Here is a 40,852-nt window from a genome sequence, read left to right as displayed (position 1 = left end):
CACGAAGCACACGGAATATCACGGTTCGTTGTTGGTTCGCACGATTTGAGATTTTGCTAACCAGGTTTTGCGACTGCTGGAGATTGATGGTCAACGGCTCAGCGACCGGACGAATAACCTGACAAGTTCTACAGCTCACAAGCAGCTGCCGACATTTTGAGGTTCGACCGGTGCGGTTTTCATCTCGGAACAACGGACGAGCGTCCGGCACGATTCCGGATAGATTTGCGCAAGCCACACACTGTCAAAACCAAAGGTTGCAAAATTCGGGCTGGCCATAGATTTGAACTTGGGACCTACAAGTTAAAATTTGCTAATTTATGTTATGTAAAATCACAAATACGCACCGACACGTAACCTCAAATCACCCAATCTCCCCAGCCCGCCGATTCAAAAACTCCCGTTCCCGCTCGTTCTGCGCCATCTCCGCCGCGCGCTCAAACTCGACGCGCGCTTCCTCCCGACGCCCAAGCTTCGCCAGCAAATCAGCCCGCACGCTCGGCAGCCAGTGATAACTTTTCAACGCCGGAATCTCGCGCAACGTATCGACGATATCGAGCGCCGCCTGCGGTCCGTCCGCCATGCTCACCGCCACCGCGCGATTCAACGCGACCACCGGCGTCGGCGCGACCTGCATCAGCGCGTCGTAAAGCGTCACGATCATCCGCCAGTCGGTATCCGCGGCGGTCGATGCGCGGGCGTGACACGCCGCCAGCGCCGCCTGGAGCGCGTAGACGCCGCGCGCACCGCCCAGCGATGCGGATCGCGATAAAGCCGTCAAGCCGCGCCGGATCAGTAACGGATCCCAGCGGCTGCGATCCTGATCGGGCAACAACACCGGTCGTCCCTCGCGATCCACCCGCGCGCGGGTCCGTGAGGCTTGTATCTCCATCAGCGCGACAAGGCCGTGGACTTCGCTTTCTTCCGGCAGCAGTTCGGCCAGAATGCGCCCGAGCCGCAACGCGTCTTCGCAGAGCGCCGGACGCATCCAGTCGCTGCCGGCCGTCGCCGAATAGCCTTCGTTGAAGATCAGATAGATCACTTCGAGCACCGATGCCAGCCGCGTCGCGCGCGCATCGGCTTTCGGTACTTCGAACGGCACGCGCGCGGCCGACAGCGTCTTCTTCGCCCGCACGATCCGCTGTGCGATGGTCGGTTCCGGCGCCAGGAACGCGCGCGCGATTTCGTCCGTGGTGAGGCCGCCGATCAGGCGCAGCGTGAGCGCCGCGCGCGCATCGAGCGATAGCACCGGATGGCAGGCCGTGAAAATCAGCCGCAGCAGATCGTCACCGATATCGTCTTCACGCGCGGCATCGAGTGAATCGACGAAATCGGGCGTGATGTGAGCCTCCTGCGCTTCCATATCGTGGCCGAGTTCCTCTTGCTTGCGCGCGTGCAGCGCGTGTTGCCGCAAACGGTCGAGCGCCTTGTTTTTCGCGGTCGTCATCAGCCACGCTCCCGGCTTGTCCGGCACGCCGTCCACGCCCCAGTGTTCCAAAGCCGTGACGAACGCGTCCTGCGCGAGTTCTTCGGCCAGCGCGACGTCGCGCACCACGCGCGCCACGCTCGCGATCACCTTGGCGGATTCGATGCGCCACACCGCATCGATCGCGCGGCGGGCGGCTTCGTCTGCGTCGCGCGGACGCTCATGTGTCGCACTCACGCGGCTTCCGCGCTCATGTGCATCAGCTCCCAAATGTGGCCGTCGAGATCCTCGAAGCCATGGCCGTACATAAAGCCGTGGTCCTGCGGCGCGCGTGGCGCACGGCCGCCCGCCGCCACCGCGCGCGCCACCAGATCGTCCACTTCCGCCCTGCTCTCGCACGACAGACACACGAGCGTTTCGGTTTGCTTGTGCGCATCGACCAGCGGCTTTTCCGTGAAGGTCTGGAAGAACGGTTCGACGAGCAGCATCGCATAGATGTTTTCGCCGATCACGAGGCACGCGGCGTCGTCATTGGTGAAGTTCGAATCGAAATTCAGGCCGAGCGCTTTGAAGAAAGTCATCGAGCGTTTGAGATCGCGAACCGGCAGGTTCACGAAGATCTGCTTGTGCATGTCGCGTCGTCTCCGTCGAGTTTGTAACGATCAGGTAACTGCGCGTTTTTAGACTTCATTTCGCGAAGAAAGAGCCGTAAACGAAGCCTCACAAAGTTACCGCATCAGGGTAAGTACCCGGTCAAAAATAGCAAGGACCGATCTTCCGAACCTCGATGGTGCACCACTGCGCCGCCGGGCACGCGGCGGCAATTGCGACTGCCTCCTCGCGTGTTTCAACATTCAGCAGGAAAAAACCGCCGATCATTTCCTTGGCTTCGGCAAACGGGCCATCGACCACGCGTGTATCGCCTTTGATATTGGAAACACGCGCAGCATCGTTCAACGATGTGAGCGATTCGACCGCTTCCAGCACTCCGTCATTCCGCAATTTCTCTGCGAAATCAACCATTTGCGCATACGCTTGCTGTCCTTCTTCAGCAGTGCGCGACATGCGCTGGTCCACCGGTTCAATCACTAAAAGTAGGTAAGCCACCACAACCTCCTGAAAATTTTTTCAGACGACTCATTCAAAGGCACTGTTCCCGCAACGGCAATACTGACGTGCATTGAGCATTTCTTAAGACAATTAATTATTCGTCATACGTAACAAATTGTTGCTGCCTATTACATACAGTTACCGATGTTTCCAAGTAGGATTCGTCCGACGCATCGATGCAGCATAAGTGCGCCAGCGCACCGACTGTCTTTCCGTTACCGCCATCGGGTGTATTCCCTGATCGGCTCTCGCAGTTCTGAGTAGTTCCCATGTGCAGCAACCCTCCGCCGTCAACCATACCGCGGAGCGGACGTTTGCGCCCTCGTTTTCCGGCCCGGTCGGCCGAACATCGCGGGGCACGGCGCCAAGTTCTGGCCCGGACGGCGACAAGCGTTGCCGGACTTGGCCTGCCCCAATCCAACCCCGATGCCTACCGGCATCGCTGGGCGTCTTGAAAGACGCTCGGTCCATGTGCAGATGAACCGATGAAAAAGGCTCCTTTCCTCTTGTCGACGCTGGTCGTAGCGCTTGCCGGATGCGGCGGCGGCAGCGACGGCAATTCTCCCGCTTCCGTCACGAACGCTGGCACCGCCGGCAGCGCAAGCAGCGCCGCTGCGGCCTCCTCAGCTTCATCCGCCGCGCTCGCCAGCGCCGCCGATGTGACCACCCAGGCCGTCGCGAACGCGCAAGCCGCGCTGCGTATGACCTGCGCGCGTCCGGCAGTGTCGTCCGCATCGGGCGGTGACGGCCAGATTACCGTCGATACCCCCGGATCCGATGGCTCGCGCATGTATCAGACCGGCACGAAGATCCCCGTGGCGATCACCACGCGCGCCGGTTCCGCCGACACGCTCAAGTGGACCATCGCCGATTCCGTCGGCAAGACGGTCGCACAGGGCAGCTTCGCGGTGCCCGCCGTCGCCACGACAAACACGCTCACGTGTACTTCGTCGCTGGCCGGCTACTTCCAGGTCTCCGCCACGCTCGCCAACGCAGGCGGTCAGGTGCAGACATCGGGCACGCGCCCGAACGGTTTCGCCAGCTTCGGCGTGATCCCGAACCTGAGCGCCACGATTCCCGCCGTCACGTACGCGAAGCAAGAACAGCATCGCTTCGGTATGCAGGGCTTCAACGACAACGGCACCATGCTGAGCGCGCTCGGCATCACCTCGACGATCGACGATCGCCAGATGTCGGTGATGGAGCCGAACGGTCGCAACACGTTCAAGCCGACTGCAAACAACCTCGACTCGTTCTACACGTCGGGTCAGGTCATGCGTCTGGTGCGCCTCGACGGCATTCCGGGCTGGGCCAGCTCGCACGGTCTGAGCCCGGATTATGGCTATATCCCGAACGATCTGAGCTATTTCCAGAACTACATGCAGCGCGTGGGTCAGGAAACGGAATCGGTCCGCGGCAAGTACTACCCGACGATGTCGGCGAACTACTACCAGGTGACGTGGGAACCGTACATCCTCTGGAAGGATACCGATGCGAACTTCGTCGCGCTGTACAAGGCCGCGTATCAGGGCCTGCACGCGGGCGACAAGAACGCGGTCGTGATGGGCCCGGCCGAGCCGTTCCCGTCGCTGACGACGGATCGTCTGAAGCGCCTCGCGCCGCTCGGTTATGCGAACTATATCGATGGTATCGCCACGCACGGTTATTACGATGCAGGCACCTCGCCTTCGCATCCGCCTGAGCGTCACGACACGGATGCAAGCGCCGCCGATGCCGCGAACTCGCTGCGTAACGAAATGCGCAATCTGCGCGCCGAAATGCAGGCGGACTACAAGAAGAACATGAAGCTGTTCGTCACGGAAACGGGCATCAGCTACGACCTCGGTTCGAGCTACAGCCCGAACTATCCGTCGCCGAACATTCTGTACGCGCAAGGCGCGGTGGTAGCGCGCACGCACATCATCCTGCTGGGTGAAGGCGCGGATCAGACGTACGTGTTCTTCGGTCCGGACTTCCCGGGCGAAACCGGCTACGGCACGTTCTTCGATCTCGACAATCCGCAAGCCGCATTCGGCACGACCAATATCGCGCCGAAGCCGGCCGCCATGGAAGTCGCCGCGATGACGCGCATTCTGGACGGCACGACCACGCTCGGCCCGGTCAAGAGCACGCCGTCGGGTGTCTATGCGTACGGGTTCCAGCAGTTGAACAACGGTAAGGTCATCACTGCCGTGTGGACGCATAACAACGCGGTGTGGCCGGCGTCGAACGGCAATTTCAGCTCGACGTACAGCACCAACTACGCACTGACCGTCGATGCAGCCGGCACCAGCGGCACGGTCCAGTTGATCGATGCAATGGGTAACGTGTCGAACGTGAACTACACGAACGGCGCGGTCACGCTCAAGCTGACGGAAGCGCCGCAATACGTCGTCTCGACGAACGCGACGGTTTCGAAGGCGAACTCGACGGTGCCGACGGGTTACCTCGGCATGTAAGTCTGGTTCGAGTTGGATAAGGTGTGGAAGGCCCGAACGTCGCGCAGACGTCCGGGCCTTTTTTTGCTTTAAGCGTCTATCTCAATATTGACAGCCCCGCTCTCCTCCCGCGATACTTCGACACATGCACGCAGCCATCCTCTTCGCCATCGCCGCGATTAAAAACCGAATGAACGCCATCGACGGCGGGTCATCGGGAGCGTGTGTGCGCTAGCAAGAGAGGCAAACAATCGATTCCGAAGGCCCCGCCGCAAGACGGGGCCTTTTGTTTTTGATGCGTGCGCGGCCTTCCGTCTTCGGCTCAATGACACTGGAGAACAGGATGGAAGGCTTATCGTGGTTGAAGAAGCAGTCTGGTGCGCGCGTGGTCGTGTACGTCGATATCCACCCGCAACGCACCGTGTCGTGGCGCGTGCCACGCGATGCGGAATTGCGCATCGGTGAAGGCCGCGTGTGGCTGACACGTCATCAGGAATCCTACGATTACTTTCTGATGCCCGGCGATGTGGTGCGCCTGTCGCGCGGCGAGCGCGTATGGATTTCAGCGGATGGCGAGCACAAGGTCGAGGTTTCGCTGACGTCGTATCGCAAGCCGGTGCAGCGCTGGTTCACGCGTTGGCTCATCCCGAACGCGATCTGAACCTCAAGGCGCGACGCACTTGAAACTCGCCGCGACATTCAGACTGCCCTTGCCTGAATATCGCGGACAGTTCGGATACCGACAGATCGGCCGCGTCCGTCCGTTGGTGGCCGACGCAATATCGCTGCCGATCAGCGTCTCCGGCGCGACGCCGTTGGTCACCCAGTCGTCGAGCGCGCCGAGTTCGTCCCATGCGGGTTGAAACACGCCGTTGCCGTGCTGAAAACCGGGCACCATGTACAGGCGCATGAAGGCATCGACCTTGGCTTGTCCGTAATGCTCGATCAGCGCGTTATAGAACGCGATGGTCTGATTCGGGCTGATCACTTCATCGGACAGACCGTGCATGGCGATCAGCTTGCCGCCGTGCGCGATAAACGCGGTGAAATCCGGGTTCATCGCGCCGACCGTGTACGCGAGCGTGATAAGCCGTTGCGTGTAGCGACCCGGATCGTCGATATCGAAGTTCAGCGAGTTGAAGTTGAGATCGCGCGTGACGAAGTGGCGGATATACGCGTCGCCCTGTGCGAAGAGATAGCCGTTGGCCGCGAAGCTCGGCGGATTGACGAGCGTGGGTGAATCGCCGAGACCGAGCGTGCTGGTGAAATCCACGCCCTGAAACACGTTGTAGCCGGGGTACGTGTCCACGTTGTATGCGAGCGGATACTTCATCTTCACGCCGTCGCGCAGGAGTTGAAGCGTGTCGAGTTGCGCATCGGACAGGCAGCTATCGCGCAGGGACGGCCGCTGGCCATTCGCGCATCGCAATGACGCGATGATCTGCGGCTCCAGCTTCCTGCACGCCTCCACGTTACTGACGATGCCATCCGCCGCGCCGTCGAGCTTGTCGCATTGCTGCATGACCGTTTCGAACACGCGACGCTGCTGCGCCAATCCGACGAAACCGCCCGGCTTCGAATACGACGCCTGCCCGACCAGCACGCCCATCAGCCGCACGCCGGAAAAGTTGATGGCCGGTGCATTGGCGATCACGCCGTCGTAATCGTTCGGAAAGCGTTCGATCACGGTGAAGCCTTCGCGCCCGCCCGTCGATCCGCCCGCGAAATACGTCTTCTCGGGATTGCGCCCGTAACCCATCTGAATCAGCGCGAGCGCCACATCGCGTGTTTTCTTCAGATGCCCGAAACCGAAGTTGACGATGGCTTCGTCGTTGGTGGCGAAGTCCGCGCGGCCTGCGTTGCCCGCGTGGCCCGAGTCGGAGCCGAAAGTCGCGTAGCCGCGCGCGAGCGGCGTGGAGTCCGGCGCGAAGGACATCGGCTCGGTGCCGGAAACGATCGTGCCGTTGTAACCGCCGCCGCCCATCTGCAAGGCGCGGCCGTTCCAGCGGCTCGGCAGATTCACTTCGAAGCGGATATCGGGCGTGCTGTCCTGCAAGGCGCGGATATAGCCGGTGATGCGGCAATACTCGCCGTTCCGATTCCCCGGCGCGGCCGCCTTGATGACCGTCGCGCTGAACACGGTCGCGCCGCGCGTCGGCAAACCGATGATCGATGGCGGCACGCTCTTGCCGTCGAGGTCTTCGCAATGCTTGGTCAGATACGTCGCGGCATGCGCGGACGCGAGCGGCATCAGCGCGGCGATCAGAAGCGCGCAGAGGCGGATGAATCGAAACAAGCGAAAGGAACGAAAGCGACGCACGACGCGGACGAAGACGTTGAAAGTGAATGCTTCAAAACGCCGCTCAATATATAAGAAGCGTCCTCTTATCGCCATTCGGTATGGCCGGAAGTTGCAGCAACACAACCCGGCGTTGCACATTGCGCGCCTGCTATTTACTCGCCGTCCCACTCGCCGCGCAGGTCGCTGTTTTCGAGTAGCTGAAGCAGCGTTTCGGCGGGACGGCTCAGATGTTTCGCACCAAACGCGATGAACTCCACTTCCGGCAATTCCGGCAAATCCGCGCGATTCACCGGCGGCGCCAGCCCGCGCCCGGCCAGAAAATGCGATCGCACCGTCAGCCCCAACCCGCCCCGCGCCGCAGCGATACACCCCGCGTGGCTGCTGCTGGTGCAGACGATCTGCCAGCTCGCGCCGGTCATCGCCAGCGTGTCGAGCACGACGCCGCGCGTGACGCTCGGCTCCGCGACCAGAATCAGCGGCAGCGGCTGCGTGATATCAACAACCGTTTCCGGCTTGGCGAGCCATTCCAGACGGCCGCGAAACAGCCGCGTGCCGCGCGCATCGCCTAAACGGCGTTTGCCGACGGCGAGGTCCAGTTCGCCCGCATCGACCAGTTGGTAAAGGCGTCCGGTCATGCCGATGGTGATTTCCAGTTCCACGTCCGGATGTGTGTCGCGGAACGCCGCCAGCACGCTCGGCAGCGGCCCCAGCGCCAGATCGTCTGATGAACCTAGTCGCACGCGGCCGCGCAGCCGTGGCGAATCGAATTGCGATTGAGCATGCGCCATGGCGTCGAGGATCACGCGGGCGTGGATCAGCATGGCTTCGCCGTCGGCGGTGAGCGCCAGCGAATGCGTGTCGCGCACGAAAAGCCGTCGCCCGACGCTCTCTTCCAGGCGTCTAATATGCTCGGAGACACTCGATTGCCTCAGGCCGAGCTTAGTGCCTGCATCGGTAAAGCTCTGCGACGTGGCCGCCGTCGCGAAGGTATTCAGCCAGACTGGATTCAGCATGACGACATTGTGATCGGTATATCCGATTGCAGTCAATGTGGTTAGCGGGCTTCCCGATAGCAAGCCAAGTCATTAAGATTTCACACATGGCGCGATAACGCTGCTTTCAGCACGACTTTCAGCACGATTTCAGCAACATTCAACCGACAACATGATGCAAAAGTCCCCGCACACGGCACTGCTCTGGATCGTCGCCGTGGGCTTTTTTATGCAGGCGCTCGACACGACTATCGTGAATACGGCGCTGCCTTCCATCGCGCGCGAGCTGCACGCCGCGCCGCTCGCGATGCAATCCATCGTCGTCGCCTACACGCTCACGATGGCGCTGCTCACGCCCGCTTCCGGCTGGCTGGCCGACCGATTTGGCACGCGGCGCGTGTACTTCATTTCCATCGCGCTGTTTGTGATCGGATCGCTGGCCTGCGCGAACGCGCATACGCTGAATCAACTGGTGCTGGCGCGCGTGCTGCAAGGCATCGGCGGATCGATGCTGCTGCCGATCGGCCGTCTCGCCGTACTGCGCACCGTCACCGGCGAAGCCTACGTCTCCGCCCTCGCGATGATTTCCGTCGCCGGGCAAGTCGGCCCGATCCTCGGCCCGACGCTCGGCGGCTGGTTCGTCGAATCGTTCTCGTGGCACTGGATCTTTCTGATCAACGTGCCGATCGGCGTAATCGGTCTGTATGCCGCGCAGCGCTTTCTCCCCAACGATGCCGTCCACGATGCGCCGCCTTTCGATTTCGTCGGCTGCGGGCTGCTGTCGCTGTGCATGGTGTCGTTCTCGCTGGCGCTGGATTCACCGGTGCAAACGCATCGCGGCGTGGTATCGGCGATTTTGTTCGTGGTCGCGGCGATATCCGCCTTCGCCTACATTCCGTACGCGCGGCGCAAGCGCAATCCGCTGTTCGACCTCGCGCTGTTCCGCGAGCCGAACTTCAGCGTCGGTCTGATCGGCAATCTGCTGTGCCGGATCGGATCGAGCGCGGTGCCGTTCTTGCTGCCGCTCCTGATGCAACTCGAGCTCGGCTACACGCCGCTTCACTCCGGTCTGATGATGATTCCGATTGCGCTCGCGGGCACGCTGAGCAAGCGCTGGATCGCGCAGTTGGTGAAGCGCTACGGTTACGACACCTTCCTGATGGTGAACACGGTGTTGGTGGGCGCGTCGATCGTCGCGTTCGCGGCGTTTTCGCCGTCCTTCCCGCTGATCGCCGAAATCGCCATTCTCGCCGTGTTCGGCGCGTGCAATTCGATGCAGTTCGCCGCGATGAACAGCGTCACGCTTAAAGGCTTGTCGATTAAGGACGCCGGCAGCGGCAACAGTCTGTTCTCGATGGTGCAGATGCTGGCCATCGGTCTGGGCGTGTCGATCGGCGGATCGCTGGTGCAGGTGTTCGAAGGCCAGTTCGGCAATGCCGCGATCGGTTTCAAGCTGAGCTTCGTGTGCATGGGCGTGGTGACCTTGTTGTCGGGCGCGGTGTTTCGTCGGCTGGATCGGCCGCGACCAAGTGCGGCGGCGGCGCCGGCTGCACGATAAAAGCAAAGCCGGGATACTGTTCGTTTTTCCCCACTCGGAATTCGGAGCGCAACCGTGGAATACCGCAAATTCGGCAATACCGGTCTCACCGTCTCGCGTCTCACCCTCGGCACCATGACGTTCGGCTTGCAAAGCGAGGAAGACGTATCGCGCCAAATCATGGATCGCGCGGCGGACGCGGGCGTGAATTTTATCGATACAGCGAACGTCTACCCGCTCGGCGCGGGCTATGACATTGCCGGACGCACGGAGGAAATCGTCGGTCGATGGCTGAAAGGCAAGCGCGATCAATACATTCTCGCCACCAAGGCCGTGCATGAAATGGGACCGCTTTCGTGGCAGAAAGGCGCGTCCAGAAAGCACTTGCTCGATGCCATCGATGCCTCGCTCAAGCGCCTCGACACCGATTACGTCGATCTTTACCAACTCCACAACGACGATCGCGATACGCCCATCGACGAGATGCTGGAAGCGCTGGATATCATCGTGAAGCAAGGCAAGGCGCGGTATATCGGCGTATCGAACTATCTGGCTTATCGGCTGGCGCGCGCGCTCGGACGCGCGGACGTGTTGCGCACGGCGCGTTTCGTCTCGATACAGCCGCGCTATAACCTGCTGTTCCGCCAGATCGAACGCGAGCTGCTGCCGCTGGCGACCGAAGAAGGTCTGGCCGTGATTCCGTACAACCCGCTCGCGGGCGGCTTGCTGACCGGCAAGCACAAGCACGACGCCAAGCCGGAAGCCGGCCGCTTTACCGATACCGTCGGCAAGGCCGGCGCGATGTACGCGCAACGCTACTGGCACGAGCGCGAGTTTCACACCATCGAGAAGATCAAGGAAATCGTCGAACCGACCGGCCGCTCGATGCTGAGCACGTCGCTGGCGTGGGTGCTGGCGAATCCGGCGGTGACCTCGGCGATCATCGGCGCGAGCCGTCCCGATCAACTCGATGAAACCCTCGCCACCATCGACACGCCGCTCGATCCCGAGATCAAGTCGAAACTCGACGATGCCACCGTCGAATATCGCTGGGGCGATGCCTTGCGTTAATCAGGCGCTGCGCGCCGCCTTCGCCCAGAAGATGCTTTCGGCCGAATACAGCAGCAGCGCGGCCCAGATCGCGCCGTAGCCGATCAACTGATCGTGGCCGAAGAACTCGCCGTAGATCAGCACGCCGATCAGCAATTGCAGCGACGGCGTGATGTATTGAATGAGGCCGAGCATCGACAAGGGAATGCGGCGCGCGCCCGCCGCGAACAAAAGCAGCGGCACGGCCGTCACCGGCCCTGCTGCTGCCAGCAACAACTTCACGCCTAGCGATGCTTCCATGAAGCCGCTGCCGCCGTGCGCGTTCAGGAAATACAGATACAGCAACGCGACCGGGCACAGAATCATGGTTTCGAGCGTCAGCCCTTCCAGCGCCCCGAGCGATGCCGTCTTGCGCAGCAAGCCATATCCGCCAAACGTCAGCGCAAGCGCAAAGCTGATCCACGGCGGCGCGCCATTCACGATGGTCAGCCACACCACGCCCGCCGCCGCAATCACCACCGCAATCCACTGCACGGGCCGCAGCCGCTCGTGCAAAAACGCCATGCCGAACAACACGTTCACGAGCGGATTGATGAAGTAACCCAAACTCGCCTCGACGATGTGCCCCGCGTTCACCGCCCAGATATAAAGCCCCCAGTTCGACGACAACAGCACCGCGCTCGCCGCGAAACGCACGAGCAGACGTTTGTCACGCATCACCGGCACGATCCACTGCCATTTGCGCAGCACGGTCAGCACGATCAGCAGAAAAATCATCGACCACGCCATGCGGTGCGCGAGCATTTCTATCGGGCTGATCGAATGCAAGGCTTTGAAGTAAATCGGAAAAAGGCCCCAGATGGCAAAGGCCGCGAACGCGTAGACGACGCCAGGATTCATAGTTCGATACGTTGTGCGAACGCCGGTTGGGTGCATCGCACCGGAAGGCATTCGCAAGGAATGGATGCCGGATTTTAGTCGACGCGGTGTGCGTCGCTGTAATGCCGATCGAACCCTTTCCGATATCTGGGCTCGAATCAGAACGATGCGGCACGCCACGTGCTATATCCGCCCGTTCTCCTCGCCGTTCTCATCGACTCGAATCAGTTATGAAAGACGAAATCGTTCATCAGAAATTTTTCCATCTGCTGTTGCTGATCGTGACGGTGGCGCTGGCCTGGGTGCTGTTGCCGTTCTTCGGCGCGATCTTCTGGGGCGCGATTCTCGCCATCCTGTTCCAGCCGATGCAGCGTTATCTCGCCGCGCGCTTCGGCAAACGCCGCAATCTCGCCGCACTAACGACGCTGGGCGTCACGATTCTGATCGTTATCATTCCGCTGGCGATCGTCGCGGTGACGCTGGTGCAGGAAATCGCCTTTGCGTACGCGCAGATCAAATCCGGCGAGTGGAATTTCGGGCTGTACTTTCAGCACATCCTTCAGGCGCTGCCGAATTCCGCGCAACAACTGCTCGGTCGATACGGCTTGACGGATATTGGCGGCATCCAGCGCAAGCTGATGGACGGCGCATCGGCGATCAGCCAGTTTGCGGCGGCGCAGGCCTTGTCGATTGGTCAGAACACGTTCCAGTTCGTGGTGAGCTTCGGCGTGATGCTGTACCTCGTGTTCTTTCTGCTGCGTGATGGCGGCGAGATCGGCCGGCGCATCCGCCGCGCGATTCCGCTCGATGCGGAGCCGAAGCAGCATCTGATCGCCAAGTTCACGACGGTTGTGCGCGCGACGGTGAAGGGAAATATCGCAGTGGCCGCGGTGCAGGGTTTTCTGGGCGGGCTGATCTTCTGGATTCTCGGCATCAACGGATCACTGCTGTGGGGCGTGCTGATGGCGTTTCTGTCGCTGCTGCCGGCAGTTGGCGCGGCGATCATCTGGGTGCCGGCTGCGCTCTACTTCTTTATGACGGGCGCGGTATGGAAGGGAATTATTTTGGTCGCGTTCTGCGTGGTCGTCATCGGTCTCGTCGATAACCTGCTGCGACCTTTGCTGGTCGGCAAGGATACGAAGATGCCCGATTGGGTCGTGCTGATTTCCACGCTCGGCGGGATGGCGCTGTTCGGGATCAATGGATTTGTGATCGGGCCGCTGGTGGCTGCGTTGTTTATGGCGAGTTGGGATATTTTTACGCAGGATGAGGAAGATCGGCAGCCATAAAAGAAAACCGGCTCGCAAGAGCCGGTTTTTCGTTCAGCGCGGCGTCGGCGCCGTATACCTACACTCGAACCGCTTCCTCACCGTCCCGTTCTCATCCACGCTTTCCAGATAAACATCGAACTGCCACAAGCGCGCCATGTGCTTGAGCACTTCATCGCTGTCGTTGGAAAGATGCCGGTTATCGGTCATGAAGTGACGCAGCGTCAGACTTCGGTCGCCGCGCGTATTCACCGAATACACCTGAATATTCGGCTCGCGATGATGAATATCGTATTGCCGCGACAAAGCCTGCCGCACATAACGATACCCGCTGCCATCGTGAATCGCCGATACTTCCAGCGCATCGCGCATATCGTCGTCAAGGATCGAGAACAGGCGCATTTCGCGGATCAGATGCGGTGATAAATACTGCGCGATAAAGCTCTCGTCCTTGAAGTTGCGCATCGCATAGTGCAAGGACTCCAGCCAGTCGCTGCCTGCCAGTTCCGGGAACCACTCGCGATCTTCATCGGTCGGGTTTTCGCAGATGCGGCGAATATCGCTCATCATCGAAAAGCCGAGTGCGTACGGATTGATGCCGCTGTAATACGGCTTCGTGACCGGCGGCTGATACACCACATTCGAATGCGAATGCAGAAACTCCATCATGAAGCCGTCTTCGAGCCGGCCTTCGTTATAGAGCGTATTGAGCAGCGTGTAATGCCAAAACGTCGCCCAGCCTTCGTTCATCACCTGCGTTTGCCGCTGCGGATAAAAATACTGTCCGACCTTGCGCACGATACGAATCACCTCGCGCTCCCAAGGCTCAAGCAGCGGCGCATTCTTCTCCGCGAAGTACAACAAATTCTCCTGCGGCTCCGGCGGATATCGGCTCTCGATTTCTTCCTGCGACTGCTCTTTGCCCTTCGGCAAGGTGCGCCACAGTTCATTCACCTGCGATTGCAGATACGCCTCACGCTCCCGACGCATCGCCGCTTCCTTCGCCAGCGACAGCTTCTGCGGACGCTTGTAGCGATCCACGCCATAGTTCATCAGCGCATGACACGAATCGAGCAACTCTTCGACGCGATCCAACCCAAACCGCTCCTCGCACTCCGCGATGTAATTCTTCGCATACACGAGGTAATCGATGATCGCGTGCGCATCCGTCCACAGGCGGAACAGATAATTGCCTTTGAAAAACGAGTTATGCCCGTACGCCGCGTGAGCGATCACGAGCGCCTGCATCGTCATGGTGTTTTCTTCCATGAGATACGCGATACAGGGATTGGAATTAATGACGATTTCGTACGCAAGGCCCATCTGCCCGCGCCGATAACCCTTCTCGGTCGAGAGAAAGTGCTTGCCGAACGACCAGTGCCGATAATTCACCGGCATGCCGACCGACGCGTACGCATCCATCATCTGCTCGGAACTGATGATTTCGAGCTGAATGGGATAAGTATCGAGTCCGTACCGATTCGCGACGCGCGAAATCTCCGCGTCGTACTCTTCGATCAGTTCGATACTCCAGTCCGACGGGCACGGCAGAGGCCGTTTTTCCGCAACATTCATTCTGCCTTCCTTCTGCGCCGCTGCCGACGCATTGCGTTGCCCCGCCTCGGGACCCAGCCGGGCAGCACGATCGTCCGTGCTCTCCAGATGATATCCACGCGCTTCGTTGTTCGACTGTCTTGGACTCATGCCGCCGCCTGTTGCTTTTCGAAAAGCTCTCGGAAGACCGGATAAATATCCGCTGCCGAGTCGACTTTTTTCATCGCAAGTTCAGGCGCGCCGAGTGCCAGTTGAGCATACTCCAACCAGAGATTTTGCTCCTCTGGCGCCACTTGTATATAAGCAAAATACCGCACCTTCGGCAGGATATCGTCGGAGAGGAGCTTGCGGCATTTCGGGGAATCGTCGGTCCAGTTGTCGCCGTCCGAGGCCTGCGCGCCGTAGATATTCCATTCGCTCGGCGAGTAGCGCTCGTCCATAATCTTCTTCATCAGTTCGAGCGCGCTCGACACCACCGTGCCGCCGCTTTCGGTCGAATGGAAGAAGGTGTCTTCGTCCACTTCCTCGGCGCGCGTGTGATGGCGGATGAACACCACTTCGATCTTCTCGTAGTTCCGCTGCAGGAACAGGTACAGGAGAATGAAGAAGCGTTTCGACAAGTCCTTGCGCTGCTCGTCCATCGAACCGGAGACGTCCATCAGGCAGAACATGACGGCCTTGCTCGATGGCGTCGGTTGCTTCACGCGGTTGATATAGCGCAGATCGAATGGATCGATGAAAGGAATACGCGTGATGCGCCCTTGCATGACCACGATCTCGGCTTCCAGCCGCGCGATTTCCTCGGCGTCGCCCTTCTCTTCCTTCAGTTGTTCGAGCTGGCGCTCCATCTCGCGCAACTGCGCCGCGAGCGGAAAACCCAAAGCGATCCGACGTCCCAACGCGCTGCGCAGCGAACGCACGACGTCGATATTGTTCGGCGTGCCTTCCGCCGACCAACCCGCGCGTACGTTTTTCCATGTCGGCACGGCAAGCAGTTGGGTTTTGACGAGGCGTGGCAATTCGAGGTCGTCGAAAAAGTACTGCATGAATTCTTCGCGCGACAGTTCGAAAACGAAGTCGTCCTGCCCTTCGCCCTCGTTGCTGGCGCTTTTTCCGCCGCCACCCGCACCGCCTGGCGGACGCGGAATCTTGTCGCCGCGAATGTAATCAGCATTGCCCGGATGGACGTACTCGCGCTTGCCGCCCGGTCCGTGTCGGAACGATGGCTCGGAGATGTCCTTCTTGGGAATGGTGATGCTCTGAGTACTCTGGATGTCTTTGATACTGCGATCGCGCACCGCGTCGGAAACCGCGCGGCGAATATAACTCTTGACGCGACGCAGAAAGCGCTCGCGATTGGCGATGCTCTTGTTCTTACCGGCTAATCGGCGGTCGATGATCTGGTGCAGCACATTCAGTCTCCCGCGTTATTGGCGAGGATGCGAGGCGCTGCGCGAGCCTTCGCCCTGTGCAGCGTGACGGCTCCTCGCAAGTTGCCCACAATCCCGCTCGGGCGCAATCGTCGAGCCTGAACGGGATGGGCGCGTTCTACTATCACTTCATCACGACGACTTGCGCACCCGCAGATACCAGTCGCACAGGAGACGCACCTGTTTCGGCGTATAACCCTTCGCGACCATGCGATTCACAAAGTCCTCATGCTTGCGCTGTTCTTCCGCCGATCCCTTCGCGTTGAACGAAATCACCGGCAGCAGTTCTTCGGTGTTCGAGAACATCTTCTTCTCGATCACCACGCGCAGCTTTTCATAACTGATCCACGCCGGATTCTTCCCGCCGTTGGCCGCACGCGCACGCAGCACGAAGTTCACGATCTCGTTCCGAAAATCCTTCGGATTACTGATGCCCGCAGGCTTCTCGATTTTCTCCAGCTCCGCGTTCAATGCGGCGCGGTCGAAGCTCTCGCCGGTGTCGTGATCGCGGAATTCCTGATCCTGGATCCAGAAGTCCGCGTACGTCACGTAGCGATCGAAAATATTCTGTCCGTACTCCGAGTACGACTCCAGATACGCAGTCTGAATCTCCTTGCCGATGAACTCAGCGTAACGCGAAGCCAGCACGTCCTTGATAAAGGACAGATACTTCTGCTCCGTTTCCGGCGGGAACTGCTCGCGTTCGATCTGCTGTTCGAGCACATACATCAGATGCACCGGGTTCGCTGCGACTTCGGTCGAATCGAAGTTGAACACGCGCGAGAGAATCTTGAACGCAAAGCGTGTGGACACGCCGTTCATGCCTTCATCCACACCCGCGAAATCTCGATACTCCTGATACGACTTCGCCTTCGGGTCGGTGTCCTTCAGATTCTCGCCGTCATACACCTGCATCTTCGAGAACAAGCTCGAATTCTCCGGCTCGGCAAGACGCGTCAGCACAGCCATCTGCGCCATCATCTTCAGCGTGCCGGGCGCGCACACGGCTTCCGCCAGCGACGAATTACGCAGCAGCTTTTCGTAGATCTTGACCTCTTCGCCGTAGCGCAGGCAGTACGGCACCTTCACTACGAAGATACGATCCAGCAATGCTTCGTTGTTCTTGTTGTTGCGGAACGCCTTCCATTCCGACTCGTTCGAGTGCGCGAGAATCACGCCATCGAACGGGATCGCGCCGAAGCCTTCCGTGCCTTTGAAGTTGCCTTCCTGCGTGGCCGTCAGCAACGGATGCAGCACCTTGATCGGCGCCTTGAACATTTCGACGAATTCGAGAAGGCCCTGATTGGCGAGGCACAGGCCGCCCGAGTAGCTGTACGCGTCGGCATCGTCCTGCGAATAGGTTTCGAGCTTGCGGATATCGACCTTGCCGACCAGCGACGAGATGTCCTGATTGTTCTCATCGCCCGGTTCCGTCTTGGCGATACCGATCTGGCGAAGAATGGAAGGATAGCGGCGCACCACGCGGAACTTGCGGATGTCACCGTTGTACTCGTGCAGGCGCTTCACGGCCCACGGCGAGAGAATGCTTTTCAGGTAGCGGCGCGGAATGCCGTACTGCTCTTCGAGCACGGGACCGTCTTCGTCGTAGTCGAACAAACCGAGCGGCGATTCATTGACGGGCGAGCCTTTGAGCGCATAGAACGGAACGCGTTCGGCGAGTTGCTTGAGACGCTCGGCGATCGACGACTTACCGCCGCCTACCGGTCCCAGCAGATAAAGAATCTGCTTCTTCTCTTCCAGACCTTGCGCCGCGTGCCTGAAGTAGGACACGACGTTTTCGATCACTTCCTCCATGCCGTAGAACTCACGGAATGCGGGATAGACCTTGATGACCTTGTTGGCAAACGTGCGCGACAGCCGCGGGTCGAGCCGCGTATCGACCATTTCGGGTTCACCGATCGCCTTCAACATGCGTTCGCCCGCCGTTGAATACGTGGCCGGATCTTCCTTGCAGAGCGCGAGATACTCCTCGAGCGAGAATTCCTCCTCGCGGGTTTTTTCGAAGCGGTTCGCGAAACTGCTGTAGATATCCATGCTACCTCCTCGCCGAAGTCAGAAAGCCTTGGTCGTCTCAGAGCGCGTAATCGAAACGACATCGCTTGAAATCATCCTAAACCCTTTCGAATTTTTTTTCACGCACTGTTGTTATGAGAATAAGTGCTGACTACACGATTTATTTTCGGTGACCTACAATCCTCATCCCAATGCCTCAATCGTGTTACCCGGCATCGTGCTTGCATGTTCGCTGGTCCTCGCTGTATCACCTTGATTCGCTGTGTCCTTCCGCCACTTCGTGAGCGTTCGAACACTTCGACCTGTCTTTGTTTCCCCTTCTCGTGTTCTACGCACGTGCTTGCTTGTCAGATGCAATAACCGCATCTGTCGTAGGGCGTTTTTCTGCCTTATATCGATGCGTCACATGCTTAAGCCAACACCAGCTCCAGCTCGCCGATACGGTCGATGGACCCATGCAGCATGCCCGGTCCTTCGAGCCGATACGCACCCGTATAAGAGCCCGTGGTGATAGTCCAGAACGGCTCGACCGTCAGCCCCATGCGCGAGCAATGATTGACGAGCCACAGTAGCAGTTCGCGCGGATCGCCCGCAGGATTGCCGCAGGCTTCGGGCATGATCGGCACGCCGTCGAGCGTGAGTTCCAGAACCGGTGCGATAAAGTCGAAGCCAGGCGCGACGACGTCGTAAGGCTCCATGCCGCTGACGATAAGCGCGCCGTTGTTCTGCGAGTCGGCGAGTTGCGCGAGCGGGTCAAGATTGGGCCACTGCGCGAAGCGGCTATCGACCACTTCGAGCGCGACGGCGACGCCGCCGATGGCCGCGAACACTTCCTCACGCGTATAGGCATCGGCGCGCGGCGGCAGTGCGTGCGCGAAGCGAAACGCGATCTCCAGTTCCACCAGCACGCGAAAGAATGAATCGAAAGGCAGGCGCGCGGGCGATGAATGAACCAGCGCGGCATCGATCGGCGCGCCGGCTGCGAGCGCGTCCGGTTTGCGTGCGCCGATCTTCCATGCGCCGATGCGCGCAGGACCTGATGCTGAATGGCGTAGGCCGTGGGCGCATCGGCGGGAATATCCGCCGGTGCGAGCGTGTCGATCAGCCGATGCTGGCGGCGCGCGTCCACGAGCTGCGCGGCGAGTGTCGATCCGGTCATGTAAGGTGTCCTCGTTCTTGGGCTGACTGTGATGTGTCAGCGTCAGTGTACGGGCTACCGGATCGGCATAGGTGACAGCTTAGAAGGTCTCCCAGTCGCCGCCTGCTGCAACGCTTACCGGCTTGGGCGCAGGCATTGGCTTTTGCGGCGCAGCGGGTTTGGCGCGTTTCGGTGGTTCTGCGCGTACCGTTGCACGCGGCGCAACGCGCGGCGCGACGACTGGCGCTGCAGGCGCGCTGTCCGCCACGCGGAACACCGCCACCGCTTCACGCAGCCGCGACGCCTGGTCTTCCAGCGATTGCGCCGCCGCCGCCGCTTCCTCGACCAGAGCCGCATTCTGCTGCGTCACTTCATCCATCTGCGATACCGCGCGCGACACTTGCTCGATCCCGCTCGACTGTTCTTCCGATGCCGCCGCGATCTCGCCCATGATGTCGGTCACGCGCTGCACCGCGCCGATCACATCGTTCATGGTGCGGCCGGCTTCATCGACGAGCGTGGTGCCGGTCTGGATGCGCGCGACCGAGGTATCGATCAGTTCCTTGATTTCCTTCGCCGCCGCCGACGAGCGCTGCGCCAGCGTGCGCACTTCGCCTGCGACGACCGCGAAACCGCGCCCTTCTTCGCCCGCACGCGCCGCTTCCACGGCGGCGTTGAGCGCCAAGATATTGGTCTGGAACGCAATCCCTTCGATGATCGAAATGATGTCGGCGATTTTCGACGAACTCTGGTTGATCTCGCCCATCGTCTGCACGACCTGCCTGACGACCGAACTGCCCTTGCCCGCGACATCCGATGCATTGGCGGCCAGCGCGCTCGCCTGCCGCGCGTTGTCGGCGTTCTGACGGACCGTGCCCGTCAACTGCTCCATGCTCGATGCGGTTTCCTGAAGCGCCGACGCCTGCTCTTCCGTACGCGACGACAAGTCCGTATTCCCCGCCGCAATCTGCTTGGTCGCGGACGCGATCGATTCGCTGCCCGTGCGCACCATGCCGACGGTGGACATCAGACTGGCGCGCATTTTGGCGAGACCGCCGAGCAACTGCCCCATTTCATCGCGCGATGTGACCACGACTTCGCGGCGCAGATCGCCTTCCGCTATGGCATCGAAATGGGCGAGCGCGGCTTCCAGCGGCCGGGCAATCGCACGGCGCAGCGCGGTCCACGCGAACGCGGCGGCCGCCAGGCCCAGCGCGATGGCCGTCAGGCTCAGCGCGCGGAACCAGAGATAGCGCGCCTGCGCGTCTTCGTAACTCTTGCGGGACGATTCGGTCAGGTACTTGCGCAGCGCGTCGTCGGCTTGCGCGAGTTCGTTGTAGGTGGCCTGCATCGCCTTGGCCGTGCTGACGATGGCCGCGCGGTCGTTCGCCGAAATCGCCGCAATGCCTTTATCGACGATTCCTTGCAGTTCGAGACGCTTGGTCTGCGCGGCATCGGCGAGACGGCGTTCTTCGTTGTCTTGCGGCAGCGCGGTGTATTCCTTCCAGTAGGCATCGGCGCGCGCACGCATCGCGCGCGAACGTTCGATGGTCGCGGCCACTTCCGCCGAGCCTTCGAGCAGCGCCGCGCGGTCGAACACCAGCCGTTCGCGCGCCGCATACATTTCCGCATTGCCGACGGCGATTGCGCCGGGCATCTGCACCGAATACGTGTTGAGCAGCGCTTCGTTGGAGCGGCTCATGCCGAACAGCCCCAGTACGCCGATGATGAGGAGCAACACGCCCAGAAACGCCATCGTGATACCCAGGCGCGCCTTGATCGTCCAAGCCAGTTTCATTGAGTGGTCCCTGATGCGGTCCGCGATTAAGGTGCGGAGGCGCTTGTGCCATCCGCTGACGGTGTATACGGCAGCGGATGCAGGACGCTTGAGCGATTTATTTCGTACGACGATACACCGGCGCGCGCTTTTCGCAGGTTTTAAGCGAAAACCGAACGATTATGCGGAAACTCGTGCGGCGATCTTATGCGGAGATTTCGTGGCGATGCGGGATCGAAGGCTGCGCGCCCTCACGCGTCACGGCAATCGCCGCCGCGCGTTGCCCGAACGCGATGGCATCCGCTACAGCGCTGCCGCGCGCGAGTTCCGCCGCGAAGCCACCGACGAAGGTGTCGCCCGCGGCGGTGGTATCGATTGCTTCGACTTTTTGGGTTTGGAACAGCGAGGCCGTGCCGTCGTCGAGCAGGGCGAATACGCCTTCCGAACCCAGCGTGACGATCACATTGCGCGCGCCTTTCGCCTTGAGCATTTCGGCGGCGCGGCGGGCATCGTCGGGCTTGTTGATGGTGACGCCGGATAGCGTCGCGGCTTCGAGTTCGTTGGGAATCAGATAGTCGATCAGCGGAAACCAGTCGATCGGCAGTTTGTGCGCGGCAGGCGCGGGATTGAGAATGGTCGTGCGTTGCAGACGACGTCCCGCAGCGAGCGCGGCGCGCACGGTATCCACAGGCGTTTCGAGCTGGCAGACGATCACGTCCGCGCTTGCAATCAGCGCTTCCTGTTCCGCGATATCCGCCGGCGACACTTCCGCGTTGCTGCCCGCCACCACCACGATGGAATTCTGGCTCGCGTCATCGACGACGATCAGCGCCACGCCGGTCGAGGCGCTTGTGCTCGTGGCCAGCGCTGTGCAGTCGATGCCTTCCGCTTCGAGCGCGGACTTCAGTATCGCGCCGTTCGAATCGTCGCCGATACAGCCGATCATCGCCACGTGCGCGCCCAGACGCGCGGCCGCCACCGCCTGATTGCCGCCCTTGCCGCCCGCCACCTGTTTGAAACCGTGACCGGAAATCGTCTCGCCCGGCCTCGGCTGGCGCGGCGTACGCGCGACCAGATCCATATTGAGACTGCCTACTACGGTGACACGGCCCTGCGGACTATTGCTCATGCGGTATTCCTTTCAGTGCGATCAGCTTCGGATGCGCTGCTCCGGCACCACGGCTGTCGATTCGCGGCGCACCAAACGCGGCGGCACCACGCGGCGGCGCGACGTGCCGCTCATCTTGCCGGTAATGCGTTCGATCAGCGTCTGCGCGGCCATTTCGCCGAGCGCGCGCACCGATTGTCCCACGGTCGAGAGCGCCGGGTACGTATAACGCGACAGTTCCACATCGTCGAAACCGATGATCGAGCAATCCGTCGGCACGTTGATATGACGCTCGGCCGCCGCGCGCAGCGCGCCGATGCCCATCATGTCGTTGCAGGCGAAGATCGCGGTCGGCTTCATGTTGTCGAACAATTGCGATGCCGCCGCGTAACCGCCCGTGGCGGAAAAATCGCTCTGCTGAATGGCGTTCGGCTCGATTTCGAGGCCACGTTCCGCCATCGCGCGGATAAATCCGTGCAGGCGCATCGCGGAAACGGCCGTCTGCACCGGACCGGTGATACAGCCGAACTTCGAATGCCCGAGTTGCAGCAAATGCTTGGTCGCGATATACGCGCCCTTTTCGTGGTCGATCTGCACCAGATCGGCCGTCACGCCTTCGATATTGCGATCGACGATCACCAACGGTTCGCGCGCGCCCGCGAGGCTCTGCGCCAGCACCGAATCCTCGCCCGCCGATGCGATCACCAGCCCGTCGATGCGCTTTTCCTGCAGCACGCGCAGATAGCTGCGCTGCTTGGCGGGTTCATCGTCGGAATTGCAGAAGAACACGCAGTAGCCGTTCTTCGCGCAACCGTCCTCGACGCCGCGCGCCAGTTCCGCAAAATAGGGATTGGTCGCGTTCGGCACCAGCAAGCCGATGGTCGCGGTGTGCTTCGCCTTCAGCGATCGCGCCACCGCCGACGGCACGTAATCCAGCTCACGAATCGCGCGCTCTACCTTTGCGCGCACATCGGCCGAAACCGGCCTTGAATTGTTCACTACGTGGGATACCGTCGTGAACGACACCCCGGCAATGGCTGCCACGTCTTTGATCGTCGCCATACTTCGTCCTTCGCTAGCTTTGGTCTGACTGCTTTTTATGGATGTGAGGCGTCTGGCTGCTGCCAGTGCGTACGGCCAGTACGCATTCTTTCTGTGTTGCACGCGTGGTTTCACGCGTCCCCGTTGCCTGCCGCCTCATCTCGTTACTGCCTCTTTACCGCTATTTCCTTGCCTGCACGCTTCGCCCCGTGCGAAACGCTAACGCCAACGTTAAAGCCAACGTTTAACTGAAAATGTCTGTCAGTTCACGTAACAACAGCGCGTACGTGATCAACCCCGCTTTCGCCTGCTTCGATACGTGTCCAGCACCACCGCCACCACGATCACGCCACCCGTGATGATGCGCTTGGTCGGTTCGTTCGCACCGATCTGCGCCAGTCCCGCCGCCAGCACCGAAATGATCAACACGCCGAAAAACGTGCTGATAACCGACCCGCGCCCGCCCATCAGACTGGTGCCACCGATCACCACCGCCGCGATCACCTGAAGTTCGACGCCCGCGCCCGCATTCGGATCAGCGGCTTCGAGACGTGATATCTGGAACAGCGCCGCCAATCCCGACAACGCGCCCATCAGCGCAAACACGATGATCTTGTAAGGCCGCGGATTCACCCCCGCGAGCCTGACCGCTTCCTCGTTCGTCCCGATACCTACGAGATATCGGCCAAAAATCGTCCGAGTCAAGACCAGGTGCGCAATAATCATCACAAAAACTGCAATCAGAAACGCCGGAGAGATTCCAAAGGCGATCGGATTCGACAAAAAGTCGAAGGCATCGCCGATATACGCAGTCCGCGAATTGGTCATCTTATAGGCGAACCCGCGCGCCGCTTCGAGCACGCCGAGCGACACGATGAACGACGGAATCCGCCACGCGACCGTCACCAGTCCCGTTACCGTGCCGGTCAGCGCCGCCGCCGCGAGTCCGACCAACGCGGCCGGAAACGCCGGCCAGTGCCACTTCAGCGCCGCCACGCTCACCACCGACGCGCCCAGCGCCAGCACCGATCCCACCGACAAATCGATACTCGCGATAATCAGCACAAAGGTCATGCCGATCGACATCACCACGAGATCGGGGATTTGATTCGCGATCGTGCTGAACGTGTCGTAGGTCAGGAAATGCGTGCTCAGCACCGAGAACAAGGCGATCATCGCGGCGAGCGCGCCCGCGAGTCCCAGATAGTTCGACAAGCCCAGCCGCGTGCCGACGCCTTTGGTGGTCTTCGGCGCGTCGGCGGGCAGATTGGTTTGGCTCGGTCCGCTCATTTCTGCTCCGCGTTGTTATCAGACCCGTTGTCGGGCGCTTTTGCGTCGGGTGCCAAAGGCTCGTGCAGGATCGCTTCACGCTTCGCGTAACCGGCAAAACCCGCCGCCAGCAGCGCATCCTGGCTCCAGTTCGCGCGCTCGAAAATACCCGTCAGCCGCCCAGCCGACATCACGCCGATGCGGTCGCAAATCAGCATCAGTTCGCGCAGATCGCTCGATACCACCACCAGCGCGCGCCCTTCGCGTGCCAAAGCGCCCATCAGCCCGTAGATATCGAACTTCGCGCCGACATCGATGCCGCGCGTGGGTTCGTCGAAGAGCAGCACGCTGCAATCGCGCGCCAGCCATCGGCCGATCACCACTTTCTGCTGATTGCCGCCCGAGAGCTCGGACACGGCCTGCGTCGGGCCGGACGTGCGAATGCGCATCGCGTCGATCTGTTTCTGCGCGAGCGCCGCTTCCCGTTTGTTATCGACGATGCCGCTTTTGGCGACCGCTTCCAGATTGCCGAGCGACACGTTTGCCGCGATCGGCAAGCTCAGCAGCAAACCCTCGCCCTTGCGATCCTCGGTAATCAGCGCGATGCCGTTTTCCACTGCATCCGACGGCGATTGCACGCTCACGGGCTTCAGCGCCCCACCGTGATGCGCGACCGAAACCGTGCCCGCGTCCGCGCGATCCGCGCCGTAAATCAGCCGCATCAGCTCCGTGCGGCCTGCGCCGATCAGCCCGCTCACGCCGAAAATCTCGCCCGTGCGCACTTCGAAGGACACATCGCGCACTACGTTTGCGCGCGTCATGCCTTCCACCTTCAGCCCGATTCCGCCGATACGCCGCTCGCCCAGATCGATCTGCTCGCCGAGTTCGCGGCCGACCATCAGCGTGACGAGTTGATCGCTGGTGAGATCGTCCATTGCGCCGACGTGTACGAGGCGTCCGTCGCGCAACACCGCCGCGCGCTCCGCGATCCGCCGCAATTCTTCCAGCCGATGCGAGATATACACCAGCGCCACGCCGCGCGATTTGAGCCGCGCAATCTGCTCAAACAGCAGATCGACTTCGCGTGCGGTGAGCATGGCGGTAGGTTCATCGAGAATCAGCACGCGGCAATCGCCGATCAGATTGCGCGCGATCTCCACCATCTGCTGATGCCCGATGCCGAGATTGCCCACCAGCATGTCGGGATCGATCGCATCGAGACCGACTTGCGCCATCGCGTGGCGGGCGTCATCGGCCAAACGCTTCTGGTCGATCCAGCCGAGCGCTTTTCGCGGCAGCTTGTTGAGGAACAGGTTTTCCGCGACCGACAGCGTGGGCAGCAGATTCAGCTCCTGCATGACCATACGCACGCCGAGCGATTCGGCGTCGGTGCGGCTTTGCGGCGCGTACGGGTGGCCGGCGAGCGTCATCGAACCGGTAGTCGGATCGACCAATCCGCCGATGATCTTCGACAGCGTGCTCTTGCCCGCGCCGTTTTCGCCGGTCAGCGCGAGCACTTCGCCCGGCGCGAGACCGAGCGAAACATCGGCCAGCACCGGCTCCACATACGTCTTGCCGATACCGGTTACGGTCAGCACGGGCGTAGCGGCAATAGAGTGACTCAAGGCTTCGTCGTGCATCCTCGCTTACGTCTCGATGGACTCGGCGACCGGCGGGCGCGTGAAGTAGGTCAGCGCCAGTCGGTGCGCTGGTTAAATGCTTATCGGCAGTGCGGTTGCGAACTTGAGCACGGCTGTTCGCAACCGCTGCACCGCTTACTTGACGATGCCCGCCTTCGTCACCAGATCGACCGGCGTTTCCACCACGGTCGAGAGTTCCGACTGCTTCTTGTGCTCCTTGATGGCCTTGAGCGCCACGTCGATGCCAAATACCGCTTGCTTCGCGGCGTATTGATCGGCGGTGGCGAGCACGCGGCCGTCGTTCAGCATCGGCTTGATCGCGCTGATGTTGTCGAAGCCGACCACCTGAATCTTGCCGGCCTTGCCCGCCGCGCGCACGGCGGAGACCGCGCCGATCGCCATGTTGTCGTTATCGCAGAGCAACGCCTTGACGTTCGGGTTCGCGTTGAGAATTTGCGAGGCCACCGCATTGCCCTTGTCGATCTCCCATTCGCCCGACTGCAAGGCGACGACCTTCATGCCGGCCGCGTCCATCGCTTCTTTGAAACCGGCGCTGCGGGCCTGTGAATTGGTCGTGGTGGTCACGCCTTCGATGATCGCGACTTCATCGCCCTTTTGCAGACGTTTGGCGAGATAGTCGCCCACTTTGCGCGCGCCCTTCTGGTTGTCCGGACCGACGAACGGCACGTTCAAATCCTTCGACTTGAGCACATCCTGATCCAGCCGATTGTCGATATTCACCACAATGATGCCCGCGTCAGCCGCTTTCTTGATCACCGGCACGAGCGCTTTCGAATCGGCCGGCGCGATGGTCAGCGCGTTGACCTTCGACACGATCATCTGCTCGACAATGCGGATTTGCGCGGCGGTATCCGTCTCGTCCTTGATGCCGTTGGTGATCAGATCGAACTGGCCGGAATTGTGCGCCTGATAATCCTTCGCGCCGTTTTCCATGGTCAGGAAGAACTCGTTGGCGAGCGACTTCATGACCAGCGCGACCTTCGGTTTGCCTGCGCTCTGTGCAAACGCGGGCGTGCTTGCAACGGGCAACATGGCCGATGCAGCGAGCGCAACGGCAGCCGTCAGAACGCGGCGGCGGATATTCTTATCCATTCGGATCTCCTCCAGTGCTTTGATTTGTGTTGTCTGGCGAACGTCTTTCTTACGATGTCTCCGGCAAGCGCAGTGCCGTGCGAGGCGAAACTTTCAGGCAGGCGCGAACGTTTGCTCGCCGTCGATTCTCGCGGCTGCTGCGCGCAAGGTCAATCGGGCTTACGTGTAGGAAGACGATGCTGGCGAGCGATTGGAGGCAGCGCTCGAAAAGATGCGGCGCGTCGGTGCAACGCGCCTTTCCAGACCTTGGAATTCAGACTTAAAGATCTTCTACCGATACACCCTCGACCTGCTTGTCGATAATCCTTCGCGCGTAGTCGATGCCCGCGCGCGTGGCATCGATCGGGCTGTCGAACGGTTCGTCGGACGGTACGCCGAACATCTCGGAACGGCCGCTCGCGCCTTGCGCGCTGCGCCCGATCGTCACGACGATATCGAAATGGCGCGGGCTGTCTTCGGCGTCATCGCGATCCTTCGCGCGTCTGAGCGCCTGCACGTGAATTTCGTAGCCTTTGTAGTGGTCGGCCAGTGGTGTGGACATGAAGCGGCTCCTCGTCTGATATCGGATCGGCGCATCTTAAGGGGATGCGTGCTCGAGCGCAGCGCGAAATCTCCTAAACATCGTGCCTGCATCGAATGACGTTCCCAACTCGATGCTGCATCGAAAGGAAGATGCAAGGCGTGTTCCCGCCAGTTGCCGATGCAGTCTCCCGATTTAACCTTATCCCACACTAGATTCGAATTCGGTTTGCCATAATGCGCGGGCGGGACAACAACAACGCAACAACGCAGCAACAACAACGGTCTACTCATCAGGGAGCCAACCATGTCGATTCGTGCCACTGCTTTTACCGTCGCGCTGACTGCCGCGCTGAGCCTTAGCTTCGGCGTCACGCCGTCATTCGCTGCCAATAGCCAGCAATCGAAGATGACCGACTGCAACAAGCAAGCGGGCGACAAGAAAGGCGACGATCGCAAGGCGTTCATGAAAAGCTGTCTCTCGTCCGCGCCCGCCGCCGCTTCCGAACCGATGACGCAGCAGCAGAAGATGACCGCATGCAACGGCCAGGCCGCCGACAAGAAAGGCGACGACCGCAAGGCGTTCATGAAGAGCTGCCTGAGCAACAAGGGCTGACGCTTCTATCGTTCCAATGATCCCGCCGCGCGCCGCATCCAGGCGGCGCGCAATTTACACGTTCTGCCTGCCGTTATTGCACTGCACCCAAGCAAGTGATTCGCACCTTCGTGTTTTTCTCATAAGATGGCGCGAAGGCGGCTGTCCTCATCAATATACGAACAAGCCCATCGCCGCCACTTCTGCATTGCTCGGCGCTTATATGCGCATGGAGGCAACGGATGGCATGGAGACACAAGAACCGCTGGTTCAGGCGGTGGCTCGTAACGATCACCTTCTGGCTCGTGCCGGTGATGATCGTCGCGGTGAACGAGGTGCGGGTCGAGATGGCCTACAACTCGGACGATCTTCAGAAGTCCCTCACAACCTGGGACCTGACCGATGCGCAACGCGCCGCAGGCGCGACATCGCAGTGCTATGGCTATGTCGAAACAGCGCGGGCCTCGGGCTGTCCGGCTGCGGTGATCGCTGCCAATGAAAAGAAGCATCAGGATGCGCTCGATGAATACGCGCATCGCAAAGCCACGCTTGCCGATTACCTCTGGCACGCCTTCGTCGGATACTGGATCGTGCCGGCGGCGTTTATCTTCGTCGTGGGCATGATCATCGGCGGAATACGGCGCGCACTCAGACGGCCCGAGAAGGCTACATCGCCCCACGCTCCCACAGAAGTAAAAACGACGAGTCACCCCTGATCGCGGGCCGGGTACGGTCGTTGCTACCCGGTACTGCGGCTTCCATGTCACACCTGAGTTGCAAGCGGTGAAATATCTGCTGGCCGGACGAATGCGAATCGGACGAAAACGCGCTGTAACGTCGTTCGGGCTGCTTCGAAAGGCTGACCGCAAGGCGGCGTTCATCGGGTGGACGAAAGTTCGTGTAATTAGCCACGCACTCGACTGATTTGGGGCGCGATTCGGAGTAAGCTTAACGTCAAAGTTACCTGCTCCGATTGCCGCGATTCCCGAAAAACCCTTGTCCGGCAAGGCTTGGCGTTGTGTGGTCCCGAGGTTGGCATTTCAGATTGCTGTGCTATAACAGGGCGAGCCTCACCTCCCGCTCTAATGGGGTTTCCCAAATTCCACGATGGAGAACAATGATGCAAAGACGAAACTTCATGATCAAGTCGACCGCTGTTCTGGCAATGGGAGGCTTCGCGCTTGCCGGTTGCACGACGAACTCGGGCAAAGGCGCTCAAGGAACCGCGGGCAATGCTGACGAAGCGCGTTCCATCGACGCTGACGTAGACGGCACCATCCAACGCCTGTATGCGACCGTTCCGGGCTCGCGTGAACTGGTCGCCAAGTCGCGTGGCATTCTGGTGTTCCCGTCGGTGATCCAGGCTGGCTTTATCGTCGGTGCGCAATACGGCAAGGGTTCGCTGCGCGTGGGCGGTGGCACCGTCGGTTACTACAGCACGACGTCGGGTTCGTTTGGTCTGCAAGCGGGCGCGCAATCGAAGGCGCTGATTTTCCTGTTCATGACGCAGGACGCGCTCGACAAATTCCGTAACTCGGACGGTTGGTCGGCAGGCGCGGATGCGTCGGTGGCGCTGGTCAAGATGGGCGCGAACGGCGCGGTCGATACCACCACCGCGACCAAGCCGGTCGAAGTGTTCGTGCTGACGAACGCCGGCCTGATGGCGGACGTATCGCTGCAAGGCACGAAGATTTCGCGTCTGAAGCTGTAAGCGTTTAGACGCCGGAACGACAAACCGCCGTGCGATGTGACTCCTTTGGAGTCGCGTCACACGGCGGTTTTTTTGCGTTTAAGTTCGGATTCAGGTCGTCGCGCGATCGATCAGTTTGAAGCGCGAACGCTTCTGCGCGCGCACCACAGCCTGATAAGCATCGAGATATTGCCGCGCCATGCGATGCGACGTGAACCGCTCCTCGAAGCGCTTGCGCACGCCTTCACGCGACAGCGTATGCAGCCGATTCACCGCCGCCACCGCGCCGATCTCATCCTCGACGATAAACCCCGACACGCCCTCGTCCACCACTTCCGGCACCGAGCCGCGATTGAACGCGATCACCGGCGTGCCGCAGGCCATCGATTCGATCATCACGAGGCCGAACGGCTCCGGCCAGTCGATCGGAAATATCAGCGCATGCGCGCCGGACAGGAACTCGGCCTTCTGGTTATCGTTGATTTCGCCGACGAAATCGACGTACGGCAATTCGAGCAGCGGCGCAATTTCCCGCTCGAAGTATTCGTGATCGGCGGCATCGACCTTGGCGGCGATCTTGATCGGCAGACCGCAGCGGCCTGCAATGCGGATCGCCGTATCGACACGTTTTTCCGGCGAAATTCGACCGAGGAACGCCAGATACTTCTGTTCCACCGGCTGCGGCGTGTACATGTTTTCCGGCAAGCCGTGATATACCGTGGTCACCCACTTCGCCTGCGGCAGCGGATGGCGCTGCGAATCGGAAATGGAGATGACGGGCGCGGAGTCGAAGGTATCGAAAACGGGCTGTTGTTCGGGCAAATCCAGACGGCCGTGCATGGTGGTCACGAACGGCGTGTCCTGGCGCTTGAACAGCGAGAACGAGTAATAGTCCATGTGGAAATGCAGCACGTCGAAGTCTTCGGCGCGACGGCGCACCATTTCCAGCAGCAGCATATGCGGCGCGATACGGTCGCGAATGGCCGGATCGAGCCGCAGCGCGCGCGGCCAGACCGCTTCGAGATTCGCGCTGGTCTGCGAGTCGCCGGTGGCGAACAGCGTGACATCGTGGCCCAGTTCGACAAGCGCTTCGGTCAGATACGACACGACGCGCTCCGTGCCGCCATACAGTTTCGGCGGCACCGATTCGGTGAGCGGAGCAATCTGGGCAATTCTCATCGTTCTCGTCTCCATGCGGAAATCGGCGTGCCGCGCCCGCCGGAGCTTCCGGCAAGCGCGGCACGCGGCGCGCATCGAGTATGACAGCAGGCCATAAGCGCCACCTTGGAGGTTTGCCCTTAAGCGTTTTCCTTTCTTGCGAAGTGTCCGGAAAACCGCCGTCGCACTACTCGATTGATATCGAGATTATTGAGGACGATTCATGCCGATGCGGCGTTTTTTGCATTTTCGTCGCCTTGTTACAGACCGGAAACACTCGTTTCGGACGACGGTTACGCTTTTTTTACGCCGCGCAGATCTGCCAGAAAACGGTCTCGCCACGCGCCGAGATCGTACTTGCGCAGCGCGGTCATGTTGGTTTCGTAGCGTTGTTTGCGTTCTGCCAGCGGCATCGCCAGTGCGCGGCCGATGGCATCCGCCGTGCCGACGACATCGTGCGGATTCACCATCACCGCGCCGCTCATTTCGCCCGCCGCGCCTGCGAATTGCGACAGCACCAGCACGCCCGGATCGGCGGGATTCTGCGCGGCGATATATTCCTTCGCGACCAGATTCATGCCATCGCGCAGCGGCGTGACCAGCCCGATCTGCGATTCGCGGAACAGCGACATCAGCTTCCAGCGGTCATAGCGCTGATTGAGATAGCGGATCGGCGTGTAATCCAGCCCGGAGTATCGCCCGTTGATGCGCCCGGCTTCGTATTCCAGGTTCTGCCGGATCTGCTGATACGTCTCCACATCCGCACGCGTCGGCGGCGCAATCTGCACGAGCGTGACATTGCCGCGCCACTCCGGCGACTTCTCCAGAAACTGCTCGAAGGCACGGAATCGCTCGACCAAACCCTTCGAATAATCCAGGCGATCGACGCTCATGATGAGCTTGCGCCCTTCCAGACTTTGCTTCAGGTCCATCACATCCTGACGCGCTTCTCCGCGCTCCGCCTGTTCGGCAATCTCATCCGGAAACACGCCGATGCGATACACGCCCGTGCGCAACTTGCGCCCGAACGCTTCGACGTGGCCATCGGACGTGGCGCTGCCGTGGGCGAATCGCGTGATGTAGTCGTGAAAGGCGAGTTGATCGCTTTCGGTCTGAAACCCGACCACGTCGTAACAGCACAAGGATTTGACCAGTTCCTCGTGCGGCGGAATGTTCAACAGAATCTGCGGCGACGGAAACGGAATATGCAGAAAGAAGCCGATCCGATTCGTAATGCCCGCCGCACGCAGCGCCTCGGCAAACGGAATCAGGTGATAGTCGTGAACCCAGAGAATATCGTCGGGTTCGAGCAGCTTGATGAGCTTGTGCGCGAGCCACGAATTCACCCGCCGATACCCCGCGTATTCATCGCGATCGTAAACGGCGAGATCATTGCGATAGTGAAAGACCGGCCACAACTCCGCATTGGAAAAACCGCGGTAATACTGGTCGTAATCCTTCTTCGACAAACCGACGGTGGCGAACGTCACCGCGCCGTCCTGTTCCAGCTTCGGCCCCTGATTGGCGACGGTTTCGCTGACCACATCGCCGCTCCAGCCGAACCAGACGCCGCCGGTCTCCTTGAGCGCGCCGAACACGCCGACGGCGAGTCCGCCCGCCGAGCCTTTGGTTTCGGTCGGCGTGGCGACGCGGTTGGATACGACGATCAGGCGGCTCATGTGCTCTCCTCTTTGCTTGCGATTGCTGTTGTAGTTTCGACTGAAAACGGCGGCGCGGGTTTCTTCGCGGCCTTTCGTTGCGGTTAGGCCGGTCCGGCTCGCCCGCCACGGCTGGCGACGGGATCGGCGGGGGTATCGACGGTGCTGGCCGGTGCGCTCGCCTGCGTGCGTTCGAGCGGCGGCGCGAAATCGACATGATGCGCATCCGTCGATAAATCCGCCCGCGCGCGCGGCAGAAATTGCGGATACGCCGCCTGCACGAAGTTCAGCAGACCTTCGCGCACGCGGCATCGCAAATCCCAGTTGAGCGCGGAATCGAAGGAACTGACCAGCACGCGAAGCTGCATGGCGCGTTCGGTGGCGTCGGTGACTTGCAGCACTTGTACGCGGCCGTCCCATTCCGGCGCGTGGGCCAGAATGCGCTCGAGTTCCTCGCGCAGCGGCGCGATCGGCATCCGGTAATCGACGTAAAGAAACACCGTGCCGATAATCTGCGAACTATTGCGCGTCCAGTTCGTGAACGGATTTTCGATAAACCACTGCAACGGCACGATCAAACGCCGCTGATCCCAGATACGGATCGATACATACGTGCCGGTGATTTCCTCCACGCGGCCCCATTCGCCCTGAATCACGACGACGTCATCGAGCCGGATGGGTTGCGACAGCGCGATCTGCAAACCCGCGATCAGATTGCCGAGCACCGGCCGCGCCGCGATACCCGCGACCAAGCCCGCCACGCCCGCCGATGCCAAGAGACTCGCGCCGATCTGTTGCACGCTCGGAAACGCCATCAGCGCCGCGCCGAAGCCGACGATAAAGATTACGAACATCACCGAACGCGCCAGCACGCGCGCCTGCGTGTGAATGCGCCGCGCGTTGAGATTGTCTTCCGCGTCCAGCGGATGCGCCTGCACGATCGCCTCGCCCACCGCGCCCGCCGATCGAATCGCGAGATAGGTGAGCGCGGCGATCAGCGCGACGGTTTCGAGATCGCGCAACACGGCGATAAACGGCATCGTGTCCGGCGACTCGAAAATCACGAAGCCGATGCCCGCGATAATCAGCAGCACCAGCGCGGGCGTGTCGATATAGCGCAGCACCACGCTCATCAACGGATACGGACGTGCGACACGCGTCAGAATGCGCGCGCCAATGCGATGCACGCCGATCGCCACCAGAATGACGACGGCAGCGACGGCGAGCGCGCCCGGCCAGGTGCCGAGCGGCCGTTCGGCGAGATCGAGAAAGTGATCGAAAGAAAGCATGAGCGTCGCGGGATCGGCCTCTTGAGGAAGGTGGATACGGCGGCACGCGTAGTGCAAATTCGATACAGCATACGGGCTGGCTTCGCCCGCTCAGGAAACACTCAGGAAACAAAGCGAGGCAAGCGCAATGCCTGCCCGCTTCGTTCAACGCTCAAAACGTACCGCTAGCGCTCCGCCTTGCAGGGAAACGCTTTGCCCAGACCGAGCGACACCATGGTCGTCGCGTTGAATTCGGCCTTGTCGGGATTGTTGGCGATGTACTTGCGCACCGCGTCGGTCAACTGCTGCGGCTTCACGTCGGTCGGCAAACAAAAGTATTGGCCGACCTGCGGGCCGGAGGTTCCCCCGATTGCTTCGATGGTGTTGTACACGCCGTCCGCCGCGCCCTCGATATAGGCGGCGCAGGCCGTGCGGGAGTTGGGATCGGTTTTGGTGCAGAGCTTGTTCAAATCGTTGCCGGTAAACGCGAACGCGCAAACGGGCGTCGCAAGAGCACAGGCGAAGACGAATTCCCGCAGCATGATCTTCCTTTTATGTTGAGCGGCGGATGGATATGGCTGATTCGGAGCAAGGCGGCCTCCCCGGCCGCCCGAGACGTTATTTTGCACCGTTTGCGCCTTGTGCGGCGCCGTTCGGCATCGAATTCAGGCGCGCTTGCAGGCCTTCGGCGACATCTTTCTCGTTGTACTTGGTGGCGAAATCCACCGCCGTCATGCCGATCTGATTCTTGATCCGCAAATCCGCCCCTTCATCGAGCAGCAGCTTGCAGGTTGACAGATGACCGCCGCGTGCGGCCATCATCAGCGGCGTGGTGCCGTTGGGCGAACCGGCATCGATATAGGCCGAATGATCGAGCAGGATTTTCACGACATCGTCATGACCGTTGGTGGCGGCGTAATGCAAGGGCGTCCAGCCCTTCTTGTTCACTTCGGCATCCTTGGCGATGAGCGTGTTCAAGAAGGTCACATCGCCATTGAGCGCGGCGAGCATCATGGCGTTTTCGCCAGCCGGATCGAGCTTTTCGAGGTCGGTTTTATCGTTGCTGGCGAGCAGCGCGCCGACCTTGTCCGACTTCTCGCGCGCCGCGATCACCAGAATGGGCGTGCCGGTGCTATCGACCGTGTTCGGATCGGAGCCTTGCGCGAGCGCTTTTTTCACGCCGTTGATGTCGTCGAACTTGACCATCTTGACCAGCGAGTCCACGGAAGTCGCGGCCCACACCGGCTGCGCGACGGCGCATGCGGCGAGAAAGGCGCCGGCGAGCATGGCGCGGGCGGAGGACTTGCGGGAAGACATCGAAAGATTTTTCATAGTGGACCTGCCTTGATATTGCGTAATTCGTTAATTCGAAGGGTGCGACGAGTGCGATGGCCGTGCGATCTTGAACAGCCGGAAAAAATTCTCGGTGGTCGCCTGCGCGACGGTCTCATCGGTTTGTTCGCGCAACTGCGCGATAAAACGTCCGACATAGCTGACGTACGCAGGTTCATTCGGCTTGCCGCGATACGGCACCGGCGCGAGATACGGCGAGTCGGTTTCGATCAGCAAGCGCTCGATCGGCACACGGCGCGCCACGTCCTGCACCTCGGTCGCCTTCTTGAACGTGACGATGCCCGACAGCGAAATATGAAAGCCCTGCGCCAGCGCCTTCTCGGCGACATCCCACGGTTCGGTAAAGCAGTGCATGACGCCGCCCGGCACCTCGGCGCGCTCTTCCTTCATGATCCGCAGCGTGTCTTCCGACGACGACCGCGTATGGATAATCAGCAGCTTGCCCGTCTGATGCGCCGCGCGAATATGCGTGCGAAAACGCTCGCGCTGCCACTCCATCTCGTCGATGCTGCGGCCTTCGAGCCGGTAATAATCCAGCCCGGTTTCGCCGATCGCGCACACCTTCGGATGCTTCGCCAGTTCGACGAGTTCCGCGACGCTCGGCTCCTGCGCATCCTCGTGATCCGGATGCACGCCGACCGACGCGTACACGTTATCCGCCTGCTCCGCGATGGCGAGCACCGAAGGCAGCGTTTCCAGATCGACGGACACGCACAGCGCATGCGTCACCTGAAGCTCGCGCATCTTCTCCAGCACTTCGGGCAGACGGTCGCCCAGTCCTTCGAAGTTGATATGGCAGTGTGAATCGACGAACATCCGATGCTCCTTATGCCGCAGCTTGCTTCGTATTCAGCCGCAGCCCGACGATGACCAGATCGCGCTCGACGCCATCGAGTACCGCGACGCGCGGCAGCGTGCCCCAGGTAGTGAAGCCGAAGCCGCCGAACAGTTTCATGCTCGGCTCGTTGTGACCGAAGATAAAGCCCAGCACCGTATCCACTTTCAGCGACGGCGCGCGATCGAGCGCTTCACGCAGCAGCTTCTTGCCAAGCCCCTTGCCGCGCGCGTTCTCATGCAGATAGATGCTGACTTCGACCGTGCGCGCATAGGCCGGACGGCCATAAAAATCCGAAAAGCTCAGCCACGCGATGATCTCGCCGCCCTCTTCCACGACCCACAGCGGACGCGCGATCGGACTGTGCGCGTGAAACCACGCAAGCCGGCTTTCGACCGTGACCGGATCGAGGTCGGCGGTGACGCGGCGCGATGCGATCGTCGAGTTGTAGATGGCGACGATGGCGGGCAGATCGTCGAGCGTGGCGTCGCGATAGAAAGTGCTCATGGTTCAGGCGATAAATATGCCGCGATAGGCAAGAAAAAGTTCTTCGAACACCAGCCGCGCGTTCAGCGGATGATTTTCCACCGCGCGCTGACGCGTCACCGTTTTGATGTAGCGCGCGAGTGCGGCGGGATCGGCGGACTGGGCGCATCGCGCGAGCGACTTGGCGGCGGCCGGGAAATAGCGCGGGCGGCCGGCGGTGCGTTGCGCGAGGACATCGTAAAGCCAGCGTTGCAGCCAGCCGAGCACCAGCGGCACCGGCAGTTTCTGAAGGTTTTCGCCGCACGCGAAGGCATCGCAATTCGGGCCGGCGGCGAGTTGTGCGAGCGTGAAATCGCGTAATGGGCGGTTTTCATCGCTGGCGAGCGCGAGGGCCGCGAGCGGTGCGCCGCCTGCTTCGGCAAGCAAACCCGCTGCATCGTCGATACCTTGGGCGGCGAGCCACGTGCGTGCTTCGTCGGCGTTCGGCATGCGCATGGGCCACTGGCGGCATCGGCTGATGATGGTCGGCAGAAGCCTGTCCACCCGCGCCGATACCAGCAGGAACACCACGCCCGAAGGCGGTTCTTCCAGCGTCTTCAGCAACGCATTCGCTGCCGCGACGTTCAGCGCTTCCGCCGGATACAGCAGCACGACGCGCGCGCCCCCGCGATGCGACCCGAGCGCGCAGAAATCGAGCAGCGCACGCACTTGCTCGATCTTGATTTCCTTGCTCGGCTGACGCGTTTTCTTGCCGCCGTCGTCATCGGCTTTATCAGACGATGCTTCGGCGTCCGCGCCCGCTGCGGCCAATCCCGCGAGAATTTCCGGCAGCACCACACGGTAATCCGGATGATTGCCCTGCGAGAACCAGTGACACGCCGGACACGTTCCGCATGGTTCGCCGTTCGCGGCGGGCGTTTCGCACAACAAACCCTGCGCCAGATGCTGCGCGAACTGAAACTTGCCGATGCCGGGTTCGCCGTGCATCAACAGCGCATGCGGCCACTGCGGGCGCAATTGCTGGAGACGCTGCCAGTCGTCGGTTTGCCAGGGATAGATCATGGTCCGGTTCAGAAAGCTTCAGAGTGTGGCGACGACTTCTTCGAGCCGCTGACGGATTTCATCGATCGGCTTGCTCGAATCGACGATAAAGAAACGCTCCGGCGCTTCCTCGGCACGGCGCAAATACTCCGCGCGCGTGCGCTCAAAAAACGCTTCCGATTCGCTCTCGAACTTGTCCGGCGCGCGCGCCGATGAGCGGCGTTCGCTGGCGGTATCGGTTGGAATGTCGAACAGCACAGTCAGATCCGGCTGAAAACCGCCCTGCACCCAGCGCTCCAGCGCTTCGAGCTTGTCGCGCGGCAATCCGCGCCCGCCGCCCTGATAGGCGAAAGTCGCGTCCGTGAAGCGGTCGGACAGCACCCAGTCGCCGCGCGCCAATGCCGGTTCGATCACTTGCGCGAGATGTTCGCGGCGTGAGGCGAACATCAGCAAAGCTTCGGTTTCAAGGTCCATCGGCTGATTCAGCAGGATGCCGCGCAGCGTTTCGCCGAGCGTGGTGCCGCCCGGTTCGCGCGTCATGACCACGCCGCGTTGCTGCGCTTCGAGTTTGGCCGCGAGTTGCTGGCGAAACCAGTCCAGATGCGTGGTCTTGCCCGCGCCGTCGATACCCTCGAACGTGATGAACTTGCCACGCGCCATTCATTGACCCCGGATGTACTTATCGACGGCCTTGTTGTGGTCGCCGAGATTGTCGGAAAAGATGCTGCTGCCGTCGCCGCGCGAGACGAAATACAGCGCGGTGCTCGCGGCGGGATTGAGCGTGGCGTTGAGCGCGGCCACGCCGGGCAGCGCGATCGGCGTCGGCGGAAGACCCATGCGCGTGTAGGTATTGTACGGAGTGTCGGTCTGCAGGTCCTTTTTCTTCAGATGACCGCCGTAGGACGGGCCAAGCCCGTAGATCACGGTCGGGTCGGTCTGAAGCGGCATGCCGATCCGCAGCCGGTTGGCGAACACCGCCGCCACCAGCGGCCGGTCCTGCGCCCGCCCCGTTTCCTTTTCCACGATCGACGCCATGATGAGCGCGTCGTAAGGCGTCTTGTAAGGCAGATTCGGCGCGCGATTGGCCCATGCTTCGGTCAGCCGCTGCTGCATCAGCTTGTAGGCGCGTTTGTAGACGGCGAGATCGCTGGTGCCTTTGTCGAAGAGATAGGTGTCGGGGAAAAACAGCCCTTCAGCGGTGGTTTTGTCCGTTTCCGCCGCGCCAATGGCCTTCAGCAGATCGATATCCGTCATGCCGACGGTGTCGTGCGTGAGCGCCGGATTGCCATCCAGCTCGTTGCGCATCTTTTGCAGCGTCCAGCCTTCGATGACGGTCGCCACGTATTCGTTCACATCGCCGCGCGCGATTTTTTGCAGGACTTCGTAAGGCGTGACGCCGCTTTTGAACGCGTAATTGCCCGATTTAAGCTGCGAGGCAAGCCCGAGCGCGCGCGTCATCAGCACGAACAACTCCGGCTCGACCTCGACGCCGCCGCGGTTGAGCTGAGTGGTGACGCTGCGCAGGCTGCTGTGCGGTTTGATGGTGACATCCAGTTCGGGCGTCTTGAGCGAGACTGGCCGATTGGCCCACCAATAGACGCCGTAGCCAACGGCGGCCGCGAGCACCGCGGCCAGCACCACAGCCACGACGCATTTCTTCAGAAGGGACATGCCGGACACACTAGGAATAAGACCAATATAATAACTTGCCGGCCTGAGCTTCGGTCAGACTGACCGAGGCGGCCTCAAGGATTGACCGCTCTCCACCACATGAATTCCCCGACCGCATCCGACTTCGACGCCGTGAGCAACGCCGGCGTTTTCATGCCGCTCTCGCAATTCGGCGCCATCGACATCAAGGGCGAAGACGCCGCGTCCTTTCTGCACAATCAGGTAACCAACGACGTTCAGCATCTCGATGCATCGATCGCGCGTCTGGCCGGTTATTGCTCGCCGAAAGGCCGGCTGCTCGGCTCGTTTCTGATGTGGCGCACGCCGGACGCCATCCGCCTGCTGATCGCGCAGGACGTACAGGCCGCCGTGCAAAAGCGTCTGTCGATGTTCGTGCTGCGCGCCAAAGCCAAATTATCCGACGCCACGCCCGAGATGCTCGCCGTCGGTTTCGCAGGCGACGTGCGCAAGCCGCTTTCCGGCATTTTCGATGCCCTGCCCGACGGCGTGCACGTCAAGGTCGATGGTCCGCACGGCTCGCTGATTCGCGTACCGGACGCACTGCGCCGTCCGCGTTTCCTGTGGGTCGGCCTGAAAGCGGATGTCGAAGCGCAATTGCCGAAGCTCGAAGAAAAGCTCAAACGCGCGCCCGCCGAATTGTGGGATTGGCTCGATATCCACGCGGGCGAGGCGCGCATCACGCAGGCGACGGTCGAGCAATTCGTGCCGCAGATGGTGAATTTCGATGTGCTCGGCGGGATCAACTTTAAAAAAGGTTGCTATCCAGGACAGGAAATCGTCGCGCGCAGCCAGTATCGCGGCACGATCAAGCGGCGCACCGCGCTCGCTCATGGCGCTGCCGCCACGCCCGGCGCGGAGCTGTTTCATTCCGCCGATCCGGGTCAGCCGTGCGGCATGGTGATCAACGTGGCGGCTGCGCCAAACGGTGGCGTCGATTGTCTGGTCGAAATCAAGCTGGCCGCGCTGGATAACGGCGCGGTCCACGTCGGCGCAGCGGATGGTCCGGCGCTGGAGTTTTTGCCGCTGCCGTACGCGTATCCGGCGGATCAGTGATCCCGCGTGCCTTATGTGTCTGATCGTCTTCGACTGGCAACCGGACGCTGCTTCTGACGGCTCGCGCGCGCTGCTGACGCTGTCGGCCAATCGCGACGAATTCTTCCAGCGTGACGCCGACCCGATGCACTGGTGGCCCGACGCGCCCAATGTTCTGGCGGGCCGCGATCTGACCGGCGGCGGCACATGGCTCGGCATCACACGCGATGGCCGCTTCGCCGCGCTGACGAACTATCGCGCGCCGAGCGAAGTGCGTCCGGATGCGCCGACGCGCGGCCTGCTGGTGAGCGCGTTTCTGTCGGGCGATCGCGTCGCGCCGCTCGACTATTTACACGATGTCGCGCGCGACGGGCATCGATATAACGGGTTCAATCTGCTGGCCGGGGATTTCACGCGCG

General features: G+C 61.0%; 36 protein-coding genes and 1 pseudogene. 10 read left to right on the top strand and 27 right to left on the bottom strand.

What is annotated here, in order from left to right; all coding sequences use genetic code 11:
• Positions 1 to 364: 364 nt before the first annotated feature.
• The 3 genes from P7F28_RS20130 to P7F28_RS20120 form a co-directional block, all read right to left on the bottom strand.
• Positions 365 to 1,663: an RNA polymerase sigma factor gene (locus tag P7F28_RS20130; RefSeq protein ID WP_277186349.1), complete on the bottom strand. Its 1,299-nt coding sequence runs from the start codon at positions 1,661 to 1,663 to the stop codon at positions 365 to 367.
• On the bottom strand, positions 1,660 to 2,058 hold the full coding sequence (locus tag P7F28_RS20125) for a VOC family protein (RefSeq protein ID WP_277186348.1): 399 nt from the start codon (positions 2,056 to 2,058) through the stop codon (positions 1,660 to 1,662). The genes P7F28_RS20130 and P7F28_RS20125 overlap by 4 nt, the downstream gene beginning before the upstream one ends.
• A 121-nt stretch (positions 2,059 to 2,179) precedes the next feature.
• Complete coding sequence (locus P7F28_RS20120) at positions 2,180 to 2,533, bottom strand: YciI family protein (RefSeq protein ID WP_277186347.1); 354 nt, start codon at positions 2,531 to 2,533, stop codon at positions 2,180 to 2,182.
• A 488-nt stretch (positions 2,534 to 3,021) separates the two neighbouring features.
• Here P7F28_RS20120 and P7F28_RS20115 point away from each other — a divergent pair, with 488 nt between their 5' ends.
• Together P7F28_RS20115 and P7F28_RS20110 are read left to right on the top strand one after the other, a co-directional pair.
• Positions 3,022 to 4,995, top strand: coding sequence for a hypothetical protein (locus P7F28_RS20115; RefSeq protein WP_277186346.1), 1,974 nt, complete (start codon positions 3,022 to 3,024; stop codon positions 4,993 to 4,995).
• A 322-nt stretch (positions 4,996 to 5,317) separates the two neighbouring features.
• Entirely contained in the window at positions 5,318 to 5,635 is a 318-nt protein-coding gene (locus P7F28_RS20110; RefSeq protein WP_277186345.1) for a DUF2917 domain-containing protein, read from the top strand.
• A 3-nt stretch (positions 5,636 to 5,638) separates the two neighbouring features.
• Here the strand turns inward: P7F28_RS20110 and P7F28_RS20105 are convergent, their stop codons facing one another.
• Both P7F28_RS20105 and P7F28_RS20100 read right to left on the bottom strand, forming a co-directional pair.
• Entirely contained in the window at positions 5,639 to 7,225 is a 1,587-nt protein-coding gene (locus P7F28_RS20105; protein ID WP_277186352.1) for a tannase/feruloyl esterase family alpha/beta hydrolase, read from the bottom strand.
• 203 nt (positions 7,226 to 7,428) lie between these two features.
• Complete coding sequence (locus tag P7F28_RS20100; protein ID WP_277186344.1) at positions 7,429 to 8,289, bottom strand: LysR family transcriptional regulator; 861 nt, start codon at positions 8,287 to 8,289, stop codon at positions 7,429 to 7,431.
• Between the two features lie 100 nt (positions 8,290 to 8,389).
• Between P7F28_RS20100 and P7F28_RS20095 the strand changes: the two genes are divergently transcribed.
• A complete protein-coding gene (locus P7F28_RS20095; protein ID WP_277186351.1) occupies positions 8,390 to 9,826 on the top strand; it encodes a DHA2 family efflux MFS transporter permease subunit in 1,437 nt (478 codons plus the stop codon).
• A gap of 54 nt (positions 9,827 to 9,880) precedes the next feature.
• Positions 9,881 to 10,876: an aldo/keto reductase gene (locus P7F28_RS20090; RefSeq protein WP_277186343.1), complete on the top strand. Its 996-nt coding sequence runs from the start codon at positions 9,881 to 9,883 to the stop codon at positions 10,874 to 10,876.
• Here the strand turns inward: P7F28_RS20090 and rarD are convergent, their stop codons facing one another.
• Entirely contained in the window at positions 10,877 to 11,755 is an 879-nt protein-coding gene (gene rarD / locus P7F28_RS20085; protein ID WP_277186342.1) for an EamA family transporter RarD, read from the bottom strand.
• Between the two features lie 209 nt (positions 11,756 to 11,964).
• Here rarD and P7F28_RS20080 point away from each other — a divergent pair, with 209 nt between their 5' ends.
• Positions 11,965 to 13,023, top strand: coding sequence for an AI-2E family transporter (locus P7F28_RS20080; RefSeq protein WP_277186341.1), 1,059 nt, complete (start codon positions 11,965 to 11,967; stop codon positions 13,021 to 13,023).
• A 33-nt stretch (positions 13,024 to 13,056) separates the two neighbouring features.
• Here the strand turns inward: P7F28_RS20080 and P7F28_RS20075 are convergent, their stop codons facing one another.
• From P7F28_RS20075 to P7F28_RS20025, 11 genes and pseudogenes are all read right to left on the bottom strand, one after another.
• Positions 13,057 to 14,706: a SpoVR family protein gene (locus tag P7F28_RS20075; RefSeq protein ID WP_277186340.1), complete on the bottom strand. Its 1,650-nt coding sequence runs from the start codon at positions 14,704 to 14,706 to the stop codon at positions 13,057 to 13,059.
• The gene (locus P7F28_RS20070; protein ID WP_277186339.1) at positions 14,703 to 15,968 is read right to left on the bottom strand and encodes a YeaH/YhbH family protein; all 1,266 of its coding nucleotides are present in this window, start codon (positions 15,966 to 15,968) and stop codon (positions 14,703 to 14,705) included. The genes P7F28_RS20075 and P7F28_RS20070 overlap by 4 nt, the downstream gene beginning before the upstream one ends.
• 150 nt (positions 15,969 to 16,118) lie before the next feature.
• Positions 16,119 to 18,041, bottom strand: a complete 1,923-nt coding sequence (locus P7F28_RS20065) for a PrkA family serine protein kinase (protein WP_277186338.1) — start codon at positions 18,039 to 18,041, stop codon at positions 16,119 to 16,121.
• Positions 18,042 to 18,430: 389 nt separating this feature from the next.
• Positions 18,431 to 19,179: pseudogene (locus P7F28_RS20060) on the bottom strand (2-keto-4-pentenoate hydratase).
• Between the two features lie 79 nt (positions 19,180 to 19,258).
• Positions 19,259 to 20,956 carry a methyl-accepting chemotaxis protein gene (locus tag P7F28_RS20055; RefSeq protein WP_277186337.1) on the bottom strand — a complete coding sequence of 566 codons (1,698 nt, stop codon included), beginning with the start codon at positions 20,954 to 20,956 and terminating at the stop codon, positions 19,259 to 19,261.
• A gap of 184 nt (positions 20,957 to 21,140) precedes the next feature.
• Positions 21,141 to 22,064, bottom strand: coding sequence for a ribokinase (gene rbsK, locus P7F28_RS20050; RefSeq protein WP_277186336.1), 924 nt, complete (start codon positions 22,062 to 22,064; stop codon positions 21,141 to 21,143).
• Positions 22,065 to 22,085: 21 nt separating this feature from the next.
• The gene (locus tag P7F28_RS20045; RefSeq protein WP_277186335.1) at positions 22,086 to 23,105 is read right to left on the bottom strand and encodes a LacI family DNA-binding transcriptional regulator; all 1,020 of its coding nucleotides are present in this window, start codon (positions 23,103 to 23,105) and stop codon (positions 22,086 to 22,088) included.
• Between the two features lie 270 nt (positions 23,106 to 23,375).
• Positions 23,376 to 24,374, bottom strand: a complete 999-nt coding sequence (locus tag P7F28_RS20040; protein WP_277186334.1) for an ABC transporter permease — start codon at positions 24,372 to 24,374, stop codon at positions 23,376 to 23,378.
• The gene (locus tag P7F28_RS20035) at positions 24,371 to 25,978 is read right to left on the bottom strand and encodes a sugar ABC transporter ATP-binding protein (protein WP_277186333.1); all 1,608 of its coding nucleotides are present in this window, start codon (positions 25,976 to 25,978) and stop codon (positions 24,371 to 24,373) included. Before P7F28_RS20035 ends, P7F28_RS20040 begins: the two co-directional genes overlap by 4 nt.
• A 150-nt stretch (positions 25,979 to 26,128) precedes the next feature.
• Positions 26,129 to 27,106 carry a sugar ABC transporter substrate-binding protein gene (locus P7F28_RS20030; protein WP_277186332.1) on the bottom strand — a complete coding sequence of 326 codons (978 nt, stop codon included), beginning with the start codon at positions 27,104 to 27,106 and terminating at the stop codon, positions 26,129 to 26,131.
• Between the two features lie 259 nt (positions 27,107 to 27,365).
• Positions 27,366 to 27,647: a hypothetical protein gene (locus P7F28_RS20025; protein WP_277186331.1), complete on the bottom strand. Its 282-nt coding sequence runs from the start codon at positions 27,645 to 27,647 to the stop codon at positions 27,366 to 27,368.
• 285 nt (positions 27,648 to 27,932) lie between these two features.
• Between P7F28_RS20025 and P7F28_RS20020 the strand changes: the two genes are divergently transcribed.
• The 3 genes from P7F28_RS20020 (at position 27,933) to P7F28_RS20010 (ending at position 29,931) form a co-directional block, all read left to right on the top strand.
• Entirely contained in the window at positions 27,933 to 28,241 is a 309-nt protein-coding gene (locus tag P7F28_RS20020) for a PsiF family protein (protein ID WP_277186330.1), read from the top strand.
• A gap of 221 nt (positions 28,242 to 28,462) precedes the next feature.
• Positions 28,463 to 28,936, top strand: coding sequence for a hypothetical protein (locus P7F28_RS20015; RefSeq protein WP_277186329.1), 474 nt, complete (start codon positions 28,463 to 28,465; stop codon positions 28,934 to 28,936).
• 404 nt (positions 28,937 to 29,340) lie between these two features.
• The gene (locus P7F28_RS20010) at positions 29,341 to 29,931 is read left to right on the top strand and encodes a YSC84-related protein (protein ID WP_277186350.1); all 591 of its coding nucleotides are present in this window, start codon (positions 29,341 to 29,343) and stop codon (positions 29,929 to 29,931) included.
• A gap of 90 nt (positions 29,932 to 30,021) precedes the next feature.
• Here P7F28_RS20010 and P7F28_RS20005 read toward each other — a convergent pair whose 3' ends face one another.
• From P7F28_RS20005 to mltG, 10 genes are all read right to left on the bottom strand, one after another.
• Complete coding sequence (locus P7F28_RS20005; protein ID WP_277186328.1) at positions 30,022 to 31,089, bottom strand: glycosyltransferase family 4 protein; 1,068 nt, start codon at positions 31,087 to 31,089, stop codon at positions 30,022 to 30,024.
• A 272-nt stretch (positions 31,090 to 31,361) separates the two neighbouring features.
• Complete coding sequence (gene otsA, locus P7F28_RS20000) at positions 31,362 to 32,747, bottom strand: alpha,alpha-trehalose-phosphate synthase (UDP-forming) (protein ID WP_277186327.1); 1,386 nt, start codon at positions 32,745 to 32,747, stop codon at positions 31,362 to 31,364.
• 83 nt (positions 32,748 to 32,830) lie between these two features.
• Positions 32,831 to 34,015, bottom strand: a complete 1,185-nt coding sequence (locus P7F28_RS19995; protein WP_277186326.1) for a mechanosensitive ion channel family protein — start codon at positions 34,013 to 34,015, stop codon at positions 32,831 to 32,833.
• Between the two features lie 164 nt (positions 34,016 to 34,179).
• Positions 34,180 to 34,536 carry a Rap1a/Tai family immunity protein gene (locus P7F28_RS19990; RefSeq protein ID WP_277186325.1) on the bottom strand — a complete coding sequence of 119 codons (357 nt, stop codon included), beginning with the start codon at positions 34,534 to 34,536 and terminating at the stop codon, positions 34,180 to 34,182.
• A gap of 76 nt (positions 34,537 to 34,612) precedes the next feature.
• A complete protein-coding gene (locus P7F28_RS19985) occupies positions 34,613 to 35,326 on the bottom strand; it encodes an ankyrin repeat domain-containing protein (RefSeq protein WP_277186324.1) in 714 nt (237 codons plus the stop codon).
• Positions 35,327 to 35,356: 30 nt separating this feature from the next.
• A complete protein-coding gene (locus P7F28_RS19980; RefSeq protein WP_277186323.1) occupies positions 35,357 to 36,163 on the bottom strand; it encodes a TatD family hydrolase in 807 nt (268 codons plus the stop codon).
• 10 nt (positions 36,164 to 36,173) lie between these two features.
• Entirely contained in the window at positions 36,174 to 36,689 is a 516-nt protein-coding gene (locus P7F28_RS19975) for a GNAT family N-acetyltransferase (protein WP_277186322.1), read from the bottom strand.
• Positions 36,690 to 36,692: 3 nt separating this feature from the next.
• Positions 36,693 to 37,730, bottom strand: a complete 1,038-nt coding sequence (locus P7F28_RS19970) for a DNA polymerase III subunit delta' (RefSeq protein WP_277186321.1) — start codon at positions 37,728 to 37,730, stop codon at positions 36,693 to 36,695.
• 18 nt (positions 37,731 to 37,748) lie between these two features.
• Complete coding sequence (tmk, locus tag P7F28_RS19965) at positions 37,749 to 38,369, bottom strand: dTMP kinase (protein WP_277186320.1); 621 nt, start codon at positions 38,367 to 38,369, stop codon at positions 37,749 to 37,751.
• Positions 38,370 to 39,380 (bottom strand): endolytic transglycosylase MltG, encoded by a 1,011-nt coding sequence (gene mltG / locus P7F28_RS19960; RefSeq protein ID WP_277186319.1) that lies wholly within the window; start codon positions 39,378 to 39,380, stop codon positions 38,370 to 38,372.
• A gap of 99 nt (positions 39,381 to 39,479) precedes the next feature.
• On the opposite strand from mltG, the gene P7F28_RS19955 reads away from it, so the two are divergent.
• Complete coding sequence (locus tag P7F28_RS19955) at positions 39,480 to 40,454, top strand: folate-binding protein YgfZ (protein WP_277186318.1); 975 nt, start codon at positions 39,480 to 39,482, stop codon at positions 40,452 to 40,454.
• Positions 40,455 to 40,467: 13 nt separating this feature from the next.
• Positions 40,468 to 40,852 (top strand): NRDE family protein (locus P7F28_RS19950; protein WP_277186317.1); only part of this gene is annotated, 385 nt, incomplete at its 3' end.

Origin of the sequence: Caballeronia sp. BR00000012568055 (genome assembly GCF_029439455.1) — a bacterium.
In the GTDB taxonomy this organism is placed as follows: domain Bacteria; phylum Pseudomonadota; class Gammaproteobacteria; order Burkholderiales; family Burkholderiaceae; genus Caballeronia.
The sequence above is the reverse complement of the archived record's forward strand: the minus strand, read 5'-3'. Positions and strand labels throughout refer to the sequence as shown.

Excerpts from the sequence above, each read along its gene's own strand:
- P7F28_RS20125 (WP_277186348.1), bottom strand. The coding sequence starts at position 2,058 with ATGCACAAGCAGATCTTCGTGAACCTGCCGGTTCGCGATCTCAAACGC.
- P7F28_RS20115 (WP_277186346.1), top strand. The coding sequence starts at position 3,022 with ATGAAAAAGGCTCCTTTCCTCTTGTCGACGCTGGTCGTAGCGCTTGCC.
- P7F28_RS20110 (WP_277186345.1), top strand. The coding sequence starts at position 5,318 with ATGGAAGGCTTATCGTGGTTGAAGAAGCAGTCTGGTGCGCGCGTGGTC.
- P7F28_RS20105 (WP_277186352.1), bottom strand. The coding sequence starts at position 7,225 with ATGCCGCTCGCGTCCGCGCATGCCGCGACGTATCTGACCAAGCATTGC.
- P7F28_RS20100 (WP_277186344.1), bottom strand. The coding sequence starts at position 8,289 with ATGCTGAATCCAGTCTGGCTGAATACCTTCGCGACGGCGGCCACGTCG.
- rarD (WP_277186342.1), bottom strand. The coding sequence starts at position 11,755 with ATGAATCCTGGCGTCGTCTACGCGTTCGCGGCCTTTGCCATCTGGGGC.
- P7F28_RS20080 (WP_277186341.1), top strand. The coding sequence starts at position 11,965 with ATGAAAGACGAAATCGTTCATCAGAAATTTTTCCATCTGCTGTTGCTG.
- P7F28_RS20075 (WP_277186340.1), bottom strand. The coding sequence starts at position 14,706 with ATGAGTCCAAGACAGTCGAACAACGAAGCGCGTGGATATCATCTGGAG.
- P7F28_RS20065 (WP_277186338.1), bottom strand. The coding sequence starts at position 18,041 with ATGGATATCTACAGCAGTTTCGCGAACCGCTTCGAAAAAACCCGCGAG.
- P7F28_RS20055 (WP_277186337.1), bottom strand. The coding sequence starts at position 20,956 with ATGAAACTGGCTTGGACGATCAAGGCGCGCCTGGGTATCACGATGGCG.
- rbsK (WP_277186336.1), bottom strand. The coding sequence starts at position 22,064 with ATGAGCAATAGTCCGCAGGGCCGTGTCACCGTAGTAGGCAGTCTCAAT.
- P7F28_RS20045 (WP_277186335.1), bottom strand. The coding sequence starts at position 23,105 with ATGGCGACGATCAAAGACGTGGCAGCCATTGCCGGGGTGTCGTTCACG.
- P7F28_RS20040 (WP_277186334.1), bottom strand. The coding sequence starts at position 24,374 with ATGAGCGGACCGAGCCAAACCAATCTGCCCGCCGACGCGCCGAAGACC.
- P7F28_RS20030 (WP_277186332.1), bottom strand. The coding sequence starts at position 27,106 with ATGGATAAGAATATCCGCCGCCGCGTTCTGACGGCTGCCGTTGCGCTC.
- P7F28_RS20025 (WP_277186331.1), bottom strand. The coding sequence starts at position 27,647 with ATGTCCACACCACTGGCCGACCACTACAAAGGCTACGAAATTCACGTG.
- P7F28_RS20020 (WP_277186330.1), top strand. The coding sequence starts at position 27,933 with ATGTCGATTCGTGCCACTGCTTTTACCGTCGCGCTGACTGCCGCGCTG.
- P7F28_RS20015 (WP_277186329.1), top strand. The coding sequence starts at position 28,463 with ATGGCATGGAGACACAAGAACCGCTGGTTCAGGCGGTGGCTCGTAACG.
- P7F28_RS20010 (WP_277186350.1), top strand. The coding sequence starts at position 29,341 with ATGCAAAGACGAAACTTCATGATCAAGTCGACCGCTGTTCTGGCAATG.
- P7F28_RS20005 (WP_277186328.1), bottom strand. The coding sequence starts at position 31,089 with ATGAGAATTGCCCAGATTGCTCCGCTCACCGAATCGGTGCCGCCGAAA.
- otsA (WP_277186327.1), bottom strand. The coding sequence starts at position 32,747 with ATGAGCCGCCTGATCGTCGTATCCAACCGCGTCGCCACGCCGACCGAA.
- P7F28_RS19995 (WP_277186326.1), bottom strand. The coding sequence starts at position 34,015 with ATGCTTTCTTTCGATCACTTTCTCGATCTCGCCGAACGGCCGCTCGGC.
- P7F28_RS19990 (WP_277186325.1), bottom strand. The coding sequence starts at position 34,536 with ATGCTGCGGGAATTCGTCTTCGCCTGTGCTCTTGCGACGCCCGTTTGC.
- P7F28_RS19985 (WP_277186324.1), bottom strand. The coding sequence starts at position 35,326 with ATGAAAAATCTTTCGATGTCTTCCCGCAAGTCCTCCGCCCGCGCCATG.
- P7F28_RS19980 (WP_277186323.1), bottom strand. The coding sequence starts at position 36,163 with ATGTTCGTCGATTCACACTGCCATATCAACTTCGAAGGACTGGGCGAC.
- P7F28_RS19975 (WP_277186322.1), bottom strand. The coding sequence starts at position 36,689 with ATGAGCACTTTCTATCGCGACGCCACGCTCGACGATCTGCCCGCCATC.
- P7F28_RS19970 (WP_277186321.1), bottom strand. The coding sequence starts at position 37,730 with ATGATCTATCCCTGGCAAACCGACGACTGGCAGCGTCTCCAGCAATTG.
- tmk (WP_277186320.1), bottom strand. The coding sequence starts at position 38,369 with ATGGCGCGTGGCAAGTTCATCACGTTCGAGGGTATCGACGGCGCGGGC.
- mltG (WP_277186319.1), bottom strand. The coding sequence starts at position 39,380 with ATGTCCCTTCTGAAGAAATGCGTCGTGGCTGTGGTGCTGGCCGCGGTG.
- P7F28_RS19955 (WP_277186318.1), top strand. The coding sequence starts at position 39,480 with ATGAATTCCCCGACCGCATCCGACTTCGACGCCGTGAGCAACGCCGGC.